Source organism: Pseudomonas sputi, from assembly GCF_021603585.1.
Classification (GTDB): Bacteria; Pseudomonadota; Gammaproteobacteria; order Pseudomonadales; family Pseudomonadaceae; genus Aquipseudomonas; species Aquipseudomonas sputi.
The window spans coordinates 56,454-103,649 of record NZ_BQHI01000019.1 but is presented as its reverse complement, the minus strand read 5'-3'; the positions used below and the strand labels follow the sequence as shown (position 1 = coordinate 103,649).

General features: G+C 61.3%; 46 protein-coding genes, 4 tRNA genes, 1 pseudogene and 1 riboswitch (1 of these 52 cut by a window edge). Of the genes and pseudogenes, 15 read left to right on the top strand and 36 right to left on the bottom strand.

Annotation, left to right across the window (positions count from 1 at the left end):
* The 6 genes from L6D81_RS22015 to L6D81_RS21990 form a co-directional block, all read right to left on the bottom strand.
* On the bottom strand, positions 1-1,844 hold a 1,844-nt coding region (locus L6D81_RS22015), incomplete at its 3' end, for a DUF6531 domain-containing protein (RefSeq protein WP_236181912.1).
* 225 nt (positions 1,845-2,069) lie between these two features.
* Positions 2,070-2,492 carry an SEL1-like repeat protein gene (locus L6D81_RS22010; protein WP_236181911.1) on the bottom strand — a complete coding sequence of 141 codons (423 nt, stop codon included), beginning with the start codon at positions 2,490-2,492 and terminating at the stop codon, positions 2,070-2,072.
* Complete coding sequence (locus L6D81_RS22005; protein WP_003223109.1) at positions 2,493-2,864, bottom strand: hypothetical protein; 372 nt, start codon at positions 2,862-2,864, stop codon at positions 2,493-2,495. It lies immediately after the preceding gene.
* Positions 2,861-3,202, bottom strand: coding sequence for a helix-turn-helix domain-containing protein (locus tag L6D81_RS22000; protein ID WP_007950435.1), 342 nt, complete (start codon positions 3,200-3,202; stop codon positions 2,861-2,863). The genes L6D81_RS22005 and L6D81_RS22000 overlap by 4 nt, the downstream gene beginning before the upstream one ends.
* Positions 3,203-3,316: 114 nt before the next feature.
* Positions 3,317-3,772: a YkvA family protein gene (locus L6D81_RS21995; protein WP_007950434.1), complete on the bottom strand. Its 456-nt coding sequence runs from the start codon at positions 3,770-3,772 to the stop codon at positions 3,317-3,319.
* A 294-nt stretch (positions 3,773-4,066) separates the two neighbouring features.
* Entirely contained in the window at positions 4,067-4,780 is a 714-nt protein-coding gene (locus tag L6D81_RS21990; protein ID WP_236181910.1) for a BamJ family beta-barrel-assembly machinery protein, read from the bottom strand.
* A 270-nt stretch (positions 4,781-5,050) separates the two neighbouring features.
* Between L6D81_RS21990 and L6D81_RS21985 the strand changes: the two genes are divergently transcribed.
* Both L6D81_RS21985 and L6D81_RS21980 read left to right on the top strand, forming a co-directional pair.
* Complete coding sequence (locus L6D81_RS21985; RefSeq protein ID WP_236181909.1) at positions 5,051-6,859, top strand: di-heme-cytochrome C peroxidase; 1,809 nt, start codon at positions 5,051-5,053, stop codon at positions 6,857-6,859.
* A 26-nt stretch (positions 6,860-6,885) separates the two neighbouring features.
* Positions 6,886-8,022 carry a catalase family protein gene (locus L6D81_RS21980; RefSeq protein ID WP_236181914.1) on the top strand — a complete coding sequence of 379 codons (1,137 nt, stop codon included), beginning with the start codon at positions 6,886-6,888 and terminating at the stop codon, positions 8,020-8,022.
* A 145-nt stretch (positions 8,023-8,167) separates the two neighbouring features.
* Here L6D81_RS21980 and L6D81_RS21975 read toward each other — a convergent pair.
* From L6D81_RS21975 to L6D81_RS21960, 4 genes are all read right to left on the bottom strand, one after another.
* Positions 8,168-8,244: transfer RNA gene (locus L6D81_RS21975), tRNA-Asp, on the bottom strand.
* Between the two features lie 19 nt (positions 8,245-8,263).
* A tRNA-Val gene (locus L6D81_RS21970) sits at positions 8,264-8,339 on the bottom strand.
* Between the two features lie 190 nt (positions 8,340-8,529).
* A tRNA-Asp gene (locus L6D81_RS21965) sits at positions 8,530-8,606 on the bottom strand.
* A 19-nt stretch (positions 8,607-8,625) separates the two neighbouring features.
* Positions 8,626-8,701: transfer RNA gene (locus L6D81_RS21960), tRNA-Val, on the bottom strand.
* 159 nt (positions 8,702-8,860) lie between these two features.
* Here L6D81_RS21960 and rdgC point away from each other — a divergent pair.
* The 3 genes from rdgC (at position 8,861) to sugE (ending at position 11,254) form a co-directional block, all read left to right on the top strand.
* The gene (gene rdgC, locus L6D81_RS21955; RefSeq protein WP_085703388.1) at positions 8,861-9,781 is read left to right on the top strand and encodes a recombination-associated protein RdgC; all 921 of its coding nucleotides are present in this window, start codon (positions 8,861-8,863) and stop codon (positions 9,779-9,781) included.
* A gap of 74 nt (positions 9,782-9,855) precedes the next feature.
* Positions 9,856-10,821: a bile acid:sodium symporter family protein gene (locus tag L6D81_RS21950; RefSeq protein ID WP_236181908.1), complete on the top strand. Its 966-nt coding sequence runs from the start codon at positions 9,856-9,858 to the stop codon at positions 10,819-10,821.
* Positions 10,822-10,939: 118 nt separating this feature from the next.
* The gene (sugE, locus tag L6D81_RS21945; protein ID WP_236181907.1) at positions 10,940-11,254 is read left to right on the top strand and encodes a quaternary ammonium compound efflux SMR transporter SugE; all 315 of its coding nucleotides are present in this window, start codon (positions 10,940-10,942) and stop codon (positions 11,252-11,254) included.
* A gap of 42 nt (positions 11,255-11,296) precedes the next feature.
* On the opposite strand, the gene L6D81_RS21940 is transcribed toward sugE, so the two are convergent.
* The 4 genes from L6D81_RS21940 to L6D81_RS21925 form a co-directional block, all read right to left on the bottom strand.
* Positions 11,297-13,171 carry an MFS transporter gene (locus tag L6D81_RS21940; protein WP_236181906.1) on the bottom strand — a complete coding sequence of 625 codons (1,875 nt, stop codon included), beginning with the start codon at positions 13,169-13,171 and terminating at the stop codon, positions 11,297-11,299.
* A 111-nt stretch (positions 13,172-13,282) separates the two neighbouring features.
* Positions 13,283-14,434, bottom strand: coding sequence for a TDT family transporter (locus L6D81_RS21935; protein WP_236181905.1), 1,152 nt, complete (start codon positions 14,432-14,434; stop codon positions 13,283-13,285).
* Between the two features lie 105 nt (positions 14,435-14,539).
* Positions 14,540-14,851 carry a cupin domain-containing protein gene (locus L6D81_RS21930; RefSeq protein WP_236181904.1) on the bottom strand — a complete coding sequence of 104 codons (312 nt, stop codon included), beginning with the start codon at positions 14,849-14,851 and terminating at the stop codon, positions 14,540-14,542.
* A 53-nt stretch (positions 14,852-14,904) separates the two neighbouring features.
* Positions 14,905-16,092 carry an MFS transporter gene (locus L6D81_RS21925; RefSeq protein WP_236181903.1) on the bottom strand — a complete coding sequence of 396 codons (1,188 nt, stop codon included), beginning with the start codon at positions 16,090-16,092 and terminating at the stop codon, positions 14,905-14,907.
* Positions 16,093-16,183: 91 nt separating this feature from the next.
* On the opposite strand from L6D81_RS21925, the gene L6D81_RS21920 reads away from it, so the two are divergent.
* Positions 16,184-16,726 (top strand): TetR/AcrR family transcriptional regulator, encoded by a 543-nt coding sequence (locus L6D81_RS21920; RefSeq protein ID WP_236181902.1) that lies wholly within the window; start codon positions 16,184-16,186, stop codon positions 16,724-16,726.
* A 134-nt stretch (positions 16,727-16,860) separates the two neighbouring features.
* Positions 16,861-20,331 carry a hybrid sensor histidine kinase/response regulator gene (locus tag L6D81_RS21915; protein WP_236181901.1) on the top strand — a complete coding sequence of 1,157 codons (3,471 nt, stop codon included), beginning with the start codon at positions 16,861-16,863 and terminating at the stop codon, positions 20,329-20,331.
* 9 nt (positions 20,332-20,340) lie between these two features.
* On the opposite strand, the gene L6D81_RS21910 is transcribed toward L6D81_RS21915, so the two are convergent.
* Together L6D81_RS21910 and L6D81_RS21905 are read right to left on the bottom strand one after the other, a co-directional pair.
* Positions 20,341-21,705: a DNA recombination protein RmuC gene (locus L6D81_RS21910; RefSeq protein WP_236181913.1), complete on the bottom strand. Its 1,365-nt coding sequence runs from the start codon at positions 21,703-21,705 to the stop codon at positions 20,341-20,343.
* 175 nt (positions 21,706-21,880) lie between these two features.
* Positions 21,881-22,204: an SEL1-like repeat protein gene (locus tag L6D81_RS21905; RefSeq protein WP_236181900.1), complete on the bottom strand. Its 324-nt coding sequence runs from the start codon at positions 22,202-22,204 to the stop codon at positions 21,881-21,883.
* Between the two features lie 953 nt (positions 22,205-23,157).
* Here L6D81_RS21905 and L6D81_RS21900 point away from each other — a divergent pair.
* The 3 genes from L6D81_RS21900 to L6D81_RS21890 all read left to right on the top strand — a co-directional run bounded on the left by L6D81_RS21900 (position 23,158) and on the right by L6D81_RS21890 (position 25,561).
* Entirely contained in the window at positions 23,158-23,382 is a 225-nt protein-coding gene (locus L6D81_RS21900) for a hypothetical protein (protein WP_007950419.1), read from the top strand.
* A gap of 278 nt (positions 23,383-23,660) precedes the next feature.
* Positions 23,661-24,143, top strand: a complete 483-nt coding sequence (locus tag L6D81_RS21895) for a hypothetical protein (RefSeq protein ID WP_236181899.1) — start codon at positions 23,661-23,663, stop codon at positions 24,141-24,143.
* A gap of 146 nt (positions 24,144-24,289) precedes the next feature.
* A complete protein-coding gene (locus L6D81_RS21890; protein ID WP_236181898.1) occupies positions 24,290-25,561 on the top strand; it encodes an OmpP1/FadL family transporter in 1,272 nt (423 codons plus the stop codon).
* A gap of 96 nt (positions 25,562-25,657) precedes the next feature.
* On the opposite strand, the gene L6D81_RS21885 is transcribed toward L6D81_RS21890, so the two are convergent.
* From L6D81_RS21885 to cobO, 14 genes and pseudogenes are all read right to left on the bottom strand, one after another.
* Entirely contained in the window at positions 25,658-26,218 is a 561-nt protein-coding gene (locus L6D81_RS21885) for a glutathione peroxidase (RefSeq protein WP_039769833.1), read from the bottom strand.
* Between the two features lie 55 nt (positions 26,219-26,273).
* On the bottom strand, positions 26,274-26,396 hold the full coding sequence (locus L6D81_RS29550) for a hypothetical protein (protein ID WP_276574222.1): 123 nt from the start codon (positions 26,394-26,396) through the stop codon (positions 26,274-26,276).
* Complete coding sequence (locus L6D81_RS21880; protein WP_236181897.1) at positions 26,393-27,601, bottom strand: MFS transporter; 1,209 nt, start codon at positions 27,599-27,601, stop codon at positions 26,393-26,395. The genes L6D81_RS29550 and L6D81_RS21880 overlap by 4 nt, the downstream gene beginning before the upstream one ends.
* 54 nt (positions 27,602-27,655) lie before the next feature.
* Complete coding sequence (locus tag L6D81_RS21875) at positions 27,656-28,060, bottom strand: MarR family winged helix-turn-helix transcriptional regulator (RefSeq protein ID WP_007950413.1); 405 nt, start codon at positions 28,058-28,060, stop codon at positions 27,656-27,658.
* 56 nt (positions 28,061-28,116) lie between these two features.
* On the bottom strand, positions 28,117-28,848 hold the full coding sequence (locus L6D81_RS21870) for an adenosylcobinamide-GDP ribazoletransferase (protein WP_236181896.1): 732 nt from the start codon (positions 28,846-28,848) through the stop codon (positions 28,117-28,119).
* Position 28,849: 1 nt separating this feature from the next.
* Positions 28,850-29,425, bottom strand: coding sequence for an alpha-ribazole phosphatase family protein (cobC, locus tag L6D81_RS21865; RefSeq protein WP_236181895.1), 576 nt, complete (start codon positions 29,423-29,425; stop codon positions 28,850-28,852).
* On the bottom strand, positions 29,422-30,477 hold the full coding sequence (gene cobT / locus L6D81_RS21860; protein ID WP_236181894.1) for a nicotinate-nucleotide--dimethylbenzimidazole phosphoribosyltransferase: 1,056 nt from the start codon (positions 30,475-30,477) through the stop codon (positions 29,422-29,424). The genes cobC and cobT overlap by 4 nt, the downstream gene beginning before the upstream one ends.
* Positions 30,474-30,995, bottom strand: a complete 522-nt coding sequence (gene cobU, locus L6D81_RS21855) for a bifunctional adenosylcobinamide kinase/adenosylcobinamide-phosphate guanylyltransferase (RefSeq protein WP_236181893.1) — start codon at positions 30,993-30,995, stop codon at positions 30,474-30,476. The genes cobT and cobU overlap by 4 nt, the downstream gene beginning before the upstream one ends.
* Positions 30,991-32,449 (bottom strand): annotated as a pseudogene (locus L6D81_RS21850) (cobyric acid synthase); the annotation flags it as partial. The pseudogene L6D81_RS21850 and the gene cobU, both read right to left, overlap by 5 nt.
* Positions 32,446-33,456, bottom strand: coding sequence for a threonine-phosphate decarboxylase CobD (gene cobD / locus L6D81_RS21845; RefSeq protein WP_236181891.1), 1,011 nt, complete (start codon positions 33,454-33,456; stop codon positions 32,446-32,448). The gene cobD and the pseudogene L6D81_RS21850, both read right to left, overlap by 4 nt.
* On the bottom strand, positions 33,449-34,357 hold the full coding sequence (gene cbiB / locus L6D81_RS21840; protein WP_236181890.1) for an adenosylcobinamide-phosphate synthase CbiB: 909 nt from the start codon (positions 34,355-34,357) through the stop codon (positions 33,449-33,451). Before cbiB ends, cobD begins: the two co-directional genes overlap by 8 nt.
* The gene (gene bluB / locus L6D81_RS21835; RefSeq protein ID WP_236181889.1) at positions 34,354-35,004 is read right to left on the bottom strand and encodes a 5,6-dimethylbenzimidazole synthase; all 651 of its coding nucleotides are present in this window, start codon (positions 35,002-35,004) and stop codon (positions 34,354-34,356) included. Before bluB ends, cbiB begins: the two co-directional genes overlap by 4 nt.
* Positions 35,001-36,296 carry a cobyrinic acid a,c-diamide synthase CobB gene (locus L6D81_RS21830; RefSeq protein ID WP_236181888.1) on the bottom strand — a complete coding sequence of 432 codons (1,296 nt, stop codon included), beginning with the start codon at positions 36,294-36,296 and terminating at the stop codon, positions 35,001-35,003. The genes bluB and L6D81_RS21830 overlap by 4 nt, the downstream gene beginning before the upstream one ends.
* Complete coding sequence (cobO, locus tag L6D81_RS21825) at positions 36,293-36,904, bottom strand: cob(I)yrinic acid a,c-diamide adenosyltransferase (protein WP_236181887.1); 612 nt, start codon at positions 36,902-36,904, stop codon at positions 36,293-36,295. Before cobO ends, L6D81_RS21830 begins: the two co-directional genes overlap by 4 nt.
* A gap of 81 nt (positions 36,905-36,985) precedes the next feature.
* A riboswitch (cobalamin riboswitch) is annotated at positions 36,986-37,211 on the bottom strand.
* Positions 37,212-37,377: 166 nt separating this feature from the next.
* On the opposite strand from cobO, the gene L6D81_RS21820 reads away from it, so the two are divergent.
* Together L6D81_RS21820 and L6D81_RS21815 are read left to right on the top strand one after the other, a co-directional pair.
* Entirely contained in the window at positions 37,378-37,962 is a 585-nt protein-coding gene (locus L6D81_RS21820) for a hypothetical protein (protein WP_039769816.1), read from the top strand.
* A 66-nt stretch (positions 37,963-38,028) separates the two neighbouring features.
* The gene (locus L6D81_RS21815; protein ID WP_236181886.1) at positions 38,029-39,342 is read left to right on the top strand and encodes a PQQ-dependent sugar dehydrogenase; all 1,314 of its coding nucleotides are present in this window, start codon (positions 38,029-38,031) and stop codon (positions 39,340-39,342) included.
* 64 nt (positions 39,343-39,406) lie between these two features.
* On the opposite strand, the gene L6D81_RS21810 is transcribed toward L6D81_RS21815, so the two are convergent.
* The 5 genes from L6D81_RS21810 to L6D81_RS21790 all read right to left on the bottom strand — a co-directional run bounded on the left by L6D81_RS21810 (position 39,407) and on the right by L6D81_RS21790 (position 44,079).
* Entirely contained in the window at positions 39,407-39,943 is a 537-nt protein-coding gene (locus tag L6D81_RS21810) for a C40 family peptidase (protein WP_236181885.1), read from the bottom strand.
* A 218-nt stretch (positions 39,944-40,161) separates the two neighbouring features.
* Positions 40,162-40,782 (bottom strand): C40 family peptidase, encoded by a 621-nt coding sequence (locus L6D81_RS21805; protein ID WP_039769810.1) that lies wholly within the window; start codon positions 40,780-40,782, stop codon positions 40,162-40,164.
* Between the two features lie 214 nt (positions 40,783-40,996).
* On the bottom strand, positions 40,997-41,701 hold the full coding sequence (hda, locus tag L6D81_RS21800; protein ID WP_007950396.1) for a DnaA regulatory inactivator Hda: 705 nt from the start codon (positions 41,699-41,701) through the stop codon (positions 40,997-40,999).
* Positions 41,702-41,911: 210 nt separating this feature from the next.
* Positions 41,912-42,985 carry an AI-2E family transporter gene (locus tag L6D81_RS21795; protein WP_236181884.1) on the bottom strand — a complete coding sequence of 358 codons (1,074 nt, stop codon included), beginning with the start codon at positions 42,983-42,985 and terminating at the stop codon, positions 41,912-41,914.
* A gap of 35 nt (positions 42,986-43,020) precedes the next feature.
* Positions 43,021-44,079 (bottom strand): DUF2066 domain-containing protein, encoded by a 1,059-nt coding sequence (locus L6D81_RS21790; RefSeq protein WP_236181883.1) that lies wholly within the window; start codon positions 44,077-44,079, stop codon positions 43,021-43,023.
* A gap of 375 nt (positions 44,080-44,454) precedes the next feature.
* On the opposite strand from L6D81_RS21790, the gene purM reads away from it, so the two are divergent.
* The 3 genes from purM to L6D81_RS21775 are packed head-to-tail and all read left to right on the top strand — an operon-like array spanning position 44,455 to position 46,885.
* Positions 44,455-45,513 carry a phosphoribosylformylglycinamidine cyclo-ligase gene (gene purM, locus L6D81_RS21785; protein ID WP_095667139.1) on the top strand — a complete coding sequence of 353 codons (1,059 nt, stop codon included), beginning with the start codon at positions 44,455-44,457 and terminating at the stop codon, positions 45,511-45,513.
* Positions 45,513-46,163 carry a phosphoribosylglycinamide formyltransferase gene (gene purN, locus L6D81_RS21780; protein ID WP_236181882.1) on the top strand — a complete coding sequence of 217 codons (651 nt, stop codon included), beginning with the start codon at positions 45,513-45,515 and terminating at the stop codon, positions 46,161-46,163. Before purM ends, purN begins: the two co-directional genes overlap by 1 nt.
* An 8-nt stretch (positions 46,164-46,171) precedes the next feature.
* Complete coding sequence (locus L6D81_RS21775; protein WP_007950391.1) at positions 46,172-46,885, top strand: DUF3108 domain-containing protein; 714 nt, start codon at positions 46,172-46,174, stop codon at positions 46,883-46,885.
* Positions 46,886-46,938: 53 nt separating this feature from the next.
* On the opposite strand, the gene L6D81_RS21770 is transcribed toward L6D81_RS21775, so the two are convergent.
* Positions 46,939-47,196, bottom strand: partial view of a methyl-accepting chemotaxis protein gene (locus L6D81_RS21770; RefSeq protein WP_236181881.1) — the final stretch only. Its footprint extends 1,368 nt past the window's final position; only the last 258 of its 1,626 coding nucleotides appear in the window; its start codon lies off the right edge, out of view; its stop codon occupies positions 46,939-46,941.

Here is a 47,196-nt window from a genome sequence, read left to right as displayed (position 1 = left end):
CGCTGCAGGATGACGTGTTGGTCGTCGTAGTCGTAACGCTCGCTTTCGCCGACGGCGTTCGACGCCTCGATCAGCCGATGACGGGCATCAAAGCGATAGCTGGCCAGCGTCTGCTCGGTGCGCCAGGCTGACTCCCGAAAAACCTGATAATCGACCGCGACCAGATGCGCCCGCTCGTAGCGCAGCAGCAGCGAACGGCCAGCGCCGTTATCCAGCCGTTGAATCCGGTCGGAAAGATCCCGATGCACCGTCAGACGATTGCCATACGCATCGCTGACAACCGTCAGACGCCCAGCCCGAAAGTGATAAAACCGCGCCGCGTCCCCGGCCAGCGCAACAATCAGCTCCTGCGGCTCATCCCCGAGAAAGATCGCCGCCCGCGACAAGCTGTTGTGAATCGCCGGCCGCTCGACGCTCGGCAATGGAAACTGCGTGCGCCGGTTCTCATGGTCAACCCAGACCACCGCAGCGCCATCGACCTCCAGCCGATGCGCCAGCGAATGGCTCCAGCCGAACCCCAACCCGACATCGATCTCGGCGGCACTGCTGCGGTACAACCGAGTGAACTCGAACGGCAGCAGCCCGTCGAGCACGCCGTCAGTCAGGGTCAGCAGCTCTTCGCCGGTGACCATCGACACCGGACAGCCGTTGGTGCAGGTCCTCGGCGCACAATCGACGCTGTCACCATTGGGGTTCTTCGCCTGATCCGGTGTGTCGTCGTGGTGCTCGTCTTTTTTCAGGGAGGCATTACGCCGGGCATCCCAGCGCAATTGCATGCGGCCCCTTTTCACCCCAGCGGCGATACCCCGAGCGGCGACGGATTTGTACTGGTTCACATAACCGATGAAAGTACTGACGATGCCGAACATCGCCTTTACCAGGCGCGTCACCGCTGACAGCAATTGAGCGCCACGATCCGCCAGACGCAAGGTCAGGTACGCCATCCCGGCCCCGGCGCCAACAAAGGTCAACACAACGCCGATCAACACATCGATCAGCAGTTGCACCACCACCATCGATACCGCCTCGGCGGTTTTCCCGGCAATTTCATTGGGTGGCAGCATCTCCAGCCAGAGGCTGGCAGTTCGCAGCAACAAACACAGCGCTGCTTCGTCACTGACCAGTAACTGAAGCTTCTCCATCATTTCAGGCGCGGTTTCTGCCAGCGCGATCAGCTCTGCGGCGCCACTGCCCAACCGCTCGGCAAACTTTCCGGGATTCTTGAGAATCTCCGACAGCAACCCGATGCTGTCCCACACTCCCTCGATCGCCGCCCAGCTCCCGGCCAGCATGCCGTTCCCCGCTGCTATGGCCACCGACTGCGACCACTGCGGCTTGAAACCCTGCCATTCGCTGCGCAGCCAGTCATCCAGCTGCCGAGTCAGGCCGTCGTAGGACTTGAACAGCGCATCAACCTGCTTCTCGCTGGCCTCGCCGTGCACCACCACCCGATAGAACTTCCCCGCCTCTCCGGTGAACACCCCTTTGCCCTGAGCATCAAGGGTGACGGACTTGACTGCGCCGCCCTCCACCGCCACCACATTGACAACGATGTCGCCCAATGGAATGTCGTATGCCGACTCGAACTTGCTCTCGATCTCCATCGACCCGCTTTCCGGGCATTGCACGACCGCAGAAGAGAAACGCTTGTCGTCAATCGCGACCGCCGTACTGTGCTCGCCGAAACGGATGATCCGCTCCATCCCCATCAGCGAAGGCAGATCGGCCTCATGACTGACGCGGTCTGCCGAGCGACCGAGCCAGTGCTTGAGCTGTTCGCGATAGAGATCGAGGGTGCGGGGAAAGCTGTCGAGTTCTTGCTCGATGCGGGTGACGGCATCCATCAGCGCATTCCCATGCGCATGGCGAAACGAAAAACCGGGTCGAACATGTGCGTTCCCTCGCGCAGAAATCAGGCGAGGGACTTTGCGGGGGATCAAACAGAAAAGAAGTCAGGCGAGTAGGCGGAGGATGTAGGAGAAGTCTGTATCTGCTCTTTATCGAGCAGCAGACGCAAAAACGGGGCGGGAGGTTTCCCTCACGCCCCGTTCACGGAACAGATGATTTGCTCATTGAGATGAGTCTCGGCCGGCCAGCTCTTTCAACTTGAGCTCCTTCAACTTGAGCTCGGCCAACGGATGCCCGGCCTGCGCGGCCAGGGTCCACCAGCGAGCGGCTTCCGAAGGATCTGGCGCGTTACTGGGCGTACCGGCCAGACTGATGACACCGACCTGATAGGCCGCTTTGCCATCACCGGCCAAGGCCGCCAGTCGCAACAACCGCACACCTTCTTCACGCGCCCCCAGACCAACCCCGCGAAACGTCAGGATGTGCCCGTAAAAACTTTGCGCGCCGACATCGCCCAGGTTGGCCATGCGCGCAAACTGCCCTTCGAGCCAGCGCCAGCCACGGGGCTGACGAACAAACCACGACCAGTGAAACAGCCTACGGGCCAGCCAGTAACTTGCCCGCGCCTTGAGTCGTAAAAACACTCAGGCCTCCGCCGATTCCGGGTACTCGTACTCGAAGACCCGCACCACTTCCGAGGCATGCCAGGAGGCGGCGGCAACACCGTCGGACGGCCCGGAAAAACGCCCCAGACGCTCGACACATTCAAAAAAACCGGTGCGTGGCAGGCGACTGGCCCCCTGGCTGATCACCAGCGAACTGCGCAACGGTTGTTCAGCTTTCGCGTCCAGTGCGGCGAGATGCTCCAGTGCCGCGGTCAATGTCTGCATGGCCGGCGTGGGCAGTTGCAGGCGTTCAAGCAACGCTCGATAAGTCAAAAGATGGCGCTGCCTGCGCGCCTGGTCCAGTTCCCCCAGCAATCCGTCCCAATGTTGACGACTGATGCGTACGCTCACGATTGTTCCCTCCACCCTGGCACCGTCAACTCCCAGGCCAGGCTGCGGCGAATCGCGGCGTCGGGCAGACGCTCGCCACTTTCAATCATGGCCAGGTAAGACGGGCTGATGCCTACCGTGCGGGCCAGCGCCTCGATGGCGATGCCCTTCCCTTCGCGCAAACTGCGTAACTGATCCAGACCTGGAAGAATCGGGTCCGGGGTTGCCGCAAGCGGCGCTGGAGCCGGTTGCGACGGTGCTTCGTTGATGCCTGCTGCTTTCAGTAGAGCCTGATACTGAGCCCATGGCAGAACCGCATATTCGGGTTCGCCATCGCGTGCAATTATCTGAATATCCATGACTACCCCGTAGGACAACAACACTTAGCGAGTCGGCACTTTTCCCTAGAAGTGTAATCCTAACAGCGGCCAAGGTCGTGGGGGGTATCTATCTGTATAAGAGGCTGTCGCGATTCAGGACTTTTTCGGCCCCTGGAGCTGAAGTTGCTCGGGGGTATCGGGCAGACGCTCGACCACTCTGAGCTTTTCCGGCGCCTGGCGCTGACGCCACAGGCGGAAAGCATTCAGTTCATCGTCCAGGGTTTTCATCAGCCAGGCGAGGACGGCGATGTCATCGAGCATGCCGAACATGGGAATGAAATCCGGGATCGCATCCACCGGACTGAGGAAGTACATCAGACCCGCCACCACCGAAACGATTGCCTTGGCGCTGATCGCGCGATATTCGCCGCGCCAGTACGCCAGGCACAGTGCCTGCAACAGACGCAAATCGTCCTTCAGCTTGCCGAGCCGATTGCCCTGGGCGGCGCCTTTGCTGGCCACGGCGAACAACAAGGTCGGCAAGCGGCCTCGAGCCAGCAGTCGTCCGGCCAAAGGCAGGAATCGGGCGAAATTCCAGGGCGCTTTCATTTATTTCTCCCGTTGAAATGTTATCCACACAAATTGTGGATAACCTTGTGAACAGAGCCTCATTTAAGCGCTGAGAGCCCCGTTTCATAAGGGCTGCGCTCAGATCGGGCGTTTTTTACTCACATAAAAAATCCCAATATTTCATTGACTTGGCGGCTCCGGACGTCTAGTGAGGGCAACCTTAACATCTAGGACTGTCATGACCGGCATCGGTTCGGTCTGTTTACGCTGACCATCGTCCAGATGCAACAACGCCCCGCATAAGCGAGGCGTTGTAGTTGAAACCGGCGCAGATTACTTGGCGGCGTCTTCTTTGGCTGGATCCTTGATACCCAGCAGTTCCAGATCGAAAACCAGAACCGAGTTGGCCGGGATTGCCGGGCTTGGCGATTGTGCGCCGTAAGCCAGGTCGCTAGGGATGTACAGCTCGTACTTCTCGCCAACGTGCATCAGTTGCAGACCTTCGACCCAACCCGGGATCACACCGCTGACCGGCAGATCGATCGGGCTGCCACGCTCGACGGAGCTGTCGAATACAGTGCCGTTGGTCAGCTTGCCGGTGTAGTGAACGGTCACGACATCGGTAGGCTTAGGCTGTGGGCCGTCGGCTTTCTTGACCACTTTGTACTGCAGACCGGAAGCGGTGGTGGTCACGCCGGCTTTCTTGCCGTTCTCTTCGAGGAATTTTTTGCCGGCGGCTGCCGACTCTTCGCTCATCTTGGCCATACGCTCTTCGGCACGCTTTTGCAGCGCGGCGAAAGCTTCGACCAGTTCTTCATCTTTCAGCTTCTGTTCTTTCTTGCCGACGGCATCTTCGATGCCCTGGGCTACCGCTTTGGAGTCCAGGTCATCCATGCCTTCCTGAGCAAGGCTCTTGCCCATGTTCAGGCCGATACCGTAGGAAGCTTTTTGCGCCGGGGTTTTAAGCTCCACGCTGGTCTGCGAATCACAACCCGCGAGTACCAGGCTAACCAGGGCAACCGCCGCCGCCAACCGATGCTGTTTCATGCTATTTCCTTGTTCATGCGCCGAAAGGGCAATCGAGTAAAGCCGCGAGCTTATCAGGCCGCCACGACCAATGGCTACCGGCATGAGAGCAGGAATCTTCCGATAAGTTCAGGGATTAAAAAGCATTTGACGCAAGGCACGATGAAGCTTCTGTCATCTTTCACCGACAGTGATTGAAGCCGCTTCCCACAACACTTGGCGTAATGGCCACTTGCCGCACACGGCCTGGCTCAGGCATAACAGCGCAACAACTCGACAAGGATGTTCATCTTGCGCCTCTTATACCGTGTGTTGACGCTGATCGTGGTGCTGCTGGGACTGGGTCTGGCAGTGGTTCTTTACTATGTCGCCAATCCGAAGTTGCCCTTCCCGACGCCCGCAAAACAGGTGCATTACCTGGATCAGTGGACTGAGCAAGAGCGCCAGACCTACTACTTCACCCCACAGGGAACGCAGGTCAAAGGCTTGCGTTACGAATGGTTTCAGGCGCTGGAGCTGCCGTTCTCGCAGCAACGCTTTGCCTCCCCGGAATACCTCGCGCGCTTCGGTTTTCTGATCGATCCGCAGCAAAAAGCCACGCCGGACAATCCAGGGAATCTGCCGGTGGGTTTCGCCCGGCACCAGAATCCCGGCAGCACCGAGCAATATCTCGACATCACTTGTGCGGCCTGCCACACCGGAGAACTGCACTTCAATGGCCAAGCGATACGCATCGACGGCGGCTCGGCCCAGCATGTGTTGCCTTCCAGCGTTCCTACGTTGCGCGGTGGCAGTTTCGGACAGGCATTGGTCGCCAGTCTTACCTCGACCTACTACAACCCGTGGAAATTCGAACGTTTCGCCCGCCATGTGCTGGGCAACGACTACGACGCGCGCCACGAACAATTGCGCAAAGATTTCAAAGGCTCACTGAACACCTTCATCAAAGTGGCCTGGAACGACACCCATCGCGGCCTCTACCCCACCGAAGAAGGCCCCGGACGCACCGATGCCTTCGGGCGCATTGCCAACGCGACCTTCGGCGACGCGATCTCCCCGAGCAACTATCGCGTGGCCAACGCCCCGGTAGATTACCCGCAGCTATGGGACATGTGGACCTTCGACTGGGTGCAGTGGAACGGCTCGGCGCAACAACCGATGGCGCGCAATATCGGCGAGGCGCTGGGGGTCGGCGCCACGCTGAATTTCTTCGACGCCAACGGTCAGCCACTGCAGGGCGATGAGCGCTATGCCTCCAGCGTACGTGTGCGTGATCTGCACAAGATCGAAGAAACCCTGCAAAAACTGCGACCGCCGGCCTGGCCTGAAGAGGTACTCGGCGTCGTCGACAAACCCTTGGCGGCCAAGGGCCGAGCCCTGTTCGCCGAGAACTGCGCCGGGTGCCATGTTCCGCGCCAGACCCAGGAAGGCGAACGCTGGGTGCAACACCTGCACATGCTCCCGGTAGACGTCATCGGCACCGACCCGAATGCTGCCAACAACATCGCCAATCACCGTTTCGACCTGACCGCCCTGCAATGGAACCCGGCGGAACTTGAACGGATGGACGTGAAGTTGCATCCCGAACCCAAGGAGCCGTTGGACCTCAGCCAGCTGTCAGTGGCCAAGGGACTGGCTTACGTTACCGCCTTCGTGGAAAACCGTGCGTACCGTGAAGCAGGCGTCACTGCTGCCGAGAAACCACAACTCGACGGCTTCGGCCTGCCAATCGGCGTTCGCGAAAAAGTCGCGTACAAGGCGCGTCCGCTTGCCGGCGTATGGGCCACGGCCCCGTTCCTGCACAACGGCTCGGTGCCGAGCCTCTATCAGTTGCTGTCGCCTCAGGACGAGCGCGCCACCACCTTCTATAAAGGCACCTTTGAATACGATCCGCGCCATCTGGGTTACCGCCCCGAAGCCTTCACCAACGGTTTTCTGTTCGATACCCGCACGACCGGCAACCACAACAGCGGTCACGAATTTCGCGCCGGCGAGCGCGGCAACGGCGTCATTGGCCGACTGCTGCTGCCTGAAGAACGCTGGGCACTGCTCGAATACCTGAAAGTGCTGGGCGGCCCACTGGAGGCGCAACTGCCATGATCTTCAACTCCTTCAAAAGACCTTCGATGCTGGCGCGCTTCTGGCTCTGGCTGGGACGGTTACTGGGCAAAACCCTGCTGATCCTGCTGGTGATCGGCCTGATCGGCTGGGCCTTGAACACCGCCTGGTTCGCCTGGCAGCACCGTGGTCCGGTATCGGCACTGGAGCAGATTCCGGACGGCGAGGCCGCCATGACCCAGGACGTGATTCAGACCGCCGTGCGCATCGTCGATCAGCATCGCGAAAGTACCCGCTACCTGCGCGATGCCCATGCCAAGGCCCATGGCTGCGTGAAAGCCGATGTGCAGGTGTTACCGGATCTGGCTCAGGCGTTGCGCCAGGGCGTCTTCAGCGAACCAGGCAAGCTCTGGAAAGCGACGATGCGCCTGTCCAACGGCAACGCCTATCCGCAATTCGACAGCATCCGCGATGCCCGGGGCATGGCGCTCAAATTGCTCGATGTGCCGGGCAAGCAGTTGCTGGGTAACCGTCAGGGTCTGAATGAGCAGGACTTTGTGATGTTCAGTCACCCGAACTTCTTTGTCAGTGATGTCGCCGAGTACCGTCAGAATGTGGCGGCGCAGGCTGACGGTAAAAAGGTCATGGCGTTTTTTCCGGGGTGGGATCCGCGCCAGTGGCAAATTCGGCACCTGTTCATTGCGCTGGCAACCCTTTCGCTACCACCCGAGAGCCCGACACGTACGACTTACTTTTCGGTATCGCCCTACAAGTTCGGCGAGGCCAATGCCAAGTTCCGGGTGATGCCGGATCCGGAGCGCTGCCCCGCCTATACCTTGCCGAAACAGAACCAGGATCTGCCGAACTTCCTGCGCAGCGCGTTGAATCAACAGCTGTCGACCGACCGGATACCGGCGTGTTTCGTGTTGCAGGTCCAGCGCCAGGACGCAAACAAGTACATGCCAATCGAAGACACCAGCATCGAATGGCGCGAGCAGGACAGTCCGTTTGAAACCGTGGCGCGAATCACACTGCCCCCGCAGGACTTCGATACCCCGGCGCTGAACCTGCAATGCGACAACCTGTCGTTCAATCCCTGGTTTGGCATCGAAGCCCACCGCCCGATTGGCGGGATCAACCGGCTGCGTAAAGCGGTGTATGAAGCGGTCAGCGACTACCGCCACAGTCGCAACTCGGCGCAATAGTGGCGCCAGAAACGAAAAAAGCGACCGTCATTGGTCGCTTTCTCATGTTCAGGCTCGGCAAAAGCCTAATCCCGGACAGCAAAAAGCCCGCACAAGGCGGGCTTTCTGTGGTGATCTGGCGTTCAGTATTCCAGATTGCCGAATATGGCGCAGCGGACGGGACTCGAACCCGCGACCCCCGGCGTGACAGGCCGGTATTCTAACCGACTGAACTACCGCTGCGCGAAACGCTTGAAACGAATGGTGGGTGATGACGGGATCGAACCGCCGACATTCTGCTTGTAAGGCAGACGCTCTCCCAGCTGAGCTAATCACCCTTCGCTTCGTTACGGGGCGCATTATGCCACAAGTTTTCGTAAAGTGTTGATTTAATTGAAATTTTTTTCAAAAAAATCCGAAAACCGGTGAAACGACACATCCCGCATATACAACTCGAGGCAGAAAAAAACCCGCCTTGGCGGGTTTTTCCGTGGTGACCTGGCGTTCAGTGTTCCAGTTTACCGAATATGGCGCAGCGGACGGGACTCGAACCCGCGACCCCCGGCGTGACAGGCCGGTATTCTAACCGACTGAACTACCGCTGCGCTAAACACTTGAAACGAATGGTGGGTGATGACGGGATCGAACCGCCGACATTCTGCTTGTAAGGCAGACGCTCTCCCAGCTGAGCTAATCACCCTTCGCTTCGGTGTGGCGCGCATTCTACGGAGCGATCCAACCTCTGGCAAGCACTTTTTTAATTAATTTTCTCAGGCCTTCCAAAGGCTTAGAGAAGGGTTGGCCTATGACCCGGCGAAGACAATAATGCCCCCCTTTGTATAAAGGAGAGACTCACCCCATGTGGTTCAAGAACCTGCTTATCTATCGCCTGACCCAAGACCTGCCTGTCGATGCCGAGGCGCTGGAAACTGCACTGGCCACCAAACTGGCGCGTCCATGTGCAAGCCAGGAGTTGACCACCTACGGTTTCGTGGCGCCGTTCGGCAAGGGCGAAGATGCTCCACTGGTGCACGTCAGCGGTGACTTCCTGCTGATCTGCGCCCGTAAAGAAGAACGCATTCTGCCAGGCAGCGTCGTACGCGACGCGGTGAAGGAAAAGGTCGAAGAGATCGAAGCCGAGCAGATGCGCAAGGTCTATAAGAAGGAACGCGACCAGATCAAGGATGAAATCATCCAGGCGTTCCTGCCGCGTGCCTTTATCCGCCGCTCGTCGACCTTCGCTGCCATCGCACCGAAACAGGGCCTGATCCTGGTCAACTCGGCCAGCCCGAAACGCGCCGAAGATCTGCTCTCCACTCTGCGTGAAGTGATCGGCACCCTGCCGGTACGCCCGCTGACCGTGAAAACCGCGCCGACCGCCGTGATGACTGAGTGGGTCACCACCCAGCAAGCCGCCCCGGACTTCTTCGTCCTGGACGAGTGCGAACTGCGCGACACCCACGAAGACGGCGGCATCGTGCGTTGCAAGCGTCAGGACCTGACCAGCGAAGAAATCCAGCTGCACCTGAGCACCGGTAAGGTGGTGACTCAACTGTCGCTGGCCTGGCAGGACAAACTGTCGTTCATGCTCGACGACAAGATGACCGTCAAGCGTCTGAAATTCGAAGACCTGTTGCAGGATCAGGCGGAACAGGACGGCGGCGACGAAGCCCTCGGCCAACTGGACGCCAGCTTCACCCTGATGATGCTGACGTTCGGCGACTTCCTGCCGGCGCTGGTTGAAGCCCTGGGCGGCGAAGAGACTCCGCAGGGGATCTAAGCCTCTGTGCAGTCTTTGGGTTATCTTCAAACGCCACCGCTTCGGTGGCGTTTTCACATAATAAGGAACAGGCCATGCGCGCACTGGCTGCACTGAGTCGTTTTGTCGGCAACACCTTCGCTTACTGGGTTCTGATTTTCGCGGTGATCGCGTTCCTCCAACCGGCCTGGTTCCTCGGCCTCAAAGGCGCGATCGTGCCACTGCTCGGGCTGGTGATGTTCGGCATGGGCCTGACCCTCAAACTCGACGACTTCGCCGCCGTCGCTCGCCACCCGTGGCGCGTGGCGTTGGGCGTAGTTGCGCATTTCGTGATCATGCCGGGGATGGCGTGGTTGCTTTGCCAGATCTTTCATCTGCCAGCGGAAATTGCCGTCGGCGTGATTCTGGTCGGTTGCTGCCCGAGCGGCACGTCATCAAACGTCATGACCTGGCTGGCCAAGGGCGATCTGGCGCTGTCGGTGGCCATCGCCGCCGTCACCACCCTCCTCGCCCCGCTGCTGACGCCGGCGCTGATCTGGCTGCTGGCCTCGGCGTGGTTGCCGGTTTCATTCATGGAGCTGTTCTGGTCGATCCTGCAAGTGGTGCTGCTGCCGATCATCCTCGGCGTAGTCGCGCAACGCGTGCTTGGTGACAAGGTGCGCCACGCGGTGGAAGTGCTGCCGCTGGTGTCGGTGGTCAGCATCGTGATCATCGTCGCCGCCGTGGTTGCCGCCAGTCAGGCGAAAATCGCCGAATCCGGCCTGCTGATCATGGCCGTGGTGATGTTGCACAACAGCTTCGGCTATCTGCTGGGTTATTTCACCGGACGCCTGTTCGGCCTGCCGCTGCCGCAGCGCAAGTCACTGGCGCTGGAAGTCGGCATGCAGAACTCGGGACTGGGTGCTGCGCTGGCCAGTGCGCACTTTTCGCCACTGGCGGCGGTGCCAAGTGCATTGTTCAGTGTGTGGCACAACATTTCCGGGGCGCTGCTGTCGACCTGGTTCAGGCGGATGAGCGAAAAAGAAGACCGTGAGACATTGGCACAACAGACCGCCGACTGATTCCGGATCGCGGTACGGCGCACATTTTTAGGTAGTATGTGCGCCACGCGGGGACGACCCCGCGGCTCAATCGAGTTTTCAATCTGGGGACGGCCCCGTCAATCGATGGAGGTCTCTGATGTCCTGGATCATTCTGTTTTTCGCCGGCCTGTTCGAAGTCGGCTGGGCTGTCGGCCTGAAATTCACCGATGGCTTCACTCGTCCGCTTCCCACCGTTCTCACCGTCGCCGCCATGGCGATCAGTCTTGGCCTGCTGGGTCTTGCGATGAAGGAATTGCCGCTGGGCACGGCCTATGCGATCTGGACTGGCGTCGGTGCCGTGGGCACGGTGATAGCCGGGATCATCCTGTTTGGCGAGTCGATGGCGTTGATTCGCCTGGCCAGTGTGGCGTTGATCGTCACCGGGTTGATCGGGCTCAAGGTCAGCGCCTGAGCCGTTGCCGCCATCCGGCAGGGATGGCGGCTTCATAAACAACTACCTGACAGTCCCGCGCAATTCCCCGACCAACGTCTGCAGCACTGCCGGTTGTGCCGCTTCAACGGCTACCGGCGAACCCGCCACCAGCGTCACCCGCGACCACAAGCGCCGGAACACCCCCTTGTTCGGATCGCGACTGAAGAAACTCCCCCACAAGCCCTGCAACGCCAGCGGAATCACCGGCACCGGCGTCTCCTCGAGAATCCGCGTCAGCCCGCCCTTGAACTCGTTGATCTCGCCATCGGCGGTCAACTTGCCTTCCGGGAAGATGCACACCAGCTCACCTTCCTTCAGATACTGGGCAATCCGGGTGAAGGCCTTTTCGTAGATCTGGATGTCTTCCTGGCGTCCGGCGATAGGAATGGTCCCCGCCGTGCGGAAGATAAAGTTCAGCACCGGCAGGTTGTAGATCTTGTAGTACATGACAAAGCGAATCGGCCGACGCACCGCGCCACCGATCAGCAAGGCATCGACGAACGACACGTGGTTGCACACCAGCAACGCCGCGCCCTCATCGGGAATCGCCTCAAGGTTGCGATGCTCGACGCGGTACATGGAATGGCTGAGCAGCCAGATCATGAACCGCATGCTGAACTCGGGGACGATCTTGAAGATGTAGGCGTTGACGCCGATGTTCAGCAGCGACACCACCAGGAACAGTTGCGGAATCGACAGCTTGACCATGCTCAACAACACGATGGTGACAATCGCCGAAATCACCATGAACAGCGCGTTGAGAATGTTGTTGGCCGCGATCACTCGCGCCCGCTCGTTCTCGGCGGTGCGTGACTGGATCAATGCGTACAACGGCACGATGTAAAAACCGCCAAAAATTCCGAGACCCAACACATCGATCAACACCGCCCACGCATGGCCAAAACCGAGCACTTCGGTCCAGCTGTGGCCGACGGGGTTTTCTGGAACTCCACCGGAGTGCCACCACAGCAACAGCCCGAAAACGGTCAGGCCGAACGAGCCGAACGGCACCAGGCCGATCTCGACTTTGCGCCCGGAAAGCTTTTCGCACAGCATCGAACCCAGCGCGATACCGACGGAAAACACCGTCAGAATCAGGGTGACCACGGTTTCGTCGCCGTGCATCCATTCCTTGGCATAAGCCGGGATCTGCGTCAGATAAATCGCCCCGACAAACCAGAACCACGAGTTGCCGACAATCGAGCGCGACACCGCTGGCGTCTGTCCCAGGCCGAGTTTCAAGGTCGCCCAGGACTGACTGAAGATGTTCCAGTTCAGGCGCATCTCCGGGGTGGCCGCCGCGGCGCGGGGAATGCTGCGACTGGCCAGATAACCCAGTACAGCGATACCGACGATCGCGGCGGAGACCACCGGCGCGTAATTGGCCGAGGACATCATCACCCCTGCGCCGATGGTCCCGGCCAGGATCGCCAGGAACGTACCCATCTCCACCAACCCGTTGCCGCCGACCAGTTCATCGTCGCGCAAGGCCTGCGGCAGGATCGAATACTTCACCGGCCCGAACAGCGCCGAGTGCGTGCCCATGGCGAACAGCGCCACCAGCATCAGCGACAGGTGATCGAACAGAAAGCCGACGGATCCCACGGCCATGATGGCGATTTCTGCCAGTTTGATCAGACGGATCAACGCATCCTTGGCGAATTTTTCCCCGAACTGCCCGGCCAGCGCCGAGAACAGAAAGAACGGCAGAATAAACAGCAACGCGCACAGGTTGACCCAGATCGAGCGGTCACCCTCGATGGTCAGCCGATAGAGAATGGCGAGGATCAGCGACTGCTTGAACACGTTATCGTTGAACGCGCCCAGCGACTGGGTGATGAAGAACGGCAGGAAGCGCCGGGTACGCAGCAGGTTGAACTGTGAGGGGTGACTCATCTTCCGTGTGACCCTGTTGTTTTTTTGGAAAAGAAGGTAGCGAGTGGCCTCGCTACGCTTATAAGAATCTCGAACCGCGATCCAGGCCACACATTACCTAATCTTCGCCGGTTATTTCTTCAAACCTGCAATGCACGGTGAAACAAACAGCTCGCCGCGCCACGCGCCTTGCAGTGTGCGTTTACCGACGATCAGCCACATCACCGCCAGCAACGTCACCAGTACACAACCGGCCACGTTAAAGAAAGTCAGGTGCAACGTGCTACCCAGTTTCAGGGTTGCCAGCGAATACACGCCCAACGGGAAAGTGAAACCCCACCAGCCAAGGTTGAACGGGATGCCGTCACGCAAGTAACGCACGGTGATCAGCAGCGCTATCAGCATCCACCACAGACCGAACCCCCAGAGCGTGATCCCGGCGACCAGGCCCAGGCCCGACGCGATTTCACCGACGCCCGACATACCGCTGGCCGCGAAGATCGCCGGAGCGTCGCCGCCCAGCAGCAACATGCCCAAGGCACCGGTGCCGATCGGCCCCAGGGCCAGCCAGCTCGAGGCCGCCATGTTTTCGTGGGGCAGTTTGTGCAAGGCCATGCGCAGCAAGAGGATGGTCAGGATGCTGAACGCTACCGGCAGGGAAAACGCCCAGAGCACGTAACTGGTCACCAGCACCACCAGTTGCGAGTGCGCATCGGCGAGATGCGGCGCCAGCAGTCCACCGCTGGCCGCCGCCACTTCCGCGGCCACCACCGGCAGCAGCCAGACGGCAGTCATCTGATCGATGCTGTGTTCCTGACGGGTAAACATCATGTAGGGAATCAGCACGCCGCAGGCCAGCGACATCGCCACGTCCAGCCACCACAACGCCTCGGCCAGTTGAATCACCCCGTCGCCCCAGCGCGGCAGACCGAACAGCAGAAAGCCGTTGATGATCGTCGCCAGCCCCATGGGAATGGTGCCGAAGAACATCGAAACCGTGGAGTGGCCGAAGATCCGCCGCGCCTCGTCGAAGAACAGAATCCAGCGCGCGGCGTAGGCAGCGGTAAACAGCACGAACAACAGAATGTTGAACATCCACAACCCTTCGGCCACGGCGTGCAACCCGGGAATGGCGACAGGCAATTGCGCCAGCGCCAACGCCAGCACGCCGGTGCCCATGGTGGCGGCGAACCAGTTCGGGGTGAATTGGCGGATCACTTCACGCGGGTGCTGAAGCTGGCTGAATGGCTTGATACCGGGTTTGGCACTGTTGGGGCAAATCATCATGAACTCCTGTCCTCAGGTGAGGTTGAGCTCATGGTAGAACCGAATCGAATATCTATATAACGGGTAATATCTCTAACTGTTATCAGTTTTGTAGATATGCAGTCAGACACTGCCTTCGGTTTCGATCACCAGAATCCGCGCCGCGCCCTGCGGATGAGCGACGTGTTCGGTACCAATGGAGGCGTAGAAGATGTCGCCAACATCAAGCAAGACCTGCTTCTCCTCATCTTCTTCGCGATAGTGCATGAGCACCTGGCCGTCGAGCACCACGAACACTTCCTCGCCGTCATTGACGTGCCATTTGTACGGCTGATCGGTCCAGTGCAGACGCGTGGTGATGCCGTTCATGTTGGCGATGTCGAGCGCGCCCCAGGCGCGCTCGGCGGTGAAGGTCTTGCTGCGGATAATCTTCATGCGTCGATCCGTGAGAAGAAGGGGCTGGCCAAGGCTAACCGAATCCGACGGGCTTATGGAGCGCTGCAGGTCTTGGCCGCTTGCGCCCGGAAACTCATCAGCAGCGCACCGACCGCCAGCACGATCAGCACCGCGCCATACACATCGGTGGTGGCCAGCAGGCCCAGGCTGTGGGTGAAATGCCCGGCCAGCAACGCCGGCAGACAGAACGCCAGGTAACTCAGCACATAAAACGCCGACATCAAACCGGCTCGCTCATGGGGCAATGCCAGCGGCACCAGGCTGCGCACCGCACCGAGAAAACCGGAGCCAAATCCACAACCGGCCACCAGCGTGCCGAAGAAGAACAACGACAGACTGGCGCTGTGCACGCCCAACAGAATCAGCACAATACCGACCGGAAGCAGGCTCGCCCCGAGTTGCAGCGCCCGGGAGGCAGGACGATTGCGCAACGTGAAGATCATCAACGCACCGGTCACGGTCAGCGCCGCCACGGTCGCGCCGCCGATCAGGTTGGAGGTCGAGCCAGTGGCCGTGCGCACCAGCGACGGCGCCAGCGAGGCATAGAAACCGCCGAGCGCCCAGGTCGCGGTGTTCAGCGGCAATACTCGCCACAGCGTCGAACGCGCCTGAACCGGCACGTGCAGGGTCGGCCGCAACGAGGCCCACGCTCCTGCCTGCGGCGAGACGCTTTCCGGCAGGCGCCAGACATAAATCCCCTGCAACACAAACAGTGTGAGCAACAGCCAATAGGTCAATTGCAACGGCGCCGGAGCGAACTCGGCCAGCAAGCCGCAGCCCATGCTGCCCAACGCCATACCCAGCAACGGCGCAACGCTATTGATCAACGGCCCTTGCTGACGGTCGGTGTCCAGCAGCGTGGCACTCAACACGGCGGTGGCCATGCCGGTGGCGAAACCTTGCAGCACTCGCGCGCCGATCAGCCAGCCCACGCTGTCAGCGTAAATAAACAGCAGCATCGCCAGCGCATTGAGCGTCACGGCGGTGAAGATCACCGGTTTGCGTCCCAGGTGATCCGACAGCGACCCGACCGTCAGCAACGCAGCCAGCAGACTGAGGGCGTAGACGCCGAAAATCAGGGTCAGTACGGCTGCCGAAAAATGCAGTTGATCCTGGTACAAGTGATACAACGGCGTCGGCGCAGTGGAAGCGGCGAGAAAACTCAGTAAGGTGATCGCCAGAAACCACAGGCTGGAACGATGGGAAGCAAGGCTGGTCATGGGCATACTCCGCAAAAGCTAATTTTTTGCTTTTGCGGAGTGTGCTCTCGGCTTGCGCTTAAAGCAAATTCTTTGTGTTAAGGTCTGCCGCATGGCTATTAAAGAAGGTTTACGCCCGGGCGGCCGCAGTGCCCGGGTGCAGGAGTCGATTCACTCGGCAGTCCGCGCGCTTCTACAAGAACAGGAGCGTTCAACGGTGACCGTCCCGCAAATCGCGGCGCGCGCCGGCGTGACGCCGTCGACGATTTATCGGCGCTGGGGCGATCTGGCGGCCTTGCTGGCCGACGTCGCCCTCGCCCGCATGCGCCCCGACAGCGAGCCGGCTGCAACCGGCAGCCTGCGCAGCGATATCCGCGCCTGGGCCGAACAATATCTCGACGAAATGAGTTCGGAACCCGGGCGCAACATGATGCGCGACGTGCAGGCGAGTGCGACGCCGGGCTATTGCGTGGCGATCATCGGCGCGCAGCTGCAGACCATCATCAAGCGTCACCCCGAGGAGTCGGCGCCGAGCGTGGATCGGCTGATCAATCTGGTGGTGTCCCCGGTGGTGTTCCGCATTCTGTTTTCGGCAGCGCCGCTGGAAGTCGAAGAACTGCACCGCTTGATCGACATCGCACTCAAGCCAGACTGACCCCAGAACTGCCCGGTTCTGTTCCTGCGACACCCCGCCGCGCCACGACCTTGGTCGACACTGACTAACCGCCGCGCCCGTGCGAGACTGTCTGACCGGGCGCGAGTCCGGTCGTTTTCTGTCGGGAGTGTTCCATGTCGTTGTCCACCGGGCTGATCGCCGCCGTCGCCCTGGCCTATATGGCCATCATGTTCGTCATCGCCTTCTACGGCGACCGTCGCAGCACACCGTTGCCGCCGCGGGTGCGTGCCTGGGTGTACAGCCTGTCGCTGGCGGTCTATTGCACCAGCTGGACGTTCTTTGGCGCGGTCGGCCAGGCCGCCGAACAACTGTGGTCATTCCTGCCGATCTATCTCGGGCCTATCCTGCTGCTGCTCGGTGCGCCGTGGGTGCTGCAGAAAATGGTGATGATCAGCAAACAGGAGAACATCACCTCCATCGCCGACTTCATCGCCGCCCGTTACGGCAAATCCCAGTCGTTGGCGGTGGTCGTCGCGCTGATCTGCCTGGTCGGCGTCCTTCCCTATATCGCCTTGCAGCTCAAGGGCATCGTCCTCGGCGTGAACCTGCTGATCGGTGCCGGCGCCGACGCCATGGGCACCCGCGCCCAGGACACCGCGCTGATCGTGTCGCTGGTGCTGGCGCTGTTCACCATCGTCTTCGGTACGCGCAACCTCGATGCCACCGAGCACCACCGCGGCATGGTGCTGGCGATTGCCTTTGAATCGCTGGTCAAGCTGTTCGCCTTTCTCGCCGTCGGTGCCTTTGTCACCTACGGGCTGTATGACGGCTTCGATGACCTGTTCAATCAGGCGATGCTCGCCCCGCGCCTTGAGGAATACTGGAAAGAAACCATCAACTGGCCGTCGATGGTGGTGCAGACCGGCGTGGCGATGATGGCGATCATCTGCCTGCCCCGGCAGTTTCACGTAACGGTGGTCGAGAACATCGACCCGCAGGATCTGCGCCTGGCCAAGTGGGTGTTCCCGGCCTACCTCGCATTGGCCGCGCTGTTTGTAGTCCCGATCGCCTTGGCCGGTCAGATGATGCTGCCCAGCTCGGTCATCCCCGACTCTTTCGTCATCAGCCTGCCATTGGCCCAGGCCCACCCGGCGCTGGCGATGCTGGCGTTTATCGGCGGTGCATCGGCGGCCACCGGCATGGTGATCGTGGCGAGTGTGGCACTGTCGACCATGGTGTCCAACGACATGCTGTTACCGTGGCTGCTGCGCCGCAACAATGCCGAGCGGCCGTTCGAAGTGTTCCGTCAGTGGATGCTTTCGGTGCGCCGGGTCAGCATCGTGGTGATTCTGTTGCTGGCCTACGTCAGTTACCGCTTGCTCGGTTCCACCGCGAGCCTGGCGACCATCGGCCAGATCGCTTTCGCGGCGGTCACTCAACTGGCCCCGGCGATGCTGGGCGCGCTGTACTGGAAACAGGCCAACCGCCGCGGCGTGTTCGCCGGCCTCGCCGCCGGCACATTCCTGTGGTTCTACACCCTTGTCCTGCCGATCGCTGCGCGCAGCCTCGGCTGGTCGCTGGACAGTTTCCCCGGCCTTGCCTGGCTGCACAGCAACCCGTTGAACCTGCCGATCAGCCCGCTGACCCAAGGCGTGGTGCTGTCACTGGCGGGCAACTTCACGTTGTTCGCCTGGGTCTCGGTGCTGTCGCGCACCCGGGTGTCGGAGCACTGGCAGGCCGGGCGTTTTATCGGCCAGGAAATCAGCGCCCGGCCGAACGCACGCTCGATGCTGGCGGTGCAGATCGATGACTTGCTGCAACTGGCGGCACGCTTTGTCGGTGAAGAACGCGCGCGGCAGAGCTTCATCCGCTTCGCCTACCGCCAGGGCAAAGGCTTCAATCCGAACCAGAACGCTGACGGCGAATGGATCGCCCACACCGAGCGTTTGCTGGCCGGTGTTCTGGGCGCTTCTTCGACGCGAGCGGTCGTAAAAGCCGCCATCGAAGGTCGGGAAATGCAACTGGAGGACGTCGTCCGGATCGCCGACGAAGCCTCGGAGGTGCTGCAGTTCAACCGCGCGCTGTTGCAAGGTGCGATCGAGAACATTACCCAGGGCATCAGCGTGGTCGACCAGTCGCTGAAACTGGTGGCCTGGAACCGCCGCTATCTGGAGCTGTTCAACTATCCGGACGGCTTGATCAGCGTTGGCCGACCGATTGCCGACATCATTCGCCACAACGCCGAACGCGGTTTGTGCGGCCCCGGCGAAGCGGAAGTCCATGTTGCCCGGCGCCTGCACTGGATGCGCCAGGGTCGCGCCCACACCTCGGAACGACTGTTCCCCAACGGCCGGGTGATCGAGCTGATCGGCAACCCGATGCCCGGCGGCGGTTTCGTCATGAGTTTTACCGACATTACCGCGTTCCGCGAAGCCGAACAGGCCCTGACCGAAGCCAACGAAGGGCTGGAGCAACGGGTCAGCGAACGGACCCAGGAACTGTCGCAACTCAACGTCGCGCTGACGGAAGCCAAGGGCAATGCCGAGGCGGCCAACCAGTCCAAGACCCGCTTCCTCGCAGCGGTCAGCCACGACCTGATGCAGCCGTTGAACGCCGCGCGACTGTTCTCCGCCGCCCTCTCCCATCAGGAGGACGGTTTGAGCAGCGAAGCGCAGAAACTGGTGCAGCATCTGGACAGTTCGCTGCGTTCGGCTGAAGACCTGATCAGTGACCTGCTGGACATTTCCCGCCTGGAGAACGGCAAGATCAACCCGGATCGCAAGCCGTTCGCGGTCAATGAGCTGTTCGATATTCTCGGCGCAGAGTTCAAGGCACTGGCCCAGGAACAGGGCTTGAGTTTCCGGGTTCGAGGCAGTCAATTGCGCATCGACAGCGACATCAAGTTGCTGCGGCGGATTCTGCAGAACTTCCTCACTAACGCTTTCCGCTACGCAAAAGGCCCGGTGCTGCTGGGCGTGCGTCGGCGCCAAGGCGAAATCTGTCTGGAAGTGTGGGATCGCGGGCCGGGGATTCCGGAGGACAAACAGCAAGTGATCTTCGAGGAATTCAAACGCCTCGACAGTCACCAGACCCGCGCCGAAAAAGGTCTGGGCCTGGGGCTGGCGATCGCCGATGGTCTGTGCCGCGTGCTCGGCCATAGCTTGCGCGTGCGCTCATGGCCGGGGCGCGGCAGCGTGTTCAGTGTCCGCGTGCCGTTGGCCAAAGCGCAGACCCTGCAGCCGCCAGCAGCGGTGGAAATCAATGGCAAATTGCACAGCGGCGCGCAGGTGCTGTGCATCGACAACGAAGACAGCATTCTGATCGGCATGAACAGCCTGCTCACGCGCTGGGGCTGCCGGGTCTGGACCGCGCGCAACCGCGAAGAATGCGCGACACTGCTCGCCGACGGCGTGCGGCCACAACTGGCGCTGGTGGACTATCACCTGGATCACGGCGAAACCGGCACCGAGTTGATGGCGTGGCTGCGCACGCGTCTGGGCGAGCCCGTGCCCGGCGTGGTGATCAGCGCCGACGGGCATCCGGAAACCGTGGCGCAGGTGCATGCAGCGGGGCTGGATTATCTGGCCAAACCGGTGAAACCGGCGGCGTTGCGGGCGTTGTTGAGTCGCTATTTGCCGCTCTAGAAGAGCGGCTTATTCAGGCAGCTCGACCAGGCCGTCGGCGTCGGTCATCGCGCGTTCCAGCAGGTCCGCCGGCAGGCTTTTGCTGGCTCGCGCGCCGAGCAACTTGAGCTGTTCGCTGCGGCTGACCAGGTTGCCCCGCCCTTCTGTCAGCTTGTTGCGCGCCGCGCTGTAGGCCTTGTCCAGTTGCTGCAAGCGATTGCCGACTTCGTCCAGATCCTGAATGAACAACACGAACTTGTCGTACAGCCAACCGGCGCGCTCGGCGATTTCCCGGGCGTTCTGGCTCTGACGCTCCTGCTTCCACAGACTGTCGATGACCCGCAGCGTTGCCAGCAGCGTGGTCGGGCTGACGATCACGATGTTGCGATCGAAAGCTTCCTGGAACAGTGACGGCTCGGCCTGCAAAGCGGCGGAAAACGCGGCTTCGATGGGCACGAACAGCAAGACGAAATCGAGGCTGTGCAAACCTTCCAGTCGCTTGTAATCCTTGCCGGCCAGGCCTTTGACGTGACTGCGCAGGGACAGCACGTGTTGCTTCATGGCGATCTGGCCAATGGCGTCGTCGTCCGCCGCGACGTATTGCTGATACGCAGTGAGGCTGACCTTGGAGTCGACCACCACCTGCTTGTCGCCCGGCAGATAAATGATCACGTCAGGCTGGAAACGCTCGCCATCCGGCCCCTTGAGATTGACCTGGGTCTGGTACTCGCGGCCCTTCTCCAGCCCGGCATGCTCAAGCACGCGCTCGAGAATCAGCTCGCCCCAGTTACCCTGGGTTTTCTGGCCCTTCAGAGCGCGGGTCAGATTAGTCGCCTCATCGCTCAGGCGCAGATTCAGTTGCTGCAAACGCTCCAGTTCCTTGGCCAGCGAAAAACGCTCGCGGGCTTCGGCCTGGTAGCTTTCCTCGACACGTTTTTCGAACGACTGGATGCGCTCCTTCAACGGGTCAAGCAACTGGCCGAGGCGCTGCTGGCTGGTTTCGGCGAAGCGTTGTTCGCGTTCATCGAAGATCTTGCCGGCCAGCTCCGCGAACTGCGCGCGCAGCTCGTCGCGAGAACCTTGCAGGTCATCCAGGCGTTGTTGATGGCTTTCCTGTTGCTCGCGCAATTCGGCATTCAGCGAGGCGGCCTGGGCGTCCAGGCGCCGCAATTCGGCTTCTTTGCTGGCGCGTTCGAGGTTCCAGGCATGGGCGGCGTCACGGGCGTCATCGCGCTCGATCTGCAACAGCTCGACTTCCCGGCGCACGGCGGCGAGCTCCGCTTGTTTCGAGGCGTTGGCCTGGCCGAGGTCGGCGACTTCATCACGGCAGGCTTCAAGTTGTGCAGTGAGGCCGTCCTGGGCCATCTGCGCCATGGCCAGCCGCTCCTCGAGCAACGCGACTTCAGACTGGTTCTGACTGGCCCGACGTTGCAGTTGCCAGGCCAATGCCAGCAGCGGCACCGCCGCACCTGCCAGCCCCAGCAGGATGCTGGTCAAGTCCATCGCCATAGTAATTTCCGCCGATCCGATAAAGCCTGAAGGTTAACCAAGGTGTCTGGTCTTGGACAGCTCAGTCTTCGATCAGGCCGAGCTCCTGTTGCGCGCGTCGGTCACCGGCGCGGGCGGCCTGGCGCAGCAGATCCTGGCCGATCCGGCGATCCCGTGCATTGCCGCACTCGCGGCACATCAACTGGCCGAGGCGACTCTGCGCCGCGACCACCCCTTCCCGGGCCGGTTGCTTGAGCAGGTGGCCGGCGAGGTGCTTGGCATTCTGGCTGTCGCCCAGACGCGGGCTGTCCAGCAGCCATTCGGCCACGCGCACGGAAAATCGCTTGGGAGCGGTAACACGAGGGGGTTGGGAGGTAACAGATTCTGGAGCTGAACGAAACTTCATAAAGCACTGTGGGACAGATCGGAAGGCGCGCCACTCTACTCTTTTTTTCGCACAGGTAAAGTCGAAAAAAACCCGGCACGCCCGTGCTAGAGCAAGCGCTCGGGACAATCCACAGAAGCTGTGGATAACTCAGTGGACAACCGCCCTCCAGTCGCCGCAAAGCCTTGTGGAATGGGGCTCGCAGTCAAACTGACGATTTTTTCACCAGTTAAAAAAAGCGATGTTTTTCATTGACTTAAACTTTCGATGCAGGCAGCTATCGGGGTCAGGATGGGTGTGACAGCGCGGTTACAGCCTGCGCAACTAATGTGCACAAGTACCTGCTACACGGTTATATCGATGCGTCTTTTCGGGTCGTTTTGGCATTCAGGCTGGGGATAAGGCCCTGCGCCGAGCTTCAACACCTGCCAGATAATGGCGACCGACGGTCTTAATGTGAGCCAGATCGGGGCAGGCACGGGACCGGGGGGCCGTACCCGGAATCTTTTTGATCAGCGGGTTTGCCTTCTGCGGATCGTTCCGTTAGTATCCGCGGCGTTAGTACCAAGCTGAAAGTCAATTCCGGTCGAATACACCCCACGGTCACCCTTCTCTCGCAGAAGCCTCCACCGATAAAAGCGGGAACGACCCCTCGATGGTTTCCAGGTAAATCTTGCGACGACACAGCCTTTGAATCGAATGCAAAGGGTGTCGCGAAGACCACTTACTCTGACCGAACCAACCTGCAAATTGATCAGGATCTTCACCAAGGGCCCAGAACCTCTGCCCTCGATGTGTTGCCTGTCCTCCTAAGTACCTACCTGCCAGCCCAAGCGCGCCAACTTTTATAGCGCTCGAACTGGCTGCCTTGTTCCAGTCGGGTTCTTCGTTCGACCAATGGTGGTTGACGTTACTGGAACGTTTTAAAGTTGCACGGTTCTTATCCGTGTCATTTGTAGGAACACCTAATAACTATGTCGACTCAAATCCAGACTCAGGATGCCATTCGCACCCTAACCAACGCTTTTGCTCCAATGAACTGCCTGATCATGGCCGCTCGCAAAGGCTGCTTCAGCTTCACCGTGGTCAATGAACACGGGATCGCCCGCCACAGCGAGCGCCTGTACCCCGATCAATACTCCAGCGCCGAACCGCTGCAGGCCGTGATTGATCGCACCCGTCAGGCATTGATCGCCTGAGAGGCCGAAATGGCTGCAAAAGCAAAAGCCCCGCTGAAAAATGCGGGGCTTTTTATTGCCCGATGTTTCACCTTCGCCAGTTTCTGCTTAATCACTATCCGATATAACGGTTATAACACCTCGCCGGAAATATTTTAAAAACAGGCCTTTACGTCGCGAATATGACACTACACTTCAACTCAAGCGGCGTGATCCGCTTCCGGCGAGCCTGAGTCGATCCACAGCTGCCAAGCTCCCCCTTCAGGTCTCGCCGCCCGATAACAAGATCCGAGGGTTTTATGGGTATCGCTGCCAGCGAACTGTGCCGCTACGTGATCCGTCCTACGCTGATCTACCTGGGACGCCACTGCGCAACCGCCGAATCCCTGTTGCTGGGCATTGCCGCCAGCCAGTCCGCCCTCGGTTCCGCCCTGCATGACCGGCGTGGCCACGGCCTGTACCGGATTGCCGAACACCGTCATCAGGCGCTCTGGGATCATTACCTGGCGCTGGATCCGGAACGCGCCAGCCTGGTTCGCGGCCTCGCCAGCCAGCATGCCTTTCTCAGCGGCCCACACCTCGAACTGACCGTCAACCTGCGTTACGCCACCGCCATCGCCTGGCTACTGGTCGAAGAACAAAACCCCATCCTCCCCGAGCCGAACGATCTGCTGGGCATGGCGCGCATCTGGCGTCAGACCTTCCAGCCTCAAGGTCGTCTGCGCGACTTCACCTGTGCCTGGCAGACCTGTGTATCACCGCTGAATCAGGTCGCTTGCTGACCCGCCGGTTTCGCAAGATCGCGCAACTGGTCGCGAATCTGGTCTGATTGTCCTACAAAACCGCTCTAAATCAAGGCATACGGACTATAGCGCCGCGACGAAAATGTTGGTAATTTCCGCCCCGGTGATCACCAGGAGTTCTAATAATGAAAAAAGTCATGCTCAAAACCACCCTTAGCCTTGCCGTAACCGTGGCATCCACCCAGATCTTCGCAGCTGGCTTTGCCATCAACGAACACAGCATCAGCGGGATGGGGACTGGGTACGCCGGGCGATCTTCTTCTGCCGACGACGCAAGCACTGTTTACGGCAACCCTGCCGGCATGTCGCGCATCACGCGCGAACAAGTCACTGGCGGTGTTGCATTCCTCGACGCAAAAACCGATATCAGCGACGCCAGCTCCAGCCCGAACGGCGGCAGCAACAAAGGCGACATGGTGCCCTTCACTTCCGTACCTATGGGCTACTACGTCAAGCCGATCGACGAGCATTGGGCATTCGGTCTGGGTGTATACGTACCCTTCGGCCTGATCACCGACTATGAAAACGGCTTCGCCGGCCGTTACTTCGGCAGCAAGTCCGAAGTCAAGATCATCACCTTCCAGCCAACGGTCAGCTACAAGTTCAACGATGTCGTGTCGATCGGTTTCGGCCCGACCATCAACCGCATCGACGGCTCGCTGGAATCCAACCTGTCGATCACTCAGGCAGCGCCGGACGGCAAGGTCAAGATCAAGGGCGACGACACCGCACTGGGCTACAACATCGGCGTGCTGGTGCAGGCTACCGACAGCACTCGCCTGGGTCTGACCTACCACTCGAAGGTCGACTACAAGCTCGAAGGCAACACCAAGGTCAACTACGGTGTGCTGGGCGCGATCGGCCTGGGTGCGAACCAGAAGTACGACGCGTCGCTGAAGATCACCACGCCTGAATCCGTGGACCTCTCGGTCACCCAGGCGATCAACGATCGCTGGAACGTCTACGCCGGTACCACCTGGACTCGCTGGAGCCAGCTGGAAAAGATCAGCGTCAAAAACTCCGGCGTACAGCCGCTGCTGGCCGGCCAGTTCGGCGAGATCACCGAGGAGCAGAACTGGCATGACACCTGGGCTTACGCCATCGGTACGTCCTACCAGTTGAACAAGGAATGGGTACTGCGTACCGGTCTGACGTTCGACCAGTCGCCGACCAACAACGTCGACCGTTCGCCACGCATCCCGACCGGCGACCGGACCATCTTCAGCATCGGTGCCGGCTGGAGCCCGACCGAAGACCTGACCATCGACGTTGCCTACTCGTACCTGAAGGAAGAGAAGGTCAACATCCGCAACGAGAACAATCGTGGCCAGAGCTACAACTCGCAGTACGAAAACTCGGCAAACGGCTTCGGTGTCGGCGCAACCTACCGCTTCTGATGCTGTACGGCGAGGCTGAGCTCTTTACCATTTGACGCCTCACCTACTAAAAAGCCCCGCTCTCTTCACAGAGGCGGGGCTTTTTGATGGCGTCGATCAGGGTTTCAGCGGCTGGGAGGCAATGGCTTTCTCGATGGCCGCCAGAAATTCCGGATCGTCCGGTTTGGTCAGGCTGGAGAAATTGGCGATCACCTTGCCCTGACGGTCAATGACGTATTTGTAGAAATTCCACTTCGGCGCGCTGCTCTGTTTGGCCAGCACCTGGAACAGATGAGTCGCATCGTCACCCCGCACCTTCTGCGGTTCGGTCATGGTGAACGTCACACCGTAGTTGGCGTAGCAGACCTTGGCGGTCTCGGCGCTGTCCTTGGACTCCTGCTTGAAGTCATTGGAAGGCACGCCGAGCATTTCCAGGCCCTGGGCCTTGTAGCGCTGATTGAGCGCCTCCAGCCCCTCGAACTGCGGAGCGAAACCACAGAAACTGGCGGTGTTGATCACCACCAGCGGTTTGTCGGCGTAGCGCTGACACAGGTCGATGGATTCCTTGGCCCGCAACTTGGGCAACGAACCTTGCAACAGATCCGGACAGTCCGCGGCCTGGGCCAGTCCGGTCAACGCCATCAGCAACGCGGGAACAGCACACCAGCGCTTGAGCATGTCGGGCATCCTTGAGCAATCGTCAGGCCTCGACGTTACTCGCCCTCCCGCCGGTCTAGCAAGCACCCATGCCCAATTGCATCAGTGCCAGCCCGCCCTGATGCCAGCCCCACCACACCAGCGCCAGCAACGCGGCGCCGAGTGCGGTGACGACAATCTGCGGCCAGAGTCGGTTCATGCAGCGCTCGCACGCGGTTGCAGGCGCTCGACCGGGCGCTCGTGCACCGGCCAGTTCAACGCGGCCGCCAGCAGGCTCAAGAGAATCGCCACTTGCCAGATCAAGTCATAACTCCCGGTTCGGTCATACACCACCCCGCCCAGCCAGCCGCCGAGGAACGAACCCAACTGATGGAACAGGAACACGATACCGCCGAGCATGGACAGGTTTCGCACGCCGAACAAGGTCGCCACCGTACCGTTGGTCAACGGCACCGTCGACAGCCACAGGAACCCCATCGCCATGCCGAACAGATAGGCCGAAATCGTCGTCACCGGCAGCCACAGGAACAGCACGATCACCACGGCACGCAACAGGTACAACCCGGTCAGCAGACGCGGCTTGGACATGCGTCCACCGAGCCATCCGGCAGTGTAGGTGCCGAAGATGTTGAACAGCCCGATCAACGCCAGCACGGTCGTACCGACACTGGCCGGCAAATGCTGGTCGACCAGATACGCCGGCAAGTGCACGCCAATGAACACCACCTGAAATCCGCAGACGAAAAAGCCGAAGGCCAGCAGCCAGAACCCGGAGTGCGAGCAGGCCTCGCGCAGGGCTTCGGACAGGGTTTGTTCATGCCCGAGCACCGGCAGCGGTTTGTCCTTGAGCATACTCACCAGCGGCACGATCAGCGCCACCAGCAGGCCCAGCACCAACAATGCCGCCGACCAGCCGAGCCAGCCGATCAGCCCGAGGGTGCCCGGCAACATGGCGAACTGGCCGAATGAACCGGCGGCACTGGCAATGCCCATGCCCATGCTGCGTTTCTCCGGTGGCACGGCGCGGCCGACGACGCCGAGAATCACCGAGAACGAGGTCCCGGACAGTCCGATGCCGATCAACAAACCGGCACTCAGGGACAAGCCCAAAGCAGTTTCCGACAGGCCCATGAACACCAGGCCCAAGGCGTAGAGCACGCCGCCGATCAGCACCACTTTCGCCGCGCCGAAACGGTCGGCCAGCGCGCCGGTGAACGGTTGCGCCAGGCCCCAGATCAGGTTCTGCAAGGCGATGGCGAAAGCGAACACTTCACGGCCCCAACCGAACTGGGCGCTCATGGGCGACAGAAACAGCCCGAAGCCGTGCCGCACGCCCAATGACAACGCCAGAATCAGCGCACTCCCCAGCAACACCCAACCGCACGTACGCCACATCGAACTCATTGTTATTCTCCAGTCGCGGGTATATACCCGCTTACATTCGGAAAAAACCGGCCCTCAGGCCAGTTCATCCAATAGCCGCAGCAAGGTTTCACGCTTCTCGGCACCCAGTCGGTCGATCAACCGCTGCTGCGCCGCTTCCCAGGCCGGCAAGGCAGCTGCCAGGCGCTGCGCACCGGTTTCGGTGAGCCGGACGATGCGGTTACGCATGTCTTCGCCTTCGGCCAGCGCCACCAGGCCCTCACCTTCCAGCACCCGCAGATTGCGCCCGAGGGTGCTGCGATCCAGGCCCATCGCTTCGGCCAGTTCGGAAATGCTCGGTTGATCCAGGCGCTGCAGATTGCACAGCAGAGAATACTGGGCAACGTTGATCCCGAAGCCGTCGAGAGCGCCGTCGTAATGCCTGCTGACGCCACGGGCGGCGCGTCGCAGGTTGGTGCACAAACACTGAGAGGGAAGCATGATGCGTGTATATACCCGCGACTGTGTTAAATCAAGTTACAGATCAAAGTTACTTATCAAAACAAGGCCAGCCCGACCAGCACTGACATCTCCAGCAATTCCAGCAAGGCGCCGGCCGTATCACCGGTGGTTCCGCCCAGTCGCCGCATCATCAGATGCCGCAGACAGACGAATACGACGACCGACAGCAGCAACGCCACGACAGCGCTGACCCCGGCGATCACCATGCATGCCACCGCACTCCCCGCCAGCACCTGCCAACCGGTCTTGCGTGGCAGATGATCGGCCAGCGCCTGCCCTAATCCGCCGGCCCGCACATACGTCGTGGTGAGGAACAGCCCGAGCAGCGCCGCACGCCCGATCAGCGGCACGATGATCAACGCCGTGCTCTGCTGCTGTTCGATCAAGGCCAGCAACGCGGCGAACTTGAGCAACAAGACCAGCACCAGCGTCACCACCGCGATCGGACCGCTGCGCGGATCTTTCATGATCGTCAGCGTACGCTCGCGATCACCAAAACCGCCGAGCCACGCGTCGGCGCTGTCCGCCAGTCCATCCAGATGCAACGCGCCGCTGAGCAGCACCCACACCGTCAGCAACAGGGCCGCGTGCAACAGCAATGGCGCGCCGGCCAACGCAATGTTCAGCGCCCAGAGAATCACGCCGAACAGCAAGCCCACCAACGGATAAAACAACAGCGACCGGCCAAGCTGTTCAGGCGCCGGCATGCCCGGCAGACGAATCGGCAGGCTGCTGAGAAATTGCAGGGCGATCCACAAGGGCAGCATGTCAGCACACTTCCTTGAGCGAACCGTCAGCCTCGACGATCAGCGAAAACAGCGCGCCATGAGCGACTTCAACATTGAGCAGTTGTTCACGGGGCAAACCTCGGGCCCGCGCCAGCAACAGACGCATGACCCCGCCATGACTGACCAGCAACACCCGCTCGCCCGCGTGCGCCGCATGCAGTCGCATCACCGCCGCCAGCACCCGTGCCGAAAAATCGCTGACCGGCTCCCCCTGCGGCGGAGTAAACCCATACGGATCGGCCCAGAACAAACCAAGTGCCTCGGCATCGGTTTCCATCAACGCCGCCGCGCTCTGCCCTTCCCAGGCACCGAAATGCAGCTCTTGCAGCGCCATGTCCTGCACCACCGACACACCGGTCTGTGCGCCGAGCTCTTCAGCAAACCGCGCACAGCGCTGCAACGGCGAGCTGACCAGCCGATCCCATGGCCCGTGCCCGATCACCGCCTCAAGCATCTGCGCCCAGCCTTTTTCGGTCAGCGCATCGTCGAGGCTGCCGCGCAGGCCGCCGCCGAGTTCGGTTTCACCGTGGCGCAACAGATCAAGACGCAAGGTCATGTCGGACGATCCGCCACCGCGGCTTCGGCGAAGGTTGCCATCTGCCCGTGCAGATCGCAGGCCAGACGCAGCAACGGCACCGCCAGCGCCGCGCCACTGCCCTCGCCCAGACGCAGGTCGAGTTCGAGCAGCGGTTCGGCACCCAGGGTTTCCAGCACATGACGATGACCCGGCTCTGCACCACGATGACCGAACAGCAGCCATTCACGGCAGGCGGGATTCAGGCGTACCGCTACCAACGCGGCGACTGTGCAGATGAAACCATCTACCAGCACCGCCACGCCTTCCTGAGCGCAGGCCAGATACGCGCCCACCAATGCCGCAATCTCGAAACCGCCGAGATTGAACAGGGTCTGCAACGCATCGCCACGCTGTGCCGCGTGCAGGGCCAGCGCCCGCTCGATCACGTGCGCCTTGTGGCTGACGCCTTCGGCATTCAACCCGGTGCCGGGTCCGGTCAGGTGTGCCACCGGGCAGTCGAGCAACGCACAGGCCAGCGCACTGGCGGCGCTGGTGTTGCCGATGCCCATTTCGCCGCCGATGAACAATTGCGCGCCCGCCGCCTTCGCCCGCAGCACGCTGTCGCGACCGCCCTGCAAGGCGAGTTCACCCTGGGCCTGAGTCATTGCCGGGCCCTTGGCGAAATTCGCCGTGCCCGGGCCGATGTTCAGATGACGCACGCCCGGCAGGTTCAGCGACGGGGTCACGGTGCCCAGATCCACCACTTCCAATTGCGCGCCGAGTTGCCGCGCCAACACGCTGATCGCCGCACCGCCGCTGACAAAGTTCAGCAGCATCTGCCCGGTGACTTCCTGCGGGTACGCGGAAACCCCTTCGGCGACGACGCCATGGTCGCCGGCAAAAATCGCGATCCAGACCTGATCCAGCGTCGGCTTGATCAGGCCCTGCAATCCTGCCAGTTGCACCGCCACCGACTCGAGCTGGCCGAGGGAGCCGGCAGGTTTGGTCAATTGCTGCTGCCGCGCCGCCGCGTTTTCAACGGCGTCCGTATCCACCGGATTGCACGGGTTCAGCCACCAGGCTTGGGTCATAACGCAGGTCCTTTCAGAGTCAGGGGCAGGCCGGCGACCGTCAGGACGACTCGCTGACAACGCTCGGCCAGAGCTTGATGCAGCCAACCGGCTTCATCGACGTAGCGGCGAGTCAATTCGCCCAGCGGCACGACACCCATTCCGGTCTCGTTGCTGACAAAAATGATTTCACCCGGCAGCGACGCCAGGCATTCGAGCAGGGCTTCACGCTCGGCGGCGAGGCGTTCGGCGTCATCGAGCATCAGCAGATTGGTCAGCCACAACGTCAGACAATCCACCAGCAGGCAGCGCTCGGGGCCGGCGTTTTCGCGCAGCACCCGAGCCAGTTCCAGCGGCTCTTCAATCAACGCCCATTCGGCGGGACGACGGGCGCGATGATGGGCGACGCGCTCATTCATCTCGCCATCCAGCGGCTGGCTGGTGGCGATGTACGTCACGGTCAGCGCGCTGTCAGTGGCGAGTTTTTCGGCCAGGCGACTTTTGCCGGAGCGAGCGCCGCCGAGGATCAACTGGAGCATGGGGAGATTCCACAGAGTTCACGTAACCGCCCGGTATCCAGGTGCTTCTCCACCAGATCCGCCAGCCGCTCGATATCGCGTTCGCGCAAGCCGTGGTAATCCACCTCCTGCACATCGTTCAGACCGGCCCAGCGCAACAGCGCGGCACTGGCCGCCGGCGATTCGAACAGGCCGTGCAGGTAGGTGCCGAAAATCTGCCCGTCGAGACTTTGCGCACCGTCGCAACGACCGTCGTCCAGATGCACAGCAGCGTTTTCCAGCGCCGATCCGGTCGTCACACCCGCATGAATTTCGTAGCCGCTGACCTCGGCATCTTCCAGCGCCAGACGCCCGCGTACATTGCGCAACTGCTTCTCGGCTTCGAGTTGTGTTTCAAACGCCAGCAGCCCAAGACCTGCACTGGAACCCGGCGCGCCTTCCAGGCCCAGCGGATCGTGCACCTGCTCGCCGAGCATTTGCAGACCGCCGCAGATCCCCAGCAATTTGCCGCCGTAACGCAGGTGACGGCGGATGGCCGATTCCCAGCCATTGGCGCGCAGATACGCCAGGTCACTGCGCACGCTTTTCGAGCCTGGAAGGATAATCAGGTCGGCCGGCGGAATCGCCTGCCCCGGGCCGATGAATTGCAGATCGACTTGCGGATGCAGGCGCAACGGATCGAAATCGGTGTGGTTGCTGATGCGCGGCAGCACCGGCACCACGACTTTCAAGACTTGCTCGGCCTTGTCGGTCTGACGCTGATCGATGCCGTCCTCGGCCTCCAGATGCAGGTCCATCACGTACGGCAGCACACCCACCACCGGTTTGCCGGTGCGTTGCTCCAGCCAGTCGAGACCGGGTTGCAGCAAGGCGATGTCGCCGCGAAAACGATTGATGATGAAACCTTTGACCCGCGCCTGTTCGCTCGGCGACAGCAGTTCCAGCGTGCCCACCAGATGGGCAAACACGCCGCCGCGATTGATGTCGGCAATCAACAGCACCGGGCAATCCACCGCCTCGGCAAAACCCATGTTGGCGATGTCGCCGGCGCGCAGATTGATCTCTGCCGGCGACCCTGCGCCTTCGACCATCACCAGCGGATACGCGGCGCTCAAGCGCTCGTGGGAAGCGAGCACCGCTTGCATGGCGATGGCTTTGTAGTCGTGATAGGCGACGGCGTTCATGCTGGTGACCGCACGACCGTGGATGATGACCTGGGCGCCAGTATCGCTGTTGGGCTTGAGCAGCACCGGGTTCATGTCGGTGTGCGGCTCGAGAAACGCCGCCTGGGCCTGCACCGCTTGCGCGCGGCCGATCTCGCCACCGTCGGCCGTGACCGCGCTGTTGAGCGCCATGTTCTGCGGCTTGAACGGCACCACCGCAACGCCCTGACGGGTGGCCCAGCGGCACAGCGCCGTCACCAGGGTACTTTTACCGGCGTCGGAGGTGGTGCCCTGCACCATTAACGTGGTCATGCTGATTGGTTTTCCATAGAGCGCTCCATTGCAAATGCTTGCAGGGCTTGCTCAAGGCGCGCCTCGTCGGCGGCATCGGCGGGCAGCCCGAATCGCAGGCTGCTGTTGTGCCCGAAGAGGCGCAGGAGAATGCCGCGCCGAGCCATGAACTCGTGCAACGCGGCGGCCTGTTCGGTGATCAGCCACTGAAACAGCGCACAGCCACCCTGCGGTTTGAATCCGTGACGTTCAAGCAGCGCGGCCAGCCGTTCGCTGGCCTCGTCGCTGCGGATGCGCTGGCGGGTATGGCCTTCGGTGTCGCGCAGACAGGCCTGACCGAGTACCCGGGTCGGCCCGCTGACCGCCCAGGGCCCGACCTGCTCGGCCAATAACCGGAGCAATTTGCGCTCGGCCAGCACGAACCCGAGCCGCACCCCGGCCAGACCGAAAAACTTGCCGAACGAGCGCAGCACGATCAGCCCCACTTGATGCGCATGCGGAGCAAGACTCAGCTGCGGCGTGTTGTCCATGAATGCTTCATCGACCACCAGCCAGCCACCCCGCTGGGCCAGCCGCGCATGCCAGTCGAGCAGGCGCGCCGGGGTCAGGTTCAGGCCAGTGGGGTTGTTCGGATTGACCACCACCAACACGTCGAGGCTGTCGAGAAAGAAATCGACTTCCTGTTCCAGCACCTCACGCACGATATAACCACTGCGCCGCCAGGCTTCGGCATGCTCGGCATAACACGGCGACAGCACACCGACCTTGCCGGCCCGGCGCAATCGCGGCAGCAACTGGATGGCCATTTGCGAACCGGCCACCGGCAGCACCTGGCTGGCGCCGTAGTAATCGCAGGCGGCCTGCTCCAGACCGTCATCGCTCTCCGGCAAACGCGCCCAGGCCCGCAGCGGAATGTCCGGGACCGGAAACGGCCACGGCGCCAGGCCCGTGGACAGGTCGAGCCAGTCCTCTTCCGCGATGTCGTATTCGAGCGCCGCCCTGCGCAACCGGCCACCGTGCTCAAGCATAGAATTCAGCCCCCACGCAGAGAATCAGCAGCCATAACCATACCCCGCGCTGGACCAATTGCCAGCCACGATCAATGGAATCGGCATCCGCCGCTGCGCCCTCGCCCAGTTGCGGGCGCTCGTGCAGCTCGCCGTGGTAAATCGCCGGCCCGCCCAGTTCGACACCCAGCGCACCCGCGCCAGCAGCCATCACCGGGCCGGCGTTCGGGCTGTCCCATTTCGGCGCCTGAGTCCGCCAGCATTTCAGCGACAGTCGGGTTTTGCCGAGCAAGGCGTAGGTCAACGCCACCAGCCGCGCGGGAATGTAGTTGAGGACGTCGTCGATTTTTGCCGCCGCCCAGCCGAATCGCTCGAAGCGCTCGTTGCGATAGCCCCACATTGCGTCCAGCGTATTGCTCAGGCGATAGAGCACCACGCCCGGCGCACCGGCCACGACAAACCAGAACAGCGCGGCGAACACCGCATCGCTGCCGTTTTCCAGCACCGATTCGGTGGCGGCGCGGGCGACGGCGGTGCTGTCCAGCTCATCGGTCTGACGACTGACCAGATAGCCCACACGCTTGCGCGCCTCCTCCAGATTATCGCCGCGCAGGGCCTTGGCGACCGGTTCGACGTGCTCGCCGAGGCTGCGCATGCCGAGGGCGCAATACAGCGCAAGAATCTCGACGATCCAGCCCACATATGGCGCCCAGGAAAACGCCGTGGCCAGCAAGGTCAGCGGCAACACCGCAATCACCCACGCGGTGACGCCATGACTGCGCCAGCCGCGACCACCGCTATTGAATCGCTGCTCGATGCGCCCGGCGAAATTGCCGAACGCCACCAGCGGATGCCAGCGTTTCGGTTCACCCAGCAGCGCATCCAGCGCAACCGCGGCGACACTCAACAACGCCACACTCATTGACTCACTCCCCAAAAATTTTCATACAGCAGCTCATTGAGCGGACGCGCCTGCGCCCACCCTTCGAGTACCAGCATCGGCGCCGGATAGAATGCCTTGACCGGCCCCAGGCACAACACCGCCAGCGGCTTGGCCCCGGCCGGCAGCTTCAGCAGATCGGCCAGCGCCTGCGGGTCGAACAGCGACACCCAGCCCATGCCCAGGCCTTCGGCACGCGCGGCGAGCCACAGGTTCTGGATCGCGCAGGACAATGAGGCCATGTCCATTTCCGGCAGCGTGCGACGACCGAAGATGTGTTTTTCGCGATCATCCATCAACGCGGCAATCAGCACTTCGGCACAGTCGTTGATGCCCTCGACCTTGAGTTTCATGAACTCGTCACTGCGCTCGCCGAGGGCTTCGGCGGTGCGTACGCGCTCTTCTTCAACAAGGTTCTGGATCTGGCCACGCAAGGCGCGGTCGCTGATACGAATGAAACGCCACGGCTGCATCAGGCCGACGCTCGGCGCCTGATGCGCGGCTTCAAGCAATCGGCGCAACACGTCAGGCTCGACCGTGCCGCCGCTGAAGTGGCGCATGTCGCGGCGTTCGGCGATGGCGCGGTAGACCGCTTCGCGCTCGGCGTCAGTGAAAGCGTTGTCGGTCATGGCACCAACAGTGCGGCAATCGCCGACGGATTCGACGGAAAGTAAAAATGCACGTACGAGGCGGTCATCCGCCCTTCCCTATACACCGCCTCCGCACCGCGCCCGCCATTGGGGCTGTGGCCCCGGGCAATCGGCATCAGTTCGGTGGTGGTCAGGGAATGGTGATAGGTGTGGCCGCGCAACAGGCCTTCCGGCAGGTCGACCTCCTGCAAGGCCAGCGCAGCCAGACGTTTCTGCATCACCGCATCGCCACTCAACAGGCCGACCAAATCAGCACGGGTGCCTTCGACATCGGTCAGTGAGTCCAGCAGATAGAGCATGCCGCCACATTCGGCGAGCAATGGTTTGCCGGCGGCGTGATGCGCGCGGATCGCTTTGAGCATGGCGGTGTTCTGCGACAAGGCAACGTGGTGCAATTCCGGATAACCGCCGGGCAGGTACAAGCTGTCCGCTTCGGGCAATTGCGCATCGCGGATCGGCGAGAAGAAACTCAGCTCGGCGCCCATCGCCCGTAACAGATCGAGGCTGGCACCGTAGGTGAAGGCGAAGGCTTCGTCGCGGGCGACCGCAATCCGAACGCCTTGGAGCAGTTTTTCGGTCTCAATGATTTCAGGCGCAGCGAACTCGACGGCCGGTGGCAGCGCTACCTCGCAAGTGCCGGCCAGCGCTTGGGCGGCGGCATCGAGGCGCACGTCGAGGTCATTGAGTTCGCTGGCCTGCACCAGACCGAGATGGCGGCTCGGCAGTTCGATCCCGGTTTCCCGGGACAACGCGCCGTACCAGCGCAGACCTTCGGTGAGGCTGCCTTCGAGTAACTGCGCATGGCGCACGGTGCCGACGCGGTTGGCCAGCACGCCGGCGAACGGCAGATCAGGCTGATAGCGCGCCAGGCCCAGGGCCAGTGCGCCGAAGGTCTGGGCCATGGCCGTGCCGTCGATCACGCCGAGCACCGGAACGCCGAAATGCCGCGCCAGGTCGGCGCTCGATGGCGTACCGTCGAACAAACCCATCACGCCTTCGATCAGAATCAGATCGGCTTCAGCGGCGGCTTCCCACAACAGGCGACGACTCTCCTGCTCGCCGACCATCCACATGTCCAGTTGATAGACCGGCGCACCGCTGGCGCGCTCAAGGATCATCGGGTCGAGAAAGTCCGGGCCGCATTTGAACACGCGGACCTTGCGCCCCTGATTGCGGTGCAAACGGGCCAGCGCGGCGGTGACGGTGGTCTTGCCCTGGCCGGAGGCCGGCGCGGCGATCAGTACCGCCGGGCAGTGACGTGGTTGATTCAAAGTTCGACGCCTTTCTGCGCTTTGATACCGGCCTGGAAGGCGTGCTTGATCATGCCCATTTCCGTGACGGTGTCGCCCATCTCGATCATTTCCGGCTTGGCGCCGCGGCCAGTGACGATCACGTGTTGCATCGGCGGGCGGGCCTGCAGATCGCTGAGCACCTGATCCAGATCGAGGTAGCCATGTTTGAGGGCAATATTCAGTTCATCGAGCACCACCAGACCGATCGACGGATCGCGCAACAACTCGCGGGAGACCTCCCATGCAGCCTCGGCGGCGGCGATGTCGCGCTGGCGATCCTGGGTTTCCCAGGTGAAGCCCTCGCCCATCACATGAAAGCGCACCTGTTCGGGGAAGCGGCGGAAGAACAGTTCTTCGCCGGTGCTGTTGCGGCCCTTGATGAACTGCACCACGCCGCACTGCATGCCATGGCCCATGGCGCGGGCGAGCATGCCGAATGCCGAGCTGCTTTTGCCTTTGCCGTTGCCGGTCAGCACCAGCACCAGACCGCATTCGTCTGGCGAATTGGCGATGCGCTCGTCGATCACGGCTTTTTTGCGCTGCATGCGCGCGAGATGGCGCTCGTCGCGTTCGGGGGAATCAGTCATGGGGGAGCTCTCCGTTGAGGCTGGATAACGGCGGGCAGGCACAAGAATAGACGGCAACAAGCCTGGCATCGCCCACCGTGATGCCGCTGGATGGATCAGGCCGGTCTCCGGGCTCATGAGCGGCGGGTGCCTGGCTGCGCGCCTTCCCGCTTTTACGCAGTGGCATCAGACGCAGCTTTCACTCATTTACCGTTGCGGGGGCAGCGCCGGGATCGTGAGGGTTCATCGCTTGAAGACCCGCCTCACCGGCTTCCCTGTTTCACTCTGTCGACATGCGCCACAGAGCACCTGAAACAAGCCGCGAAGGTTAGAGGGTTGGGGGTGGAGCGTCAATTGAAGAGGGACTTGTGCGGCGAATAACTGCCGCCGATCAATTAACTGACGCCAATCTTGTGCCACACTGCCATGAGTGATATCAAAGAGCCATGTTTTTTGACTGCAGAGAGCACATCACAATAACAAGGGAGAGCACCATGCAAGGCATGATCATCAGCAATCCGCGACTGGAATTCCTGCGCCCGGTGCTGGAACGCTGGTTTGACTGTATCGACCGTTACAACGCCGTGCGCGGCGACAATGACACGCCCTACTGGCACGACGAAAAAGCCAACCTCGGCCTGCTGTCGGCCGCCGCGTGGATGGCTGAACTGGTCACGCTGCGCGACACTGCCACCCGCAAACAGAACGAAGAAGGCGAGCGCAACGCCCGTGCCGATTTGTTTATTGCTGGCGCCGAGGATCGTGCCTTCATTCAGGCGACCCAACGCTGGCCGCGCGTCACCAGCCTGAATCTGACCCAGGCCCTGGCGGATATCACCAGCGACGCCAAGCGCATCAGCTACGCCAGCGACCTGAAACTCGGCTGCCTGTTCGTCGCCCCGCAAAAAGCCCAGCACAGCGCCAGCCCGGAAGAATTGCAGGACATGGTCGACGACCTGCAAAAGGAACACACCTGCGCCGTCGCCTGGTACTTCCCCTATGCCTACCGCAAATTACGCAGTGAAGCCGGTAACTATCACCCCGGCATTGCCGTGCTTTTCAAGGAAGCCCGCGGCTGAAGGTTTGAACCATCGCGATTGTGTGCTTCTCTATGGTCAGGAATGCATTCATAGGGAAGGTCAACAATGCGCAAAACCCCGTTCGTTTTCGTCATCGTGCTCGCCGGAGGGCTCACCGCCTGTGGTGAATCCTCCAGCCTGCAAGTCTCCGACGGCACTGGCCCGTCACCCAAACTGCCCGAACCGAACAAGACCCTGATCCCGACGGTGAACATCGCCCCGGCCGTTGGCTGGCCGGCTGGCGCCAAACCGACCACAGCGGCAGGCACACAGGTGGCAGCGTTTGCCGAGAATCTCGATCACCCGCGCTGGCTCTACGTATTACCCAATGGCGATGTGCTGGTGGCGGAAACCAACGCCCCGCCCAAACCAGACGACAGCAAGGGCATTCGCGGCTGGGTGCAGAAAAAAGTCGTGAGCCGAGCCGGCGCCGGTACTCCCAGCCCGAACCGCATCACCCTGCTGCGTGACGCCGATCATGACGGCGTAGCCGAAACCCGCACGGTATTTCTGCAAAACCTCAACTCGCCGTTCGGCATGACGCTGGTCGGCAACGACCTGTACGTCGCCGATACCGATCGCCTGTTGCGCTTTAATTACGAGCCCGGCGTGACCGAGATCAAGACCCAGCCGATCAAGGTTGTGGACCTGCCGGGCGGCACACTCAATCATCACTGGACCAAAAACGTCATCGCCAGCAAGGACGGCAGCAAGTTGTACGTCACCGTCGGCTCGAACAGCAATGTCGGCGAAAACGGTCTCGACCAGGAAGAAGGCCGTGCGGCAATCTGGGAAGTGGATCGCGCCACCGGCAACCACCGGATCTTCGCCTCGGGCATCCGCAACCCCAACGGCCTGGCCTGGGAGCCGCAAAGCGGTGCACTGTGGACGGCCGTCAACGAACGCGATGAGATTGGCAGCGATCTGGTCCCGGACTACATCACCTCGGTCAAGGACGGTGGTTTCTATGGCTGGCCGTTCAGCTACTACGGCCAACACATCGACGCGCGGGTGGAACCGCAGCGTCCAGACATGGTGGCCAAGGCCATCGCTCCGGACTACGCCGTCGGCCCGCACACCGCATCACTGGGCCTGACGTTCGCCGAAGGCAATCGCCTGCCGGCGCAGTTCAAGGAAGGCGCATTCATCGGCCAGCACGGCTCGTGGAACCGCAAACCGCACAGTGGCTACAAGGTGATCTTCGTCCCGTTTGTCGCTGGCAAACCGAGCGGAACACCGGTGGACGTGTTGACTGGCTTCCTCGACAAGGACGAAAACGCGCGGGGTCGCCCAGTTGGCGTGGTGATCGACCAGCAAGGCGCATTGCTGGTGGCGGATGATGTAGGCAACAAGGTATGGCGGGTGTCAGCGGCCCGCTAATGTGCTACAGGCGTAAAAAAACCCGTGGAAGCCATTGGCTCCCACGGGTTTTTATGTCTCTGGACTACGGGTTATGCGCCAGATGCTCTGGCTGCAGAACGCGCTTGGCGCTCAGATAGGCTTTTTGCCAATAGGCTTTCGAGAGACTGTCCAGCTTCACCGTGCCACCGGTGGCCGGCGCGTGAACGAAGCGCCCTTCCCCGACGTAGATTCCCGCATGGCTGACCTGTGAGCCGCCATTGGTGGCGAAGAAAATCAGGTCGCCGGTCTGCAGCCCTTCCTTGCCGACATTCGGCGCCTGCATGACGATCATCTCGCGGGTCGAACGCGGCAGGCTGATGCCGGCGGCATCGCGGTAGACGAAACCGATCAGGCCACTGCAATCGAAGCCCGAATCCGGCGTATTGCCGCCCCAGCGATAAGGCGTGCCGACCAGCCCGAGCGCGCGGAACAGCACGTCCTCGGCAACGGGCGAAAAGGTCTGGGAGGATCCGAACACGATCGGAGCGCGAACCATCGGCGCCGGCGGCGGAGTGCGGCTGGCGCAGGCGCTGAGCAGCGCGGCGAAGAACATCAGGGCAAAGCGGGCCGACATCGTCATATGCAGAACATCCTGATCTGGCTGAGGCTTTGACTGCCGATTCGACAGAAAACAAAACCGCCTGCGTTGGGACGCAGGCGGTTTGCCATCAATATAGATCAGGATTCTAGCGGCTACGCGGCAAACTTCAAGTAAGACTTTAACTTCACCTTGTAAAGTTTAGGTCTATTGCCTCTGAAAGGCCGCTTTGTCGCCACGAGCTGGCGACAAATGCGTGATTACTTGCGAGCGGTCACCACGGTCGGAGCGTTCGCCAAAGCGCGCTTGGCTTCGATGAAGGTCTTGCTCCAGTAGCTGTCGCCCAGGCTGTCGATGCGAACACCGCCGCTGCGACGAGAGCTGGAGTGGATGAACTGGTTGTCGCCCAGGTAGATCCCGGCGTGACTGACACGACCGCGACGACCATTGGTGGCGAAGAACAGCAGATCGCCCGGCTCGAGATTGCTGCGCGAAACCAGCGGCGCATCCACGTTGATCATTTCGCGGGTGGAGCGCGGCAGATTCATGCCGGCTTCTTCACGGAACAGATAGCCGATGAAACCGCTGCAATCGAAACCGGCTTCAGAGGTACCGCCGAAACGGTAACGGGTACCGATCAGGGACATGCCGCGTTCGAGAATGCTGTCGGCCAGAACCGGAAGCTGGTAAGGCTTCTTGCCATTGAAGTCGGCGAGTTCTTTTTCGGTGTCCAGCTCTTCCTGGTAAATAACGGAAGACTGGGCGGTGGCAGAATTTTTAACCTGCTGTTGCTGCTCTTGGTTAACAGGTGAATGAGCAGCGCAACCGAACAACAGGGTGACGAGTGCGAGAGGCACGAGGGGTGCGAAGCGCTTTAGCATGGGCACGACCGTGGCTGATAGTTGTAAAGAAGCCGAGACTATGCCCGCTATCAGCCTCATTTGCAAATTCAATCGATCTTTTTGTGACTTCTCGGTTTCTCGTTAACATCTAAGCGCTTAAGCCTATTTGAATCGAGACGCAGCCTGTGCAACCCACAGGAAAGCGGGTTTTCTGGCGCCTGAAATATGCCGAAACCGGCTGAAAGCCGCGGTTTTACCAGCCCAGGGTTTCTTTCAGGAAGGGAATGGTCAACTTGCGCTGAGCCTGCAAAGAGGCCTGATCGAGCTGCTCCAGCAGATCGAAAAGCGCACTCATGCTGCGGGTACCGCGAGTCAGAATAAAATGCCCGACCTCGTCGGTCAGGTGCAGACCACGACGGGATGCGCGCAATTGCAGGGCACGCAATTTGTCTTCATCGGAGAGAGGACGCATCTGGAAAATCAGCGCCAGGGTCAGGCGCGATTTCAGGTCGGCGAGTTTGATCGGCAGTTCACGCGGCGAAGTGGACGCCGCAATCAGCAGACGCCGACCGCTGTCACGCAGACGGTTGAACAGATGAAACATCGCCTCTTCCCAGTCCGCCTTGCCGGCAATCACCTGCAAGTCGTCCAGACAGACCAGTTCGTACTGTTCGAGGTTGTCGAGAATTTCGATGCCGCGATCCATCAACTCGGCCAGCGGCAGGTACACCGCCGGTTCACCCATCTGCTCGAAGCGCAGGCACGCGGCCTGCAACAGATGCGTACGCCCTACCCCATGCTTGCCCCACAGATAAATGAGGCTTTCGGTCCAGCCGGCGTCGGCTTCGCAGAGACGCTCGACATAGCCGAGTGCCGCGGCATTGGCGCCTGGGTAGTAATTGATGAAGGTGGCGTCGTCACGCAGACGCACACCTAGGGGCAGCTGAATCGGTTTCATGCTGACTGAACAGTTCCCGAGGAACCGTTAGTGGCCTCTGTGTAAAGTGAGCGAAGTTTATACCCGTGAAGCGGAGCGCACAATGCGACAGACCCCAAGCAAAATCAAAGGTTTGCGTTAACGGGCTGGTTTTATGACAGTTTCTTTGGCGCCATGGCCTGCATGAGACGGGCCAACCGGTGATCCCACCGGGCGGCCCGCGCTTCACAATTACAACTCCAGTTCATCCACCCCACTGTAGATGTCGGAATCCTTGTACAGATCGTGCACATGCCGCACCAGCACCATGATCACCGCCGCCACCGGCAGCGCCAGCAGCACACCGGTGAAGCCGAACAGCTCGCCACCGGCCAGAATCGCAAAGATCACCGCCACCGGGTGCAGACCGATCCGGTCCCCCACCAGCAGGGGCGTCAGCACCATGCCTTCCAGGGCCTGACCGACCATGAACACCGCGACGATCCCGATCATCGGATACAGATCGCCTCCAAACTGAAACAACCCGGCAATCAGCGCCGCGCCGATGCCGATCACAAACCCCATGTACGGCACAATCGCCGCCAGCCCTGCGATCAGGCCTATCAACAGACCCAGCTCCAGCCCGACAATCATCAGGCCCGCCGCATAGATCACACCCAAGCCGAGCATCACCAGCAACTGCCCGCGCACGAACGCGCCCAGCACTTCATGGCATTCACCCGCCAGGGCAACCAAACGCTCTTCGCGATCACGGGGCAACAGGCCACGGATCTTGGCCATCATCACGTCCCAGTCGCGCAGCAGGTAAAAGCTCACCACCGGGATCAGCACCAGATTCGCCAGCCAGCCGATCAGCGCCAGGCTTGAGGCCGTCGCCTGACTCAACACAACACTGACAATGTCAGTGGTTTGCCCCATGTGTTCGCTGATCGCGGCTTTGACCTTGTCGAATTTCCAGAAGCCGTCCGACAGCCCCAGCTTCGATTGCGCCCACGGCACAGCGGTGTGTTGCAACCAGTCGAGCATTTGCGGCGCCAGTTCGTAGAGCCGCAGCAATTGCCTGGCGAGCATCGGCACCAGCACCAGCAACAACGCGGTGACGATCAGAGTGAACAGGGCGAACACCGCGATCACACCCCAGGTGCGCGACAACCCCAGGCGCTCCAGACGATCGACGAGCGGATCGAACAGATAAGCGAGCAGCAGCGCCACCAGAAACGGCGTGAGGATCGGATGCAACAACCAGACAAACGCGCAAAGCAGGAGCACCCCACCGAGCCAGAACCAACGCCGCGTATCGCCCATGTAACACTCCATTGCTTATATATAAGAAAGAAAACCTACCAGCGGAACCGCAGGGACGGCGCCACCGGTGTCGGCGTCGGCGCAACGACTGGCGGCGCCCCGGCCACCGCAGGTTGCGGCGCAGCGACCGGAACCGGCGCCTCGGCCGGCAGTTCCTGCAGCTTCGCCAGCGACAATTGCGCTCGCAACTGATCGGCACTGCCGTTGACCCGATACAGGATGCGATCGGCATCGACACTTTGCAGACGCACGCCAAACGGTTCGAGTAATCGCAGCAGCGCCGCGTAATGCTCCAGATTCATGCCCTGCACCTCCAGGGTCTGCTGGCCGGACGCGCCCGGTTTGGCGACAAAGCGCGGCGCCAGACGCTCAGCGACCGCCAGCATCACCGCATCCGCCACGGCGGCCTGATCCGCGCCCTGCACGTTGCCGGCCTCTCTTTTATCGCCCAGCCACAATTGCCATTTGGCCTGCCACTGTCCGCCGTCTTCGCGGGCATGCACGGCGAGCAAGGCGTCGGCGCTGTAGCGTTCAGAAGCGTTGCGCAATGGCGCCGGGTCGGCACCTTCGAGTGTCGGCGCCGTGGCAACTAATTGCTCGCTCAAGTCCGCCAACGGCAGGCGCAACGGCAATCCACGGTGCTGCGCGGCGCGGCGCAACGGCGCGGCACTGGCCTGACCGTCACCCACCAGGCTTGAACCCTCGGTTGAATCATTCAGCCACCAGCTCAGGATCGAGGGCCGATTAGCGCCCCAGAGCGCCAGCCCGGCGCGGCGCAACGCCTGCTCGGTAGTTCCCGGGTCGAAATCGACTTTCAGCACTTCCGGTGGCCCGGCATCGAAACCGAACTGACTGATGATCTGCTGCGGATCCTTGCGAACCGGCGCCAGCCCCGGGTTCTGCGGGGCTTTCGGGTCGCCGGTCAGGCGCAGCACCAGCGTATCCAGCGCAGCCTGGGTAGCGCGATCACGCTCTTCCGGCGACTGGCCAGTGACCGGTTCGCGCACCTGATAAAGACCTTTGAGATTTTCGGCCTGAGTCGCCAGGCTGATCAGAGACAAACCACCCACTAACAGCAATTTACAAAAACGCATGGAGAATTCCCGTCGACAAGAGCGGCTGGAACAGGCCGCGTGAACCGTACTGCAAGCCTGTGACCACAGGCCGTCGCAAAACATTCACACGCGGGCGGTAAGTTTTTGCACAGTCCTAACGATAGACGGTTCCCTTATACAGGCACCCGTGATGTCACCTACAGCGTGAATTGCAAAAAATTTCGGCCGATATGCCCCTGCCCGTCGGCGTGAGGATGGCCGCTGCCCCTCAAGCCTGATAAAATCGCGCGCCTTCGCAGACCGGCAACAGCCGGGCACCCCGAACTTCGCGTGAGGCAATCGCCCCTGTCGGATTCGGCGCTCCCGCTGAACTCGGTCGTTACCCCTGAATCCCCTCCCCTAAAGGCCTGGATCATGAGCAAGCAACCCTCCCTGAGCTACAAGGACGCCGGTGTAGACATCGACGCCGGTGAAGCATTGGTCGAACGCATCAAGAGCGTCGCCAAGCGCACTGCGCGCCCGGAAGTCATGGGCGGCCTGGGCGGTTTCGGCGCCCTCTGCGAGATCCCGGCCGGCTACAAGCAACCGGTGCTGGTTTCCGGTACTGATGGCGTCGGCACCAAGCTGCGCCTGGCGCTGAACCTGAACAAGCACGACAGCATCGGCCAGGATCTGGTCGCCATGTGCGTCAACGATCTGGTGGTGTGCGGCGCCGAGCCGCTGTTCTTCCTCGACTACTACGCCACCGGCAAGCTGAACGTCGACGTGGCCGCCACCGTGGTCACCGGTATCGGTGCAGGCTGCGAACTGGCTGGCTGCTCGCTGGTCGGCGGCGAAACCGCCGAAATGCCTGGCATGTACGAAGGCGAAGATTACGACCTGGCCGGCTTCTGCGTCGGCGTCGTGGAAAAAGCCGACATCATCGACGGCTCGAAAGTCGCCACCGGTGACGCCCTGATCGCCCTGCCATCGTCCGGCCCGCACTCCAACGGCTACTCGCTGATCCGCAAGATCATCGAAGTCTCCGGTGCCGACATCGAAACCGTCCAGCTTGATGGCAAGCCGCTGACCGAACTGCTGATGGCCCCGACCCGCATCTATGTGAAGCCGCTGCTCAAGCTGATCAAGGACACCGGCGCCGTCAAGGCCATGGCCCACATCACCGGTGGCGGCCTGCTGGACAACATTCCGCGCGTTCTGCCAAAAGGCGCTCAAGCGGTGGTTGACGTGGCCAGCTGGACTCGCCCGGCCGTCTTCGACTGGCTGCAAGAGAAAGGCAACGTCGACGAAACCGAAATGCACCGCGTGCTGAACTGCGGCGTGGGCATGGTGATCTGCGTGGCTCAGGAACACGTTGAAGTGGCCCTGAATACTCTGCGTGACGCCGGCGAGCAGCCTTGGGTCATCGGTCAGATCGCTGCCGCTGCCGAAGGCGCGGCTCAGGTCGAACTGAAGAACCTCAAGGCTCACTGATGCCAAACACCTGTGATGTCGTGGTGCTGCTGTCCGGCACCGGCAGTAACTTGCAGGCCCTGATCGACAGCACGCGGACCGGCGACAGCCCGGTCCGCATCGCTGCGGTGATTTCCAACCGCGCCGACGCCTACGGCCTGCAACGCGCCAGTGACGCGGGTATCGCCACCCGCTCGCTGGATCACAAGGGATTCGAGGGCCGCGAGGCCTTCGATACCGCTCTGATCGAACTGATCGACGAATTCAACCCCAAACTCGTGGTACTGGCCGGCTTCATGCGCATTCTCAGCGCTGACTTCGTCCGTCACTACCAGGGTCGCCTGCTCAACATCCACCCGTCGCTGCTACCCAAATACAAAGGGTTACACACTCATCAGCGCGCGCTGGAGGCCGGCGACGCCGAACACGGCTGCTCCGTGCACTTCGTCACCGAGGAACTCGATGGCGGGCCACTGGTCGTACAGGCAGTAATCCCGGTAGAGTTGCACGATTCGCCGCAAAGTCTGGCGCAGCGGGTTCACGCTCAGGAACACCTGATCTACCCGATGGCCGTACGCTGGTTCGCCGAAGGACGGCTGAGCCTCGGCGAGCAAGGTGCTTTACTGGATGGCCAGTTACTCGGGGCCAGCGGTCACTTGATTCGAAACTAGGAGATTTTATGCGTCGCGCCCTGCTCTTCGCTTGCGCTCTGCTCGCCCTGCCTTTTGCCCAGGCGGCAGACCTTCAACCGTTCTCCGCCAGCTACACCGCCGACTGGAAACAGCTGCCCATGAGCGGCACCGCCGAACGCAGTCTGACCAAACAAGCCAACGGCGTCTGGAAGCTCAGCTTCAAGGCCTCGATGATGATTGCCAGCCTGTCCGAGGAAAGCACCCTGACTCTGGACAAGGACACCCTGCTGCCACAGTCCTACCACTTCGAACGCGGTGGTCTGGGCAAGGCGAAAAAAGCTGACCTGGACTTCGACTGGGCCAACAAGCTGGTGACCGGCACCGACCGCGGCGACGCGGTGAAAATCCCGCTCAACCGCGGCATGGTCGACAAATCCACCTATCAACTGGCGCTGCAGCATGACGTGGCCGCCGGCAAGAAAAGCATGAGCTATCAGGTGGTCGATGATGGCGAAGTCGATACCTACGACTTCCGCGTGCTGGGTTCGGAGAAAGTCGAAACCAAGGCCGGCCAGATCGATGCGATCAAGGTCGAACGCGTCCGCGATCCGACACAAAGCAAGCGCATCACTGTCCTGTGGTTCGCCAAGGACTGGGATTACCTGCTGGTCCGCCTGCAACAGGTCGAAACCGACGGCAAGGAGTACAACATCATGCTCCTCGACGGCACGGTCAACGGCAAAACGGTCAAAGGCAGCTGATTCAACGAAAAGCCCCGCAAACGCGGGGCTTTTTTTCGCCTGTCGGACGGCGATCAAACCGAGAACCTGGCCACCATGCTGTTCAGGTCCACCGCCAGCCGCGACAGCTCCTGACTCGCGGCGCTGGTCTGATTGGCACCGGCCGACGTCTGCATCGCCAGGTCACGGATGTTCATCAGGTTGCGATCGACTTCCCGCGCCACGGCGGCCTGCTCTTCCGACGCACTGGCGATCACCAGATTGCGCTCATTGATCAAGGTGAATGCCGAAGCGATTTCCTCCAGCGCCACGCCGGCGGCCTTCGCCAGCTC

Bases quoted from the DNA above. Each gene is read 5' to 3' on its own strand.
- L6D81_RS21805 (WP_039769810.1), bottom strand. From the start codon at position 40,782: ATGCTAAAGCGCTTCGCACCCCTCGTGCCTCTCGCACTCGTCACCCTG.
- L6D81_RS21920 (WP_236181902.1), top strand. From the start codon at position 16,184: ATGGCTATTAAAGAAGGTTTACGCCCGGGCGGCCGCAGTGCCCGGGTG.
- L6D81_RS21925 (WP_236181903.1), bottom strand. From the start codon at position 16,092: ATGACCAGCCTTGCTTCCCATCGTTCCAGCCTGTGGTTTCTGGCGATC.
- cobC (WP_236181895.1), bottom strand. From the start codon at position 29,425: ATGACCTTGCGTCTTGATCTGTTGCGCCACGGTGAAACCGAACTCGGC.
- sugE (WP_236181907.1), top strand. From the start codon at position 10,940: ATGTCCTGGATCATTCTGTTTTTCGCCGGCCTGTTCGAAGTCGGCTGG.
- L6D81_RS21810 (WP_236181885.1), bottom strand. From the start codon at position 39,943: ATGACGATGTCGGCCCGCTTTGCCCTGATGTTCTTCGCCGCGCTGCTC.
- bluB (WP_236181889.1), bottom strand. From the start codon at position 35,004: ATGACCGACAACGCTTTCACTGACGCCGAGCGCGAAGCGGTCTACCGC.
- L6D81_RS21990 (WP_236181910.1), bottom strand. From the start codon at position 4,780: ATGAAACAGCATCGGTTGGCGGCGGCGGTTGCCCTGGTTAGCCTGGTA.
- L6D81_RS21790 (WP_236181883.1), bottom strand. From the start codon at position 44,079: ATGCGTTTTTGTAAATTGCTGTTAGTGGGTGGTTTGTCTCTGATCAGC.
- cobU (WP_236181893.1), bottom strand. From the start codon at position 30,995: ATGCTCCAGTTGATCCTCGGCGGCGCTCGCTCCGGCAAAAGTCGCCTG.
- L6D81_RS21895 (WP_236181899.1), top strand. From the start codon at position 23,661: ATGGGTATCGCTGCCAGCGAACTGTGCCGCTACGTGATCCGTCCTACG.
- L6D81_RS21820 (WP_039769816.1), top strand. From the start codon at position 37,378: ATGCAAGGCATGATCATCAGCAATCCGCGACTGGAATTCCTGCGCCCG.
- L6D81_RS21775 (WP_007950391.1), top strand. From the start codon at position 46,172: ATGCGTCGCGCCCTGCTCTTCGCTTGCGCTCTGCTCGCCCTGCCTTTT.
- purM (WP_095667139.1), top strand. From the start codon at position 44,455: ATGAGCAAGCAACCCTCCCTGAGCTACAAGGACGCCGGTGTAGACATC.
- L6D81_RS21995 (WP_007950434.1), bottom strand. From the start codon at position 3,772: ATGAAAGCGCCCTGGAATTTCGCCCGATTCCTGCCTTTGGCCGGACGA.
- L6D81_RS21980 (WP_236181914.1), top strand. From the start codon at position 6,886: ATGCTGGCGCGCTTCTGGCTCTGGCTGGGACGGTTACTGGGCAAAACC.
- L6D81_RS22000 (WP_007950435.1), bottom strand. From the start codon at position 3,202: ATGGATATTCAGATAATTGCACGCGATGGCGAACCCGAATATGCGGTT.
- L6D81_RS21950 (WP_236181908.1), top strand. From the start codon at position 9,856: ATGCGCGCACTGGCTGCACTGAGTCGTTTTGTCGGCAACACCTTCGCT.
- L6D81_RS21875 (WP_007950413.1), bottom strand. From the start codon at position 28,060: ATGCTTCCCTCTCAGTGTTTGTGCACCAACCTGCGACGCGCCGCCCGT.
- rdgC (WP_085703388.1), top strand. From the start codon at position 8,861: ATGTGGTTCAAGAACCTGCTTATCTATCGCCTGACCCAAGACCTGCCT.
- L6D81_RS21900 (WP_007950419.1), top strand. From the start codon at position 23,158: ATGTCGACTCAAATCCAGACTCAGGATGCCATTCGCACCCTAACCAAC.
- purN (WP_236181882.1), top strand. From the start codon at position 45,513: ATGCCAAACACCTGTGATGTCGTGGTGCTGCTGTCCGGCACCGGCAGT.
- cobT (WP_236181894.1), bottom strand. From the start codon at position 30,477: ATGACCCAAGCCTGGTGGCTGAACCCGTGCAATCCGGTGGATACGGAC.
- L6D81_RS21940 (WP_236181906.1), bottom strand. From the start codon at position 13,171: ATGAGTCACCCCTCACAGTTCAACCTGCTGCGTACCCGGCGCTTCCTG.
- cobO (WP_236181887.1), bottom strand. From the start codon at position 36,904: ATGACTGATTCCCCCGAACGCGACGAGCGCCATCTCGCGCGCATGCAG.
- L6D81_RS21795 (WP_236181884.1), bottom strand. From the start codon at position 42,985: ATGGGCGATACGCGGCGTTGGTTCTGGCTCGGTGGGGTGCTCCTGCTT.
- L6D81_RS21880 (WP_236181897.1), bottom strand. From the start codon at position 27,601: ATGAGTTCGATGTGGCGTACGTGCGGTTGGGTGTTGCTGGGGAGTGCG.
- L6D81_RS21890 (WP_236181898.1), top strand. From the start codon at position 24,290: ATGAAAAAAGTCATGCTCAAAACCACCCTTAGCCTTGCCGTAACCGTG.
- L6D81_RS21915 (WP_236181901.1), top strand. From the start codon at position 16,861: ATGTCGTTGTCCACCGGGCTGATCGCCGCCGTCGCCCTGGCCTATATG.
- L6D81_RS21885 (WP_039769833.1), bottom strand. From the start codon at position 26,218: ATGCTCAAGCGCTGGTGTGCTGTTCCCGCGTTGCTGATGGCGTTGACC.
- cobD (WP_236181891.1), bottom strand. From the start codon at position 33,456: ATGCTTGAGCACGGTGGCCGGTTGCGCAGGGCGGCGCTCGAATACGAC.
- L6D81_RS21930 (WP_236181904.1), bottom strand. From the start codon at position 14,851: ATGAAGATTATCCGCAGCAAGACCTTCACCGCCGAGCGCGCCTGGGGC.
- cbiB (WP_236181890.1), bottom strand. From the start codon at position 34,357: ATGAGTGTGGCGTTGTTGAGTGTCGCCGCGGTTGCGCTGGATGCGCTG.
- L6D81_RS21935 (WP_236181905.1), bottom strand. From the start codon at position 14,434: ATGATTTGCCCCAACAGTGCCAAACCCGGTATCAAGCCATTCAGCCAG.
- hda (WP_007950396.1), bottom strand. From the start codon at position 41,701: ATGAAACCGATTCAGCTGCCCCTAGGTGTGCGTCTGCGTGACGACGCC.
- L6D81_RS29550 (WP_276574222.1), bottom strand. From the start codon at position 26,396: ATGAACCGACTCTGGCCGCAGATTGTCGTCACCGCACTCGGCGCCGCG.
- L6D81_RS21905 (WP_236181900.1), bottom strand. From the start codon at position 22,204: ATGAAGTTTCGTTCAGCTCCAGAATCTGTTACCTCCCAACCCCCTCGT.
- L6D81_RS21815 (WP_236181886.1), top strand. From the start codon at position 38,029: ATGCGCAAAACCCCGTTCGTTTTCGTCATCGTGCTCGCCGGAGGGCTC.
- L6D81_RS21870 (WP_236181896.1), bottom strand. From the start codon at position 28,848: ATGCTGCCCTTGTGGATCGCCCTGCAATTTCTCAGCAGCCTGCCGATT.